Raw genomic sequence first — 50,904 nt, forward strand, 5'->3', positions numbered from 1 at the left:
AATATTACTGGAAATCAAAATTTCCAGTAATATTTAATTTATAAGAAACTATATTACACAAAATTATCTACAGTCTCGAAAAACTTCACTAGGAATTTCTAGTGAAGTTTTTATAAATTTTACTCAAGTATCAATTAATACATTCCATGTTGATGCATATAGTTATAAATCTTTTCACCATGTTCTTGTTCTTCTTTTTGTATATGGTTTAGTACTTGCCTTGCATTAGTATCTCTAAATTCAAAAATTGTTGTGTTATATGTTGAAGAAACAAATTTTTCTCCAGATAATGAATCTTGGCATAACATTTTATCATGGTTAAAATTACTTTGCATTTGTTGAGCTGTTATTCCAGTAGCATTTTGTTGTTGTGGTTGAGAAGTTTGTTGTTGATTTTGAGTTTGCATAGGTTGTTGTTGTTGTTGTTGTTGTTGTTGTTGTTGTTGTTGTTGTTGTTGTGCACCTTGAGCAGCATTTATATTTGGAACAGTTCCAGATAACATTTGATTAATTGTATCTAAGTGCTGCTGTTCTTTTTGAGAAAGCTGAGTGAATAATGTTTTTAATTGGGGATCGCAAGCCTTTTCAGAATATTCATTGTATTTTTCAATGCATAATTCTTCATGGCTTTTTTCATCTTGTAATAGCATTCTTTCTTTTGCATTTAAATTTAACATAAAAACACCTCCAACTTTAGTTTTATAAAAAATAGAGATAATATTCATGTTTTAATATGTTATGAAGATAAAAATATGTTGGGTAAAATATGATATAATTATTATATATGAATTATTATGATGATTTTTAGTTAGTAATAAATAAGGGATGGTAATAAATAGTATGAATTTAGAGATTAGCAAAATAAAAGCAGTGATATTTGATATGGATGGAGTAATATTTGATACTGAAATGGTATATTTAAGTGTATGGTCAGAAGTATTTGAAAAATACGGATATAAAATGACAAAGGATATATATGCATCGGTATTAGGAACAGGACGTGAAAATGTAAAGAAAGTATTCCTAAATGCATTTGGAGATGAATTACCAATAGATGATATGTATATAGAAAAGGATGAAAATTTAGCTATGGCTATAGAAAAAAGAGTTCCTTTAAAGAGTGGAGTTCATGAAATTCTAAAATATTTAAAAAATAATGACTTTAAAGTTGCACTTGCAACATCTGCTGTTTCAGAGCGAGCATTTAAGCAATTAAGACAAGGAAATATTGAAAAATTTTTTAATGCTGTAGTATGTCGCGATGAAGTTAGAGAAACTAAGCCTAATCCTGAGATATTTTTAAAAGCTGCTGAAAAGTTAATGGTAGAACCAAGTGAATGTATTGTAATTGAAGATTCAAGTGCAGGAATAGAAGCAGCATTTAATGCAGGGATGATTCCTATTCATGTTGTAGATTTAAAAGAAGCAGATGAAAATATTTTAAAAAATTGCTATAAGAGCTTTAACAATTTAAACGAAATAAGAAATGAGCTAGTTAATATAGAATAAAAATTTCTGATTAATATTAATAGTAATAATGTTTTTGGTGAATACTATTTATATAATTTTTTTATATAAGGAGTATTTTTAAATGGAAAGAGAACATTATATGGTAAATGGGATTGCAAATGAAAATATGAAAACACAAATAAAGAATGCATTAGAAAAAATAGAAGGTGTAGATAATGTTTGTGTAGATATGGCACGTGGAAGTGTTGAAGTAATTTATAATAAACCAGCAACAGAGCAAGAAATAAGAAGTTGCATAGAGAATACTGGACATAGAGTTGAATAAAAAAGAAGAATAAAATGCTGATAGGATTAGATAGCTTATCAGCATTTTTATTTTGATTCATTATATTTATAGAAAATATTGTAAAATAAGAGGTAGTAATGATAAAATTTAATTATATAAAAGGAGGGAGAAATATGATATTCAAAAATAAGTATAATGAGGTAAGAAGTGGCTGGAAAATACTTTTAGTATTTATACTTGCATATGCTTTAACCTTTGGAGCCACTATGTTATTTGGGGTAATAATAGGTATTTTTCTTTTATCAAATGGAAATACTGATTATTTAATGAATTTTAATGTAGATTCAACTACACAATATGAATTGATTTTTCAACTTACAACTTCGATTAATAATATATTATTTATTTTATCTTGTATTATCATATGGAAATTATTCGAAAAGAAAAAGATCAGTAAGATGGGTATAACATCTATTAAAAAAGGGTATAAAGAACTAATAGTAGGACTAGCTTTAGGGGCAGTTGCTATGAGCATAGTAGCAATAGTAATAATTTCTATAGGTGATGTTAGTTTAATAAATCCAATTAGAAAGCCTCAAATAACAATATCGCTATTATATGGATTAATAGGTTTTATATTTGTTGGTTTTGGAGAGGAAATATTATCTAGAGGATATATTATGTCTGTATTAAAGCAAACAAGAAACAAATGGATAGTATTGATAGGTCCAGCCTTAATATTTGCTGCATTACATTTAGGAAATAATGGGATAGATTTATTATCGTTTATTAATTTATTTTTAGTTGGCGTATTATTTGCATATATGTTTATGAAATCTAAAAGTCTTTGGATGCCCATAGGATATCATATAACTTGGAATTATTTTCAAGGATATGTTTGGGGATTTGGGGTAAGTGGAATTAGTGTAAATGGACTATATAAAGTGGAGAATATAAGTAACAATATAATAAATGGAGGCGCATTTGGACCAGAAGGGGGAATAGTTGTAACTATAATAACCTGTTTAACATTTTATTTTGTATATAGATATTATAAAAATAATGATGTTGATGAGTTTATGAAAATTAAAAATAAAGAAGAATTAAAATTAAATTAAAAAATTAGCTGTCACATTAAATGGAATTTTTATGTGACAGCTAATTTTATTTTTGAATAAAATTTTCTCTAAATTCAAGTGGAGTTTTTGCGGTTATTTTTTTAAAAACAGTACTATAATAGCTTTGATTATTAAATCCTACAGATAAAGCAATATCTAAAAGTGATAAGTTAGGATTTTTTAATAGTTCTTTACTTTTTTCTATTTTATAAGAATTTAAGTAATTTATGAAAGTAGAGCCTGTCTCTTTTTTAAATATGCTACAAAAATAGCATTTATTAATATTTAATTCTTTACAAAGATCATCTATAAAAATTTCTTTAGTATAATTTTTTTCTATATATTCAATTGCGCGCATAACACAAGGGGAGTTGTTTTTAGTTATACTATGAGGACAAATATGCTTATCAATAATAAAAGAGTAAAAATTTAAAACATTATTTAGTGTTGAAGTATTTATACATAATATATCTTTTTCAAAGTTATAATCACCTTCAATTGTATACGGACCAATTAAAATATACATTTCAGTATCATTATAATGGCTAAACATTATACAGCTGTATTTTATATTGTGGCAAAGATCTAATTTTAAAATTCCAGGTTTAAAACTATGTTTTTTTATTTTATCAATGGCTTTAGGCGTATAAAATGAGTTTTTTATATTTGAATCGCTTTTATAAGTGGAAATAACATCAAAGTTATTATTTAGAACAATCGTAGGTACAATTAAACAATTAAAAAAATTAGTAAAAGCATTACTTAAAGTCATATTAGAATAAACCTCCTTGTTTAATAATTTAGAATATTTCGAGAAACTATAAATTTGCTTAATATACATAAAAAATGTTTTAAACAAAATATAGTTAAAAAATATATAAATATAGTTAAAATGTTTTTTTGTAAAATATGATAATATATAAAAAGTAAATGATAATCAATATCAATCATTATGAAAGATATTTAATGATATGTCAATGTAGATAAATAGATAAAATAAAATTTTAGGGGGATATAATTTATGTTAAAGAAGAAACTTTGTACAATGTTAGCTGCAATAATGGTTACAACTACAGTATTAGGGAGTAATATACAAACTGTTGGAGCAACAGTAATAGATAGTGAAGCAGTATTAACTATTGGTGAAAAAGTAGAAAATGGAACATATGAAGTAGATAATAAAGTTCTTAAAGCAAATTCAGAATCAGAAAGTAGTATGAAGAATTATATAGAAAGAAAATCTACTATAAGGGTTGAAGATAGTAAAATCACAGTAACTATTAAATTTAATGAAGCGGGAATAGATGTTATAAAAGAAGTACATGGAGCTACTGTTGATGGTGAAGAAATAGAATTAATAAAAAATGAAGATGGATCAATTAGCTTTATAGTTCCATCAATAGATTCGAAAATTAATATTGATGTAACATATGAAGTTAAAGCAATGAATTGGGTTCATAGAACAACTTTTGACTTAGTAAATGATACAAGTTCAATACCTACGATAGATGATTCTGTAAATGGTGAAACACCTGAAATACCTGAAACTCCAGATAATGATAATTCAAATAATAATGGAAATACAGGTGGTGAAGAATCAGCAGTTTTAGAAGATGGAACTTATATGTTAAATAATTCAACTTATAAAGTTGGAACAACTCAACAAAGTATGGCTAGACAGTTTATAGAAGATAAAACAGTTGTAACTGTAAAAGATGGAAAAATAGTTATGACATTAAAGTATAAGGGGCTTGGGTTAACTGGAATAAGAAATACTAATATAAAGGTTAATGGAATAGCGACTAATTCAATTATAAATGAAGATAAATCAGTAACATTTGAAGTACCAACAATAGATGCAAATGTTGAAGTTGAAATGGATATAAATGTTGAAGCTATGGGATTCAGTGAGGTTCAATCAATTGACTTTGTGAACGATATAGATTCATTAATTAAAGTTGATGATAATGAATCAGGAAGCAATGGAGAGCAAAATAAGCCAGATGATGAAAGCAATAGTGGAAGCACTGGAAGTGAAGGTTCAAATAATAGTGGTTCAAATAATGGAACAACTGAAGAAAAAGGAACAAAAGTTTATACAGGTAAAAATGAGGTAACTCATGAAAGTGAAACTGGATTAAGTATGGCAAGAAAAGCGTTAGAAGAAACATTAAAAGTTGAAGATGTAAATGGTAAGAGATATGTTACATTAACATTTACAGCTATGGGATCAACAATGATGAAAGATCATACAGTATATGTTAATGGATCAAAAGTAGATGCAACTAAAACATTAAATGGTGAAGTTGTTAGCTTAAGTTTTGCTGTTGGAAGTCTAAATGATTCGATAAAAATTTCTGCATTTGTTTCTATGATGGGGGGGAATGTAGAGTTTGGAGTTAAGGTATTAAAAGATACATTAACATTAGTTACAGATAATACAACAAACAATGGAACAACAGGTGGAACAACAACTGGAGGTTCTTCTAATAATGAGAGTACAAGCAATGGAACAACAGGAAATAATACAACAACTACTGAGGAAGAAAAAGTTACAAAAGGAAAGTTATATTCTATTAAAAACAACGTAACTCATGAAAGTGAAACGGGAAGAACAATGGCTAGAAAGTACTTAAATTCTACTTCAAAAGTTGAAGAAATTGAAGGAAAATATTATGTAACTTTAACTTTCACAGGAGCCGAGTTTATGCAAAACCATGAAATTTATGTAAATGGCAAAAAAGTTACTGTAACTAAGACTACTAATGGAGATTCAACTAATATTAGATTTAAGGTTTCAAGCTTAAACGATACTATAAAAGTAAAAACTTATGTAGTTCCAATGTCTAGAGAAGTTGAGTTTGGGGTTGAGTTATTAAAAGATACATTAACATTTATTAAGGAATATACAGTAGATACTCTACCACAAACTGGTGCAGCAACTAGCTCGGCGGCAGTAGCTGGATTAGGATTACTTTTAACATCAGCAGGAACAGTTTTAACAAAAAAAAGAAAGTAATTTAATTGGAAAGTATGTAATATCTCAGGGGGTAAAGAAAATAGTTTCAACTATTTATTTGCCTCCTAATTTAGTTTTTATTTTGAGGAGAAGAAAGCAATGAAAATATTAAATAAAATTAAATTAATGGCAATAGCAGTACTGACTTTGGGAATATTTTTTATTTTAGGAAGCAAGAGTACATATGCTACAGCAATTAATATTGCAAGTGGAATTTATGAAGTTGAAAATGAGGTTTATCATGAATCTGAAACTGGAATGGCAATGTCAAGAACGTATCTTTTACCATCAATGAGTGTTGAAGTAACAAAAGAACATATAATTTATACTATAGGTTTCTCAGGCAGTGATTATATGGAAAATTACAGAATGAAAGTTAATGGAGAAGAGGTTCCAGTTGAGATATTAGAAGAAAATACTCAAGAGGGAATTGTTAAATTAAAAGTTGAAGTTGATAAAGTAGATGCTGATATGGATGCTATTATTTATGTTGGACCTATGGAAAGAGATGTTCAATTTAAGGTTATACCTAAAATGGACACTTTAACTTTAGTAGAAGCTATTGAAGACGAAGTTGAGGATATAGTAACAGAAGAAGCAGCTTCGGATGAAAGTGAAGCTGTTTCTTCTTATGAAGAAGATTTAGCAGTAGTAGCTGAAAAAAAGGAAAATAGTAATTTACCTTTGCTTATAGGTGGTGTAATTGCTGTAGCTGTAATTGGAGCATTAGTAATTACAAAAGTAAAGAAAAAATAATTAGTTATAAAGTAAGTTGTAGGAAGGTTATACATTATGAAATATAAGAGAATTATGTCTATGATAGCAACAGGAATTTTGATGTTAAATTTAGTAAGCTGTAGTTCTGATAATAATGAAAATAAAGATGTAGCTATGGAAAGTGGTGAAGAAGTAGTAGTTGCAACCTCTGTTGCTGTAACAGAAATATTAGATGCTTTAGGAGTTAAGGTTTCAGGAGTACCAAAAACATCATATGAATTACCGAAAAGTACTGAAGGAGCAGTTGAAATTGGAAATCCAATGAGTCCAGATTTAGAAATAATTAAATCTTTAAATCCAACTATAGTAGTATCAGTAGATACATTAGGTTCAGATTATATGAATTTATTCACAGAAAATAATATACCAAGTCAATTTGTTTCTTTAGAAAGCTTAGATGGATTAAAAGAAGCAATAACTATTTTAGGGAAAAAGTTTGATAAAAATGATGAAGCTAAAAACCTATTAAAGGAAATAGAATTAAAGGAATCGGAAGTGAAGAAAAAAGCAGAAATTCTAGAAAATCCTGAAATTTTAGTTTTATTTGCAGCACCAGGTTCAACTATGATAGCAACATCAAAATCTTATATTGGAAGTTTAGTTAAAATGGTTGGGGGAAAAAACATAGTTGAAGATAATAGTACATCATTTACAACTTACAATAAGGAAGATTTAGCTATGCTTAATCCAGAAAAGATTTTAGTTATGGTACATGCAATGCCAGAAGAAACTAAAGCTGCATTAGAAAAAGAAATGTCTACTGATTCAGCTTGGCAAAATATAAATGCAGTAAAAAAGGGAAATGTAGTATATTTAGATACCACTTATTTTGGTATGAGTGCAAATCTTAAAGTTATTGAGGGATTAGACGTGTTAAGTGATATAGTTCATGGTGATGGAGAATAGTTATGAAAGTTTCGTATAAAAAATTTAAAGTATTATTTATAATAATATCACTGTTAATACTATTAGCTACTGTACTTGTATCATTAAAATTAGGTAGTGTTAATATTACATTTAATGAACTTATAAGTGGGTTATTCTCTGGACAAACAGATGGAAATATTGGAATAATAAAGGATTTAAGAATGCCGAGAGTAATTATTGCTGTATTAGTTGGAGCTAATTTAGCAATAGCAGGAGTTTTGTTGCAAGCAGTAATAAGAAACCCATTAGCAGACCCATATATAACAGGAATATCTTCTGGTGCTTGTGTAGTAACAGTTTTCTTTATGGTATTTGTACCAAGTGTTACTAGTTTGAGACCTATATTTGGTTTCTTTGGTGGGTTAGTTTGTTGTGTAATTATTTATTTTATGGCATATAAAAATGGATTATCTCCAATAAGAATTGTATTGGCTGGGGCAGCTTGTAATGCATTATTAGGTGGATTTTCATCAATGATAACAGTTAGTGCGGGGCTTGGATCTGGTAATATTCAAAAATGGATGATGGGAAGCTTAGCAACAGTTAATTGGAGTAATGTTTACATATTATTGATTTATTCAGTGATAGGAATAATTGCAGCATTAGTATTGAGTAAAGTATGTAATATATTAGTCCTTGGTAGTAAAAATGCAAGGAGCTTAGGATTTAATTCAGAGTTATATATGATAATAGTAACTGCTGTAGCTGTATTTTTAGCAAGTATATCAACATCAATTGCCGGAATAATATCATTTGTAGGATTAGTTGTTCCTCATGTTTGTAGAATTATAATAGGATCAGATCATAAATACTTAATTCCTTTTAGTGGGATAGTAGGAGGATTTTTAGTTTTATTTGCAGACACTGTTGGAAGAATGGTAATGCGGCCTAATGAAATACCAGTAGGGGTTGTAACAGCCATATTTGGAGCGCCATTTTTCTTATATCTTTTAAGAAGGAGTGACTTAAAGTAATGATAAAAGCAAAGGATTTATGTTTCTCTTATGATAAAGAAAAAAAAATTATTAACAACTTAAATGTTGAAATAGAAAAAGGAAAAATAACAACTATATTAGGTCCTAATGGTAGCGGAAAATCAACTTTATTAAGTATATTTGCAGGATTAAATAAACCATCCTCTGGGGAAGTAACCATTAAAGGTAAATCTATAAAGCTATTAAAACAAAAGGAGTTAGCAAAAGAAATCGCCACAGTTCATCAACAAAATACAGTTCCAAGTGATATTACTGTAAAAGAATTGGTATCTTGTGGAAGAATTCCTCATAAAAAGTATTTCCAAGGAAATAATGAAAATGATGCTCATATAATAGAATGGGCAATAAAAAGAACTGGACTTGAAAATTTAAGCCATAAAGCTGTTATGGGAATGTCGGGTGGAGAAAGGCAAAGAGCTTTTATTGCCATGGCACTAGCTCAAAAAAGTGAAATTTTATTTTTAGATGAGCCAACTACATATTTAGATATTTATCATCAAGTTGAGATATTAGAGCTTGTTAAAGAGCTGAATAAAGAAAGTAATTTAACTGTTGTTATGGTATTACATGATATTAATCAGGCTATAAAATATAGTGATAATGTAATAGTAATGAAATCAGGACAAGCTATAGCTAATGGTAGATCAGAGGAAGTTATAAATATGAATCTACTTAATGATGTATATAAAATTGGTGGATTTATCAGTCAAATAGAAAAAGAAACTATTTTTGTTCCATTGAAATTATAAGATTAATAAAGGGTGATATTGATATGAAGAATAGTAAAAATAAGATATTAGCTACTGCTGTTTGTGGGGTTATAGTAAGTTCTATTGGAGCAAGTTTTATAATTGGTAATAAAAAAGGGGCAAAGGCAGAATTACCACAAGATATTGAAAAGATTGAAATAGATAATGATGAGGTTGTTTCTGAAGAAATAGAGATAGCTGAGGAAAATATTAAAGATGAAGTAGAGAGTTATACAAATGATAATAAAGAAATTATAGATAATAATCAGGAAGTATTATCAAATAGTAACAATGTTGAAAATAATAATGATAGTAACACAATTAGTTCAAGCAATGAAGTTCATACTCAAAACACACAAAATACTACTGTAAATAATACAAGTAATAGTACATCTAACAATATTATAGTTGAAGAAGGAAAAGGTGAAATAAGTAATAGTGGAAATTCTAATTCAACTACCAATGATGTTGTAGAAAGTACATCTAAATATAAGGATGGTACTTATTCAGGATCAGCATCGGGCTTTGCAGGTACGTTACAAGTCAATGTACAAATATCGAATGATGTAATAACAAGTATCATTGTTACTAGTCATAATGATACTCCAGGTTTTGCTGATATGGCAATAGAACAGATACCTAGTAAAATACTAGAAATTCAAAGTACTAGTGTTGATGTAGTGTCAGGGGCAACATATACTAGTAAGGGAATTATTAATGCAGTAAGTGATGCGTTAAGTAAGGCTTAGTTTTTTTGTATAAAATGTAATAAAAGAATATTAGTTAATAAAATTTATAAATTGTGAAGTAATTTATAGTTAAGGGCCTTACAGCCAGTTAAGGAGTTTAATTTAGCTTATTATAATTAAACTCCTTAATTGGCTATTAGGTCCTTAACTTTTGTTTTACTTTGAAATATTATTTAATAATCAATTTTGATAATGGTATTTATTATATGCCACAAATATGCCACAGTTATGCCATGATTTTACGGAGATTTTATTTCTACAAAACTATAAAATTTAAATATAGAATAAATTATTAGGAGGGGAATAAGCTTGAGGAAATCTAAAATAAAACATATAAGATTAACAGTACAAATAATAATGTTAATTACTGTTACGATAGCTGCTTTAAATCATTATTTAAGCACAATAGGAATAGAAATACCATGGATATCGGAAGCATTATTTCATTATATTTGTCCAGTATGTGGAGTAACTAGTATTTATCAGTTCTTTGCATCATCCACTCTTTTAGTAGTAAAGCTTAAGAGTGCTCTTGGAATAATAATAGGATTAGCAATAATGTCAGCAGTACTTTTTGGACCAATTATTTGTGGATTTATTTGTCCATTTGGAGCAATACAAGATTTATTATCAAGATTAGGGAAAAAGATATTTAAAAGAAAATATAATACATTTATTCCAAAGAAAATAGACAGTAAGCTTAAATATTTAAGATATGTTGTATTAGTATTAACAGTGATTTTAACCGCAACTTCATCAGTTGCATTATTAGAAGCAATCAATCCTTATCATGCATATTTATCAATATTTAATAGAAAGTTTACTGTCTTGGGTATTATAGGATTTGCTATATTAGTATTAATAATAGGTTTATCATTTTTTGTGCAAAGACCGTGGTGTAGATATGTATGTCCATATGGAGCATTTTTAGGATTATTTAATAAGATAAAGGTTTTTAGAGTGTTTAGAAATAAAGGAACATGTATAAGTTGTAAAAATTGTACTAGGGAATGCCCAATGGGAATTGAGGTACATAAAAAAGAAGAATTAAGAAATTTAAGTTGTATTTCATGTATGGAATGTGTAGGAGATAAAGTATGTCCAAAGGATAATACAATTTCATTTACTTCAAAGGATAATGAAGAAGAGAATACAGATAATTTATTAAGTAGTTCTGTAGAAGATAATAATATAAAAGGTGATAAGTTCTATCTTACTGATAAAAAATAGAGGGAGTGGGTTAAAATGAAAAATAGTAGAAATAAAATTGTGGCAGCAGCTGTTTGTGGAGTTATTACAGGCGCTGTAGGAACTAGTGTAATTGGCAATTTTCAAGCAAATAATCAAATTAATTCTCAAGTAGCTAATAGTAACAATATTGACTCATTTTCTAATGGAAGTAATGGCTCAAGTGAAAGTTTTACACAAAATTATGGAGGTAGACAGGGAAGAGGTGATGGTGGTAAGGGCAATCATCATAAAGGAGAAGTTTCTTTAGATAGTACAGAAGGTGTTAATGTTACAAGTGGACAATATGACGATGGAACTTACGCTGGAACTTCATCTGGATACTCTTCAGGATTAAAGGTAGAAGTAACCATATCAAATGGACAAATTTCAGATGTCCAAGTAGTTAGTCATAATGAAACACCAGGATTTTGTGAGAGAGCCATTGAAACTGTACCATCAGAAATAGTATCATTGCAAAGTATAAATGTAGATACGGTATCGGGTGCAACATATACAAGTGTAGGAATAATAAATGCTGTAAATAATGCTTTAAGTAATGCGCAAAATTCTTAATAAAAATAATGTTACTAAGGTTAGAGAATGAAATAAATACTTTGAGATAAGTTTATATAGGAGTGATAATTATATGAAAGATTTTTTTGAAAAAGAAGACTTTATATTTAATACCAAAGTTAATCAAAAGATAATCTATAGTGAAAATGGAGAAAATAAGTTATCTGAAGTAGAGAAAATAGCAGATAAAGCAACTTTAATAATGAATGAATTTGAAGAAAAATTAAGTTTTTTTAAAGAAAACAGTGAGATAAATATATTAAATAAAAGTGCAGCTAAAGGGTTTACAAGAGTTTCAGCTGATACTTTTAAGATATTAAAAAAATCAGTTTATTATTCTAAATTAACTAATGGTATTTTTGATATAACTATAGCTCCTTTAGTTAAAGAATGGGCAATTAATAGTGATAATCCTAACATTTTAAGCAATAAGAGGGTTAAAGAATTACTTAGTTTGGTTGATTATGAGGATATTGTATTAAATGAAGTTAATTCATCAGTTATGTTATTAAGACAAAATCAAAAAATAGATTTAGGAGGTATCGCAAAAGGATATATTGCAGATAAAATAATAGAATTTTATAAAAATAATAATATAGAATCAGCTATAATAAATATAGGTGGAAATATAAAGGTTTTAGGAAGAAAAAATAAAGAAGAATTATGGAATGTTGGAATATTTGAGCCTAAAAAACATAGTGAAAATATTATTTGTTCTGTTGAGGTTGAAAATAAATCAATAGTTACATCAGGTGGATATGAGAGGGCATTTGTATATAATAATGAATTATATTGTCATATATTAAATGCTAAAACTGGTTATCCTGTTAAATCTGATTTAAAATCAATAACTATAGTAAGTACTTCATCTATTGAAGGTGATGCACTTTCCACACCATTATTTATTATGGGAAAAGATAAAGCTTATGAATTTATGAAAAAAAATAATATTAGTGGAATAATGGTTACAGATAAGAATGAAATAATACTTACTAAAGATTTATTGGAAGGATTTAAATTATTTGAAAATTATAAGGTATTAGCTTTTTAAAAATAGTAAAAAATTAAAATAAGGGCTCTTATATCAAAGTCTGATATAAGAGTCTTTGCTTTATATTAAATTAATATAGTTAAAAATTTCTAATTAAATTAAAATAGTATTAAGTGAATTTAATATATTTATAGGGAGAAATAAGAATGGAAAAATTAATATATATTGCTGATGATGAAGCAAATATAAGAAGATTAGTTAAGACTTTTTTAGAAAGTGAAGGATATATAGTTAAAGATTTTGAAAATGGAGATTTATTATTAGATGAATTTAAGAAGAGAAAATGTGACTTAGTAATTTTAGATATTATGATGCCAGGTTCTGATGGATTTGAAGTATGTACAAAATTAAGAGAAAAAAGTATAGTTCCAATAATTATGTTAACTGCAAGAGATAGTGATATAGATTATATAACTGGTCTATCATTAGGAAGTGATGATTATTTTACTAAACCGTTTAGTCCAATGGCTCTTGTTATGAGGGTAAAGGCTATATTTAGGAGAATAGATTTTGAGAAAAATCAGAAAAATGAAGATAGTAATAATTCAATTTTAGAATTAAAGTTTGGTGATATAATTATTAACACTAAGAGTAAAGTTGTAAAACACAATAATCATGAGATGGATTTAACACCCAATGAGTTTAATTTATTAAGTTATCTTTTTGAAAATAAGGATAGAGCTGTATCTAGGGAAGAGTTGTTAAACAAAGTATGGGGATATAATAGTGAAGTAGAGACAAGAGCTGCTGATGATACAGTGAAGAGATTAAGAAAAAAAATATTAAATACTAAGGTTTCTATAGAGACGGTTTGGGGATTTGGATTCAGGCTTAAGGAGAATTAATATGGCTAAGGGAAATAAAAGAAAAAAGAGTATAAAGACAAGAATACTTATAAGCATATTAAGCATAGTTGGAATTATTATAATTGGAATAGCCATATTTTTTAATTTATTAGTTAATAAATATATAAAAACTAGCTCAAATCAAAAGTTAAATGAAGCAAGAGAAATTATTTCAAGTAATGAGGGAACTTTAGGCAATGGAAAGCAGTGGAATAATCATCCAGAAAAAAATCGATTATTACATGGAAATTTAGGTAACTTTCAAGAAAAAGTTAAAAAGGCAAAATATCAAGCTGGTTCTCAAATAATTATAGTTAATTCAAATTATGAAATAACATTTCCTACAGCAGATTTTGATTTTTATGATGAAGACGATAGTTATAATGAAGTCTATGAAGAAATAATAACAGAGGTAAGGAACCATAACATAAATCTAAACTCAGAAAAAAATAATAAAATAACAACTAATAATGGAACTTATTATATTAGTCATGAAAAAATAAGTAATTTAGAAAGTGAAGAAGAGTATTACTTAATATTATATATAAATATAAGTGATATTTTAATGTTTGCCAAAGAAATTAATAGTGTATTAATTTTAATAATGGTTATTGCAGCTATAATTGCAATAATAACAGCTATCATACTTTCTAATAAAATTGCAAAGCCAATACAAATATTAGGTAAATTTGCTAAAGAAATTGGAGAAGGTAATTTTAATACATGTAAACATGATTTTGAAGATAGAGAAATTGATGAGCTAGTAAAAGTTATGAATAAGAGTGCTGAAGAATTAGATAATTATGATAAAGATCAAAAGGTCTTTTTTCAAAATGTATCACATGAATTAAGAACGCCTCTAATGTCTATTAAGGGATATGCAGAAGCTATAAAATATAATGTGCTAGACAATAAAAGTGCAAGTGAAGTTATATTAGAGGAAAGTGATAGATTAATTGAATTAATAGAAGAACTTTTATATGTTTCTAAAATTGATAATATAACAAAGGATTATATACTAGGTGAGTATGATTTAAGAGAAATATTATCAAATTGTACTGCAAAACAAAAAGTGAGAGCCATTAATCTTGGAATAGAATTTATATATGACTTTGACAAAGATCCTGTTTTATTTAAATGTGATGAAAAAAGTATTTATAGAGCTTTTTTAAACATAATTACTAATGGTCTTAGATATGCAAAAAGTAGGATAGTTATTGTATGTAAGAAAAAGGAAAATGGAATAGTAATTTCTATAGAGAATGACGGTGAACACATAAAAGAAAAAGATTTACCTTATATTTTTGAAAGATTTTATAAAGGAGACAAAGGAAAGCATGGAATAGGATTATCTATAGTTAAATCTATTATAAATAAGCATAATGGAGCGGTATATGTTAAGAATATTGATGATGGAGTAAGGTTTAAAATAATATTAAAGATATAGAATATATTTGGAAATGTAAAAGTAATCGCAAATATAAAATGGTATTTAACCCAACAACTCACTAGTGTAAAAGTATAGACTTGATAATTGGGGTATAGCACTATTTTTATAGAATATAAAATGAAAGCTATAAAGTATATCCTGTATGTGGGGACTTTGGGATATAATGATTTAATAGTGCAACCGACTATAATACTTTATTAAAGGATTATAGTCGGTTTTATAATTTTATATTTGTTAAAATAAAAACAATAGGAAAAGGTGAAATTACAAATGAAAAGAATTCTAAAAAGTAAAACCTTAAGTTTTCTTTTTACATTTATATTTATGTTAGCATATATTGTGCCAAGCATGAATGTATATAGTGGAGAAATATTAAGTTATTTACCTACAGGATTTACTAGTGTAGCTATTGGACAAGATAATGCACAAAATGGAAATGCTAATTTTGACAAAGATACAAAAGTATTAACTGTAAGTGGTTCAGGTACACAAATAGGTAAAGATCCAGGAGCTAAGGATAGTTATCAATTTGTAAATTATAAAGTAACTGGGGATGTTACTATAACAGCTAGACTTGCTGATTTTGATTTTACTAATGCTCAAAACGGACAAGCAGGAGTATTTATACGTAGTACTAGTGATACTGATAATGCAGATTATTTTGGTGTTTATGTAGATCCAAGTATGGATGCTTATAGATATGCATATAGAGATACTTCTGATTATGAATCAGAAAAAGGTGGTACTGGTGCAGAAAGTATTGAAGGATTAACTTCAAATAATAAAAATCTATATATAAAATTAGTTAAAAAGGGTCAAAACTTTAAATACTACATATCAGATGATCCAACTTTCCCAGCAGATAAGACTGTAATGAAGGGACAGGATATTGTTACTAATAACAATGAGTGGTATGTTGGATTTGCTGTAAATAACGGAAATAGCACATCAAATGCTATAGCACAGTTTGATAATATTTTAATAAATGATGGTACAGGAGTTTTATTTGATAGTAACACTTTTGTAGTTCCTAATTTAGGATATTTACCAGAAGGATTTGAAAATAGTGCTATTGGAAATGATGATATTAGTGCATATGCTAACTTTGATAAAGAAAATAAGAATTTTACTATTAATGGTTCAGGAACATATATAGGAAAGGATACTAATTCAACTGATAACTATCATTTTGTTAATTATAAAGTTGAAGGTGATGCTACAATAACAGCTAGACTTTCAGATTTTAATATGGATAATGCTAAGTATGGGCAAGCTGGTGTATTTATGCGTGCTGATAATACAAGCAATAATGCTGATTATTTTGGTGTATATGTAGAACCAAGTAAAAATCAATATAGATATGCATTTAGAGATAATGCAGTTGGAAGATGTGGGGCAGCAGCAATTAATGGTTTAACTGCAGATTCAAAAAACAATTATATAAAGATTGTTAAAGAAGGAAATGTATTTAGATATTATATATCAGAAGACCCAACCTTCCCAGCAGATAAAACATTAAGTAATGCTCAAACTGTAAATACAACTAATAATACTTGGTATGTTGGATTTGTAGTGAGCAATGCTGGAAGTGAATCACCAGCAGTAGCTACATATGATAATGTTAAAATTGAAACTGCAGATAAAATTTATTATGATTCTAATTTAGAAGAAAGACCAGTTGATACTGTAGAAAATATAAGTGCAGTGGCTGGAGATTCAAAGGTTAGTTTATCTTGGGATAATGTAGAAGGAGCAACTAAATATATAGTTAAGAGAGCTACAGCCATAGATGGAGATTTTGAAGATATTGCAACTATATCTAAAAATGAATATGTTGATACAGACGTTATAAACTTTACAAACTATTTCTATAAAGTTGTGGCAGCAAATGAAGATGGTGAGAGTAATGACTCACAAATTGTGAGAGCATTACCTAACAATAGCAATCCATTAAATCTTCAATATGAAGAAAATGCTGCAAAGTTTACCATGACAGAAGAGCCGAATGATACTGTATTTAATTCAAGTATAAAACTTTCAGGATATACAGATAAAGATGGAACTATAACAATAAAAAAAGATGGAAAAACTTTAGTTGATTCAGTATCAAAATCTTCAAATGAAATTTTTGAGCAATCAATTAAATTAAATCCAGGAAGAAATAATATAGAAATATATCAAACTACAGATGATGGAAAAACAACATTAAAAACTTATAATATAGTTTATTTAACTAATTCAGGATATAACATAGTTGTTGATAGTAAATATACTGGCAAAGATGGTGAATTAGTAGATGGAAAGCCAACTTATAGTACTGTTACTGAAGCTATTAATTCAGTAAGTAAAAAGAATACTGAAAGAGTAGTAATATTAGTTAAGAATGGTACTTATAAAGAAAAAATAACAGTTGAATCACCATATATAAGTTTAATAGGTGAAGATAGTGAAAATACTATATTAACTTACGATGCAGCAAATGGAACAATTGATCCAAGTACAGGAAAAGCTTATGGTACAAGTAAAAGTGCATCAGTAATAGTTAAGTCAAAAGCAATTGGATTTACTACTGAAAATTTAACAATAGAAAATTCATTTGTTGAGCAAGGAAATAATAACGAACAAGCAGTTGCATTAAATAGCCAAGCAGATGAAAGTATTTTTATAAATACAAGATTTATTGGAAATCAAGATACTTTATTAGCAGATGCAAGTGGATCAGTGCCAGCGAGACAGTATTATTACAAATGTTATATAGAAGGTGACGTTGACTTTATATTTGGACGTGCGCAAGCTGTGTTTGATGATTGTGATATTGCATCAGTAAATAGAGGGTCAACTACTAATAACGGATATGTAACAGCTGCAGATACATGGGATAAAGACAGTTATGGATATTTAATAATGAATTCAAGATTAATAGGTCTTGGGGATATAGCAGATAATACTGTTTCATTAGGAAGACCTTGGAGACCAAGTAGTCAAACTGAGCCTATGACACCAGCAGTTACTTATGTAAATTGTTATATGGGAGATCATATAATTACTAAGGGTTGGGATGATATGGGAGATTCATTAGCAGTTACAGCTGACTTTAATGAATTTGGAAGTTTTGGACCAGGTGCAAAATTAAGTGATACTAGAAATATTCTATCAGTTGATGAAGCTTCAAAATATACATTGGAAAGTGTATTTGCAACAGATTCAGCAACAGTAAATGGACAGGATGCATTTAAGGATAATTGGAATCCTCAATTAGAAACATCAAAGATTAATATACATGATTTATATGGTAAGGTTGTTTTAGTAGATTCACTTACATTAGATTCAAATGAAATAACATTAACACCTGGAGATACTAAAACAATAAATGTTGTAGTTGGACCAGAAGATGCAACTGATAAGTCAGTAACATTTGAGTCAGCAGATAATAATATTGCTACTGTTGATGAAAATGGTAATGTTATTGCTGTAGGGGTTGGTACTACAACAATAACTATAACTGCAGGAAGTGTTACAGAAATTTGTATTGTAACAGTAAATCCAAAGTTAATAGGAATGAATACTGTACCATCAATTACGGCAGAAGACTTAACAATAAAAGTTGGAGATAACTTTGAAGTTATGAATAATGTTACTGCAAATGATAAAGAAGATGGTGATATAACATCAAGTATTGAAGTTATAGAAAATACTGTAGATACAACAGAAGCTGGAACATATAAAGTAGTATATAAAGTTACAGATAGCCAAGGAGCAAGTGTAACAAAAACTATAAATGTAATAGTAAATCCAGTATTAGTAGGAATGAATACTGTACCATCAATTATGGCGGAAGACTTAACAATAAAAGTTGGAGATAACTTTGAACTTATGAATAGTGTTACTGCAAATGATAAAGAAGATGGTGATATAACATCAAGTATTGAAGTTATAGAAAATACTGTAGATACAACAAAAGCTGGAGAGTATAAAGTAGTATATAAGGTTACAGATAGTCAAGGGTCAAGTGTAACGAAAACTATAAAAGTTACAGTAGAAGCTAAGGTTATAGATTCAGAAATATCTAAGCCAGGAAATGATAATACTCAAGGAGATAATACTCCATCAAATGGAAATGACAATAATAGTACAAATAATACAGAACAAGATATTAATTTACCACAAACAGGTGGTACATCAGCAGTTGTTGTATTAGTAGTTGCAGTAGCAATTATAGCTGTTGGAACATTTATGTTTAAAAAGAAAAATAAAAAATAAATTGAAAAGAAGTTAATTAACTATTAGAATAGATTAATTAACTTCTTTTTTATAAAGTGAAATAATTATAAGTCATCTACATCTTGTTCTTCACCATATCTAACTGTACCTTCTGAACTAAAGCTATCATTAGGGTCTTTTTCTATAAAGTATCCATCATTAGGTTCCTTAGATTTTTTTGCACACTTTGTACAAGATTCCATTTGAACAGTAGTTAAATCATTTATTTTTTTCATTTTACTCATTATTAGGACTCCTTTATAAGTATCATTATATACTTAGTATTACTAAAAATAAGAATATATATTAAAATATATAATTACATTTTATGTATAAAAAGGTAAAATTAAATAAAAGGGGTTTGAGATGATTAAATGGAGGGTACAATGAGATTGATAAGATTAAATGATATAAAGGAATATTTACAGTCTTATGCAGATGCTATTTCTAATATATTAAAAATAGATGTTGAGATAGTTGATGAGAATTTAAATAGGATTATTGGAACTGGAATTTATGGAAAGAAAATTGGAATAAATATAAAAAAGAATGGATTAGTTTATTCAGAAACATTAAGAACGAGAAAGATGCAAGTTATTGAGAATCCAGGTAAAAATAAGTTATGTAAGAAGTGTATAGATAAAGATAATTGTTTAGAAAAAATGGAGATAAGCTATCCAATTTATTATGGGGAAGATACTTTTGGAGTTATAGGCTTAGTATGCACAACTGATAAGCAAAAACAAAGATTAAAGGAAAATTTTAATAGTATAATGGCTTTCATAGGGCATATGTCGGAATTAATTTCTGCAAAGATTATTGAGCAAAATGAAGAAATGATTCAGAGAAAAAATTTAGTGTTTCTAAAACAAATAATTAATTCAGTAAATGATGGAGTAATTGTTATAAAAAATAATAACATAATAAGTAGTATAAATCTAAAAGGAATAAAGGAATTAGCTCTAAATACCAATATTGTTGGGCAGAACATTAAAATAGAGTTAACAGGAGATTATTTTCAAGAATCACAAATTTATATTATAGAAATAAACGGAAAAAAATATGAGGTTGTTGGAAGGTTAATACCAAGTGCTATTAACTTGGAGGATTATAATAGTGTATTAATTTTTAATAAATTAAAAAAGATAAAGGAAGAAGCAATTACATTAACTTATGGAATAAATAAAACAAATATATTTTCAATTTTAGGTGACTCTAAAGAAATGATGATTTTAAAGAGTAAAATAAGAAAAATTAGCAATTCAACTTCAACTGTTTTAGTTACAGGGGAGAGCGGAACTGGAAAGGAGTTAGTAGCAAGAGCTATTCACTGTGAAGGAAATAGAAAAGATAAGCCTTTTATTGCAATTAATTGTGCAGCAATACCAGATACTTTATTAGAAAGTGAGCTTTTTGGATATGATAAAGGAGCTTTTTCTGGTGCAAATTCTAATGGGAGAATTGGAAAATTTGAATTAGCAAATAAGGGTGTTATTTTTTTAGATGAAATAGGAGATATGCCATTATACTTGCAAGTAAAACTATTAAGGGTATTGCAAGAAAAAACAATAGTAAGAATAGGGTCTAATAAATTAATTTCTTTAGATTTAAGAGTTATAGCGGCTACTAATAAGGATTTAAAAGAATTAGTTAGAAAAGGAAAGTTTAGAGAAGATTTATATTATAGATTAAATGTTATACCCATAGAAATTCCACCTTTAAGAGAAAGGAAAGGTGATTTAGAATTATTACTTAATTCATTAATAGATAAATATAATATTGAATTTAACAAATCAGTATATTTAATAGAAGATAATGTCTTAGAGATGTTTAAAAAGTATAAGTGGTATGGAAATATAAGAGAATTAGAAAATGTAGTTGAATTTATGGTAAATTTATGTGATGAAAGAGGTATAATTAACGATACAATGCTACCACAATCATTTATAGAAAGTTTTCATGAACAAATGGGATTAGAAGAAAAATATGATGATAGTATAAAAGAGATAATTTCATTAAAAGATATTGAAAAAAAATATATAAAAAAGGCACTCGAAATATATGGTGATACAACTGAAGGAAAAAAAATAGCTGCTAAAAAATTAGGAATTGGTATTGCAACATTATATAGAAAATTAGAATAACAATAAAGTTTTATCAAAATGATAAAATTTTATTAGTTTAATACAAGTAATTAGTATAATACTATGTTTACCCCAATTATCAAAATGATAATAAATTATCATTTTGATAATTGGGGTAAATTTTAATCTAAAATAAATAAAAAACTTATTCAAATAGCGTTGTTTTTAAGTGTATTTTTGAAAAAAAGTAAAATTTTAAATTAAAACTGGAAATATTTTGGCATGGTTATTGCTATAAATATTAGTGTAATGATTTAGTAAAAATTTTATTTGAAGTAGTGGGAGGGTATTATGGATTTTAAATCAATTAAGTTACAAGCAGAAGGGTATGAAAATAGTATGACTAAGTTCTTAAGGGACTTAATAGCAATACCAGGAGAAAGTTGCGGAGAAAAAGGTGTTATAAATAGAATTGCTGAAGAAATGGAAATGCTAGGTTTTGATAAGGTTGAAATTGATGGAATGGGTAATATCTTAGGATATATGGGTACTGGTGAAACATTAATAGGATATGATGCTCATATTGATACAGTCGGACTTGGAGAATTAAGCAATTGGAATTTTGATCCATATAAAGGATATGAAACTGATGAAGAAATAGGAGGTCGTGGTGCATCAGATCAACTTGGAGGAATTGTATCAGCAACTTATGGAGCAAAAATAATGAAGGATTTAGGCCTTTTAAGTGATAAATATACTGTATTAGTAACAGGAACTGTTCAGGAGGAAGACTGTGATGGTCTATGTTGGCAATATATATATAATGAAGATAAGGTAAGACCAGAATTTGTAGTAATTACAGAACCTACTAATGGAAATATTTACAGAGGTCAACGTGGACGTATGGAAATAAGAGTTGAAGTTAAAGGTGTATCTTGTCATGGATCTGCACCAGAACGTGGAGATAATGCAATTTATAAAATGGCAGATATACTTCAAGAAGTAAGAGTATTAAATGATAATCTTCATTATGATGAATTTTTAGGTAAAGGAACCGTTACTGTTTCTGAAATATTCTTTAACTCACCATCACGTTGTGCAGTAGCAGATATGTGTGCAATATCATTAGATAGACGACTAACAGACGGAGAAACATATCAATCAGCTTTAGAGGAAGTAAGAAATTTACCATTTGTAAAGAAATATAAGGCTGAAGTTTCAATGTATAAATATGAGAGACCAAGCTATACAGATCTAGTATATCCAACTGATTGTTATTTCCCAACTTGGGTAATACCAGCAGAAGCACCAGCAACTAAGGCTATGGTTGAAGCATATAAAGGAATGTATGGTGAGCCAAAGGTTGATAAGTGGACATTCTCAACTAATGGAGTTTCTATAATGGGTAGATTCGGAATACCATGTATAGGATTTGGACCAGGAAAAGAAGAGGAAGCTCATGCTCCTAACGAAAAGACTTGGAAAGCAGATTTAGTAAGATGTGCTGCGGTTTATGCTGCTATGCCAACTATTTATTGTAGAGAGAAATAGTTAAATTTTTAAATAATAGGAATAAGAGGAGAGATATAAAATGGGATTAATGGATAAGTATATTAAAAAATTAAATGAATTGAAATTTGAAAATATGTATAACGACGATTTTTTATTAACTTGGGAGAAGTCGGAAGATGAATTAAAGGCTGTTTTTACAATTGCTGAAGCCTTAAGAGAGTTAAGAAAAAATAATATTTCATCAAGAGTTTTTGATAGTGGTTTAGGAATTTCATTATTTAGAGATAATTCAACTAGAACAAGATTTAGCTTTGCATCAGCTTGCAATTTACTTGGACTTGAAGTTCAAGATCTAGACGAAGGAAAATCTCAAATTGCTCATGGTGAGACTGTAAGAGAAACTGCAAATATGATTTCTTTTATGGCAGATATAATTGGAATTAGAGATGATATGTATATAGGTAAAGGTAATACTTATATGAGAGAAGTGTCAGAGGCGGTTAGAGAAGGGCATGAAGATGGATGTTTAGAGCAAGTTCCTACTTTAGTTAACTTGCAATGTGATATAGATCATCCTACTCAAGTAATGGCAGATACATTACATTTAATAAATGAATTTGGTGGAATAGAAAACTTAAAGGGAAAGAAAGTAGCTATGACTTGGGCATATTCTCCTTCATATGGGAAACCATTATCAGTACCTCAAGGTGTAATAGGATTATTAACTAGATTCGGAATGGATGTTGTACTTGCTCATCCTGAAGGATATGAAGTAATGGGAGACGTTGAAGAAATAGCAATGAAAAATGCAAAAGAGTCAGGTGGATCATTTATAAAAACAAATTCTATGGAAGAAGCGTTTAAGAATGCTGATGTAGTATATCCAAAGAGCTGGGCTCCATTTAGTGCAATGGAAAAACGTACGGATTTATATGCTAAAGGGGATAGTGAAGGTATTAAAGCTTTAGAAAAAGAGCTATTAGCACAAAATGCAAATTATAAAGATTGGGAATGTACTGAAGAATTAATGAAGACAACAAAAGATGGAAAAGCAATATATTTACACTGCTTACCAGCAGATATAAGTGGAGTAAGCTGTGAAGAAGGAGAAGTAGAAGCTTCAGTATTTGATAGATATAGAACATCATTATATAAAGAAGCTAGTTTTAAACCATATGTTATTGCTGCGATGATTTTCCTAAGTAAAATTAAAAATCCACAAGAAACTTTAAAAAATCTTGAGGAAAAAGGAAAGGAACGTCAAAGTAAATAGATTAAAGAATAAAGGTATAACTGGGAACTAAGAGCAAAAAAATATTTTTACTTTTGGTTCTTAGTTTAATATTTAATTTGAGGTTAATTAATAATATTTGAAAAGGGAAGGAGTATAGGGATGGGAAAGAAAATAGTAATTGCTTTAGGTGGAAATGCCTTGGGTAATACCTTAGCAGAGCAGATGTTAGCTGTTAAATCAACAGCAAAGGCTATAGTTGATTTAATAGAAGAAGGGAACGATGTCATTATATCTCATGGAAATGGACCACAAGTGGGAATGATTAATAGTGCAATGACAGAATTTCATAAAACAAACAAAAAATATTCAATATGTCCTATGTCTGTATGTGTAGCAATGAGTCAAGGATATATAGGATATGACTTACAAAATTCTATAAGAGAGGAATTATTAAATAGAAATATAAATAAAGGAGTATCAACAATAATAACTCAAGTTGAGGTTGATCCAAATGATAGTGCATTTGATAATCCTAGTAAACCTATAGGTGCTTTCATGACAAAAGAAGAAGCAGATAGCATAATAAAAGAAGGAAAAAAGGTAATAGAAGATAGTGGTAGAGGATACAGAAGAGTAGTTGCATCACCTAAGCCAATAGGAATAGTTGAAGTTGAAACTATAAAAACTTTAGTTGGAAGTGGACAGGTAGTTATAGCTTGTGGTGGCGGTGGAATTCCTGTAATTAGTGAGGGTAATCACTTAAGAGGTGTAGGAGCAGTTATTGACAAAGATTATGCTAGTTGTGTATTAGCTAAAGCTATAGATGCAGATTGCTTTATTATTTTAACAGCAGTAGAAAAAGTAGCTATAAATTTTGGAAAGGAAAATGAAAAATGGCTTAGTGAAGTTAGTACAAATGAAATGAAGCAATATGTTGAAGAAGGGCATTTTGCACCAGGATCAATGAAACCTAAAGTAGAAGCTGGAATTGATTTTGCAGAATCTAAAGAGGGAAGATATGCATTAATTACATTGCTAGAAAAAGCTAAATCAGGTATAGCGGGTAAAACAGGAACGAAAATATATAAATAAGCTGTATTACAAAAGAGACTTTATGTAAACGTATTAAGAGAGTGATGGAGGATTTATGGAAAAAAATAAAAAGTCACAGCTTTTCAAGTTTTATGGAAAGATTAGTTTAAAGGAACTTGTACCATTAGGATTACAGCATGTTGTAGCCATGATTGTAGGATGTGTAACACCAGCTATAATTGTTGCATCAGCAGCAGGTTTAGATGCTACAGATAAAATTTTATTAGTACAATCATCACTTGTTTTTTCAGGAATTGCAACTTTAATTCAAATATTTGCAATAGGCAGGAAGATAGGGTCAAAATTACCAATAATAATGGGAGTTAGTTTTGCATATGTTCCAACCTTAACAGCTATAGCTGGTGAATTTAATATGGCCACAATATTTGGAGCACAAATTTGTGGTGGAGTAGTTGCTATAATTTTTGGGTTGTTTTCTAAAAAACTAACTAAATTTTTTCCACCAATAGTAACAGGAACAGTAATTTTTGCTATTGGACTTTCATTATATTCAACTGCAGTTAAATATATTGCAGGAGGAGTTGGAAATGAAGGATTTGGATCACCTTTGAATTGGCTTATTGCAGTAATTACGTTATCAGTTGTAATTTTCTTGAATTTTTATACTAAGGGAACTTTAAAGTTAGCATCTATATTATGTGGAATAATAGTAGGGTATATTATTTCATTATTATTAGGTATGGTTTCTTTTGTAGAGGTAGGAGAGGCTAGTTGTTTTCAAATGCCTAAATTTATGCACTTTGGATTAAGCTTTAATGCTACGGCTATAATATCTATGGTTGTAATGCATATAGTAAATTCAGTACAGGCTATTGGAGATTTATCTGCAACTACAAATGGAGCTATGAATAGAGAAGCAACAGATGAAGAGATATCAGGTGGAATAGTTGGGAATGGGATATCAAGTATATTAGGTTCATTATTTGGTTGTATGCCAACTGCTACTTTTAGTCAAAATGTTGGAATAGTAACTATGAATAAAGTTATAAATAGAGGAATTTTTATATTTGCATCAATAGTAATAATATTATCAGGTTTAATACCTAAGTTTTCTTCTATATTAATAAGCATACCTCAATGTGTTTTAGGAGGAGCTACTATTACTGTTTTCGCAACAATTACAATGACTGGAATAAAAATGATTTCAGCTAGTAAGTTAACTACTAGGAATACAACGATAGTTGGACTTGCTATAGCTTTAGGAACTGGAATTGTACAAGTTGAAGGTTCTTTAGGATTATTTCCAACTTGGGCAATTTCTATATTTGGTAAATCATCAATAGTTGTAACAACTTTAGTTGCAATAACATTAAATTTAATTTTGCCTAAAGAAGAAAATAACGATGTTAAAGTAAAAGTAGAAGAAAGTGATAAAGATAATATTGGAGTTATAAATAAGGCTTAAAAGGAGAGTTTGATATTTATGAGAGAAAAAATAGAATGGAAAGAAAATACCTTGCTAAAGGTAGAGGATGAAAATAGATTAAACTTCTTAAGTAAAGAAGAAATTGAAAAGACTAAACAATTTCATAGTAGTTTTCCACAATATAAAGAGACACCATTAGTTAACTTAGATAATTTAAGTAAAAAAATAGGGGTTGGAGGAATATACATCAAGGATGAATCATATAGATTTGGATTAAACGCATTTAAAGTATTAGGTGGTTCTTTTGCAATGGCAAAATACTTAGCTCAGAAATTAGGGAAGGATATTTCAGAACTACCATATGAAAGGCTAATATCTGATGAAGTAAGAGATGAGCTTGGAGATATAACATTTGTAACTGCAACAGATGGAAATCATGGAAGAGGAGTAGCTTGGACTGCTAATAAATTAAAACAAAAATCAGTCGTATATATGCCTAAGGGCTCTTCTCAAATAAGATTAGAGAATATAAGAAAAGAAGGTTCAGATGCATCAATAACAGATATGAACTATGATGAGGCTGTTAGATTAGCAGCTAAATATGCCAGTGAGCATAATGGAGTAGTTATTCAAGATACAGCATGGGAAGGATATGAAGATATTCCAGCTTGGATAATGCAAGGTTATGGAACTATGGGATTAGAAGCTCTAAATCAGCTTAAGAATTTTGGAGTTGAAAGACCTACACATATATTTATACAAGCAGGGGTAGGCTCTTTAGCTGGTGCAATTCAAGGCTTTTTTGCAGCTGTCTATAAGGAAAATTGTCCTATAACTACTATTGTAGAGGCTAGCGAAGCAGCTTGTATTTATAAATCAGCTGTCGCTAATGATGGAGAATTAAGAGTTGTAGACGGTGATATGCCTACAATTATGGCTGGTTTAGCTTGTGGTGAGGCTAATATTATTGGATGGGATGTTCTTAAAAATTGTTCTAGTATGTTTGTTTCAGCACCCGACTATATTTCTGCTAATGGAATGAGGATTCTTGGAAATCCAATTAATGAAGATAAAAAAGTAGTTTCTGGTGAATCAGGGGCAGTAACATTAGGATTACTATATGAAATAATGACTAATAATGAGTATTTAGAGTTAAAGGAAAAATTAGGATTAGATGAGAATTCAAAGATTCTTTTGTTTAGTACAGAAGGAGACACTGATCCTGACAAATATAGAGAAATTGTTTGGAAAGATGAATATTAAAAAAATTATAAAAGTAGCACCTAGTTATTTAAAATTTAATTTTTTTAACATAATTATAATATTATGGTTAATTGTAAGGGGAAAAATATTAAAAAGTAGGTGGAGGAATGATTTTAATTGGTAATGGAAGAGTAATCACTAACGATGATAATAATAAATTTATAGATAATGGATGCATAGCTGTAGAGGGAAATATAATTAAAGATGTTGGAGAAACATCTTTAATTAAGTTAAAGTATGAAGATAAATATGATGAGTTTATAGATGCTAAGGGAAAGCTTATAATGCCAGGAATGATAAATACTCATCATCATATATATAGTGCTTTTGCGAGGGGATTAAATCTAAAGAATCCTCCAGCAGAAACATTTACTGATATTTTAAAAAATGTTTGGTGGAGAATTGATAAAAAACTTTCATTAGAAGACATAAGGTATAGTGCTTATACAACTTTAATTGAATGTATAAAAAGTGGTGTAACCACTATTTTTGATCATCATGCAAGCCCTATGGCTGTAGAGGGAAGTTTATTTGCTATATCTAATGTAGCAGATGAATTAGGAATAAGAGGATGTTATTGCTATGAGGTTTCTGATAGAGATGGACAAAGAATACTTAAACAAGGAATTAATGAAAATATCGACTTTATAAAATATGCAAATACAAAAGAGGATGATATGACTAAAGGTATGTTTGGAATGCATGCATCATTTACATTAAGTCATGAAAGTTTAGAAAAGTGTAAAGAAGCCATGAATGGAATAGATTCTGGATATCATATTCATGTGTCAGAAGGTATTGATGATTTAAAGAATAGTTTAATTTATAGTGGCAAAAGAACAGTTGAAAGATTAATGGATTATGGAATATTAGGTGATAAGACTATTGCAGGTCATTGTATTCATGTTAATGAAGAGGAACTTGATATATTAAAAGCGACTAATACAAATGTTGTAAATAATCCAGAGTCTAATATGGCAAATGCTGTTGGAGTGGCTCCTGTTATTAAAATGATTGATAAAGGAATTAGAGTTGGTATTGGAACAGATGGATATACAAGCGATATGTTTGAATCAATGAAAGTTGAAAATATTATTCATAAACATAATTTATGTAATTCTAATGTTGGTTTTATGGAAACATCTAAAATGATATTCAAAAATAATAAGGAAATTGCGTCTAAATACTATAAAAATCCATTAGGTGTGTTAGAAGAAGGGGCTTATGCAGATATTATAGTTGTAGATTATAATCCTATAACTCCTATAGATAAGGAAAATTATTTTGGGCATATTTTATTTGGTATTTGTGGTAGAAGTGTTGATACAACTATTATTAATGGAAAAGTTATAATGAAAGATAGGATTATAGTTAATATTGATGAAGAGCTTATTTATAAGAAATCACGACAGGTAGCTGAAAGGCTATGGAAAAGGCTTTGAAAAATTTAGGTTAAGTATTTATTAGATAAAAGAGAGGGGAGTATGAGTATGGCAAATTTAAATATTGATATATTAGGAATGAAATTTAATAATCCTATTTTTACAGCCGCAGGGCCTGGGGCAAAGGATGGAGAGCTTTGTGTGAAAGCTGTTAATGGGGGAGCCGGGGGGATAGTAACTAAAACTATTTCAGAAAATCCGGCAGACGTACCAAGGCCTTGTATGGCAAAAACTAATTCAGGATTTTTAAATACAGAATTATGGTCAGAGCTACCGAAGGAACAATGGGTAGCAAAAGAATATAAGAGAGCTAAGGAAGCTGGAGTTCCTATGATAGTAAGTATGGGATATACAGCAGAACAAATTTCAAAGGTTGCACCTTTGGTTAAGCCTTATGCAGATGCAGTAGAACTTTCTACACATTATGTTGGAACAGATATTGAACCAATAGTTAATGCAATGAAAGCAGCAAAGGAAGCATTAGATTGCCCTGTTTTTATGAAAATGAGTCCACATACAGATATTCAAAATATAGCTAAGGCATTAGAGTCAGCTGGAGCAGATGGATTAGTTATGATTAATTCTTTTGGTCCTTGTATGGGAATTGATGTTGAAACTGGGTATCCAATTATGGGAAGTGAAAAAGGTTATGGATGGCTTTCAGGATCACCAATTAGACCATTAGCTATAAGAAATATTTATGATGCTTCTAAAGTAGTTAAGATTCCTATTATAGGTGTTGGGGGAGTAAGCTCAGGAAGAGATGCGGCTGAAATGTTAATGGCTGGGGCTAGTGCCGTTCAAGTATGTACTGAAGCTATTTTACGAGGTCCAACAGTATATGGAAAAATATCTAAAGAGTTAAATGAATTTTTAGATAGTCATGGGTATAAAGATGTCAATGAAATAATTGGCCTTTCATATAAAAAAGCAGAGCAAAGAAAATTTAGAACGAATGCTATTCCACCATGTGTAGACTTAGATAAATGTATTAAATGTGGACAATGCAAAGTAAGTTGCGTATATGAAGCAATTGAAATAACAGACAAGCTTCACATAGATAATTCAAAATGTTTTGGATGTGGACTTTGCGTAACAAAATGTCCAAAACAAGCACTAACAATGCAATATAACTAAATTGCCAACTAAAGCTTAGATGTTGTGATACTGAAATTTAAAGCAGAATTATCTTAAAGTTAATGATTTATTATGCAAATTTGTAGTAGGAATCGTTATTTATAAGTGGAGGAAGAAGAAAAACAGTGAAGAGAAAAAATGAAATATTAATTTGGAGTGAAGTATTGAAATTAAGCTGTAGAATTAATTATATAGATTTAGGGTTAAAATTTCACAGCTTCCCGAAAAAGTAATATTCCATTTTTCATTCTCACTGTAGTGCGAAATTTGTTTCAGTTGTACATATTAATTTTGGGAGGAGAGGGGATATGGTTAATTTTTTGCTTAATGGAAAAGTGTGTGGTATAGGGGAAAATGAATCTTTAATAAGATTTTTAAGAGATAAAGAAGATTTAATATCAGTAAAAAATGGGTGTGGGGAAGGAGCTTGCGGAGCTTGTATGGTTTTAGTTGATGGAAAAGCAACTAGGGCATGTATATTAAAGGGAGATAAGGTTAAAAACAAGTCTGTTATTACGGTTGAAGGGTTAGATGAGAATTATAAAAGGGCATTTGCTTACTCTTTTACAAAGGTTGGTGCTGTTCAATGTGGTTTTTGTATACCAGGGATGGTTATAAGTGCTACAGGATTATTTAATAAGACATTAACACCAACATTAGATGAGGTAAAAATGGCACTTAAGGGGAATATATGTAGGTGTACAGGATATAAGAAAATTGAAGAAGCTATATTACTAGCGGCTGAAATTATAAGAGATAACAAGGAAGTCCCATTAGTAAGATGTAAAGGCTTGGTTGGAGATTCTTTAGGAAGAGTTGATGCAGAGGATAAGATATTAGCATTAGATGGGTATTGTGATGATTTGAAAATTGAAGGAATGTTGTATGGTGTAGCGCTTAGAGCTGAATTTCCTAGAATGTTAATAAAGAGTATTGATTATAATGAGGCCTTAAAATTAGAAGGAGTAATTAAAGTTATTACAGCCAATGATATACCGGGAAATAGATTTTGTGGACATTTGAAAAAGGACTGGCCAGCTTTAATAGCAATAGGAGAGGAAACCAGATATGTAGGTGATACTATTGCTTTAATTGCAGCTGAAAGTGAAGATATAGCAAGAAGAGCTATGGCTTTAATTAAAGTAGAATATGATAAGTTAATACCTATGACTTCACCAGAAGATTCACTTAAAGCAGGTGCACCGGAACTTCATAAGGGTGGTAATATACTAGCAAGAGAAGTTCTAAAACGAGGCAATGTTGATGAAGCTATTAAAAATTCTAAGTATGTTGTAACTAATACGTATTCTGTTCCATTTACGGAGCATGCTTTTTTAGAACCTGAAAGTGCATTAGCGGTTCCAACAGATGAAGAGCTAGTAGTTTATACTGGAACTCAATCAGTTTATGATGATTTACATGAAATTACATCATTACTAGGTGTAGAAGAAAATAAAGTAAGAATAATATCTAAGTATGTTGGTGGGGGATTTGGTGGTAAAGAGGATATGAGTTGTCAACATCATACAGCATTACTTGCATTTTTAACTGGAAAGCCTATAAAAATGGCTTTGAAAAGAGCAGAGAGCATAAAAGTTCATCCAAAGAGGCATGCAATGAAGATGAAATTTACAACTGCTTGTGATGAAAATGGAAAATTAACAGCAATGAAAGCTAAAATTATTGCAGATACAGGAGCTTACGCATCTTTAGGAGGGCCAGTATTACAAAGGGCATGTACTCATGCAGCAGGTCCTTATAATTATCAAAATTCTGAAGTTGAAGGTATAGCAGTTTATACAAATAACCCACCAGCGGGAGCCTTTAGAGGATTTGGAGTAACTCAATCAGCATTTGCAAACGAGGCTAATATAAATCAGTTAGCTGAACTTGTGGGTATATCACCTTGGGAGATGCGATGGAGAAATGCAATTGAACCGGGTCAGGAGTTACCAAATGGACAAATTGCAGATGCAGGAACAGCATTAAAAGATACTTTATTAGCTGTCAAAGAAGAATATGAAAAAAATGATCTTGTAGGAATAGCATGTGCATTTAAAAATGCAGGTATAGGAGTTGGGCTTCCTGATATAGGAAGAACTATCTTAGAAATTAAAGATGAAAGTATTATTATAAGAACTTCAGCAGCTTGTATGGGACAAGGCATAGGAACTACTATGACACAAATAGTATGTGAAACTTTAGATTTAGACTCAAGTATTGTGAAATGGATAAAGCCAGATACTAAGTTAACTCCAAATGCAGGGACATCAACTGCATCAAGACAGACGTTATTTACAGGAGAAGCTACACGAGTGGCAGCTTTGAAACTAAAAGAAGCACTTAAAACGAAAACATTATCTGAACTTAATGGGAAAGAGTTTTATGGTGAGTTTTATGGAAAAACTGATAAAATGGGTAGTGATAAGAAGAATCCAGTAAGTCATGTTGCTTATGGATTTGCTACTCAAGTTGTGGTTTTGAATAGGGATGGAAAGGTTGAGAAAGTTATTGCTGCTCATGATGTTGGAAGAGCAATAAATCCTTTAAATGTTGAAGGACAAATTGAAGGTGGGGTAGTTATGGGGCTAGGGTATGCATTAACAGAAGATTATCCATTAAAAGATTCAATTCCAACTGCTAAATTTGGAACATTAGGTCTTTTAAGAACAACTATGGTTCCAGAAATAGAAAGTATTATAGTTGAAAAAAATAATTCGGAATTAGCATATGGGGCTAAGGGAGTTGGTGAAATAACTTGTATACCAACGGCACCAGCAGTTCAAGGAGCATATTATAAATTAGATGGGGTTTTCAGGACTAAGCTACCTTTAGAGAATACTTTTTATAAAAAAACTAAAAAATAAATATTTAAATAATAAGAACACCATTATTGTATAGTAATGGTGTTTTTCTAATATATATTAGTGAGGGAATTAATAAAAAGTATATAGAGTTAAATTAAGGGGAGATGAGAAAATGCAACAGTTAAATTTTCTGCTAGTATTTATAGAGGGCCTATTGTCCTTCTTTTCACCATGTATATTACCAATTTTACCAATTTATTTAAGTATATTATCTAATAGCAATGTTGATGTTTTAAAAAATGAAAATAATAAATTTATTAAAACATCACTATTTAAAAATACTATTTTATTTGTTTTAGGAATTTCAACTACATTTTTTATATTAGGTTCATCCGTAAATATATTAAGTTCATTTTTTATTGAAAATAAAGATTATATAATGGTTATTGGCGGAATAATTATAGTATTTATGGGATTATTTTATATAGATATAATTAAATCAGAATTATTAAATAGGGAAAAGAGATTTAATGTACAAATAAAAGAGATGAATTCTTTATCTGCATTTATATTAGGATTTACTTTTAGTTTTGGATGGACACCTTGTATTGGTCCAATATTAGCATCGGTACTTATTATGGCATCAAGTTCAAGCAGTACAATTCTGGCTAACTTATTAATATTTATATATACAATTGGATTTATTTTACCATTTATAATAGTAGCAGTATTTTATAATAAATTATTTAGAAGTATAGAAAAAATGAAAAGTTATATGGGAATAATAAAGAAAATTTGTGGAGTTCTTCTTATAGTAAGTGGTTTAGTTATGGTTTTTAATGGCTTTATAGGTATTAATCAAGATAAACAATATAATAGTATAAAAGAAAATGAAAGTATAAATGAGGATAAAGGGAATGGAAATAGAGAGAGTGCTATAGAATTTATGTTGAAAGATCAATATGGAAATGAACATAGTTTAAGTCAATATAAAGGAAAAACTGTATTTCTAAATTTCTGGGCAACCTGGTGTCCTCCGTGTAGAGGTGAAATGCCTGATATAGAGGAATTATATAAAGAATATGGGAAAAATAATGATGAAATTATAATATTAGGGGTAGCATCACCAAATTTAGGTGGTGAAGGTTCAGAAGAAGAGGTAATAAAATTTTTAGAGGAAAATAAATATACATTTCCTGTAGTTATGGATTTTGGAGGAGAGCTAGTTTATAAATATGATATAAATGGATTTCCAACTACATTTATAATTAATGATAAAGGTGAGATAGTAAAAAGGTTTGTTGGTGCTATGGATAAAAAAAGCATGAGAACTATAATAGAGAATGTTAAATAAAAATTAATATTGGATAAATAAGCTGTTATATGTAAAGCAGCTTATTTATTTGTGAAAAATCATTTTTTACAACAAAAGTTTAATTCAATTAAAGTTAATATTAAAGTTGTAAAAAATTACAAAAAAAGTTAAAAATTATTGACTAGTAAGAAGGATGATGTTAATATTAAGTTGAATTTAGAAGAAAAAAACTGAAAAAAAGTAAAAAATAAAATAAAATGTAATAATATTAAATAAAAAGTAATAAATGTAATAAAATTGTTATTAGTATACTAATTAATAGCGCTTAAAGTATTATAAGTAAAACTGGAAAGGATACCGGAAATAAATTACGAATTATTTGTTTATATATTGAAATAATATTTAAATGAAAATACTATTTATGGTTAAATTTAAAGTTTAACTTAAAATATAAAATATTATAAAAAAGGGGGAATGATAATTGTGAAAAAGGGAAAGTTTGATATATTCAAATTTTTAAGTATCTTTTTAATTAGCATAATCATAATAGGATATTTTCCTAAAAATGAAGCTATAGCTGATACTGTTAAGGTTAGTCAGAGTAATGCTGACTATCTCGGAAACGTTACCTTTTATAATTATTATGGAAAATACCAAACAGAAGATACGTCTGATAATGGAAATGGAGATCATTACTCCTTTGAAAATTTTAATAAGATAGTTTCTGATTATGCAAAAGACAATGGAATGGAATATCCATTATATTTTGGTGATTTTAATGGTGCAGCAGGAAATTCTAATAATCCAGAACAAAACCCAATATTAGGACAAACTTTAAGTGGAAGTGCTTATAGGTTTTATTGGGCAATTAACAGAGCTAATCGTAATGCAAATTATTCAGCGTCTTTACAGGGAATAGTTAGTGAAATTTTAGATAGCAAAGGATATATTACTCAAAATAGTACAGATCAGCTTATAATAACAGATGAAAACAGTAAAAAGTATGAGTATGCTGACAATAATATATCTATGCTTAGTAAAGGAGACAGTTGGATTAAACAAGAAGATATAAATGGCAGAATTGGTTCTTTACAAGTGTGGTTACAAGGCAAGCAAGACGGAACACCATGCGAAAGAGTAAAAATAAGCGCTAATGAAAATGATTACTCAGATAATAGTAAATACTTAACTTTTGAAATATACAATATAGGTAAAGAAACCTCAGGTTCACCGTATATTTCAATTGAAGATGGAAATGGAAATAAAATTGGTGGATGGGCTGAAAGTTTTACGACAACACATTCAGATAATAAAATGCCAACAAAAAGTACAGGGTGGAAAAGAATAATAATAGATTTAAATAAGTTAAATGAAAATTCTAATTTTGATTTTAATAATATAGCTAATATGTATTTAGGATATTGGGCAGATGGAAGCAATGAAAATCACTTTTACATTAATGACATAAGGTTTTTAGATGAAATAGAAATTTCGCAAGTTAGATTGCCTTATTTTGATGAAAGCTTTGTTACAGGAAATGTAGGAGAAACAGTAAGTGATTTAAAGTTTCCATTTAAGAAAAGATTAAAAAATGATACTTATTATTATACATTTAGTAGTGGTAAAAGTGGATATAAGGTTAATAATAGCAATATCACTGACGTAGTTAGAATTAATAGAGAAACTAATAATTTAGATTATTGGTTCGATGTTTCAGATAACGACAATAGTATTATAGTAAGAGATATGAACGGAACAAATGGATGGGGAACAGGAAAAAATGAAGCAGGATTTTTCCCTTTTAATAGTTCAACAGACAGTTCTAATGTAAGTAAATTAAATTATGGATTTGGATCAAAAATAGAGATTCAATTTAAGTTAACAGCTGATGGTAAAGTAAAAAATATTAATGGTAAAGATGTTCCTATAGAGTTTAACTTTAAGGGCGATGATGATGTTTGGGTATATATTGATAATAAGCTTGTACTTGATATGGGGGGTGCACATAGTCAGACTACTGGGAAAATTGATTTTGCATCTAGAAAATCAACAGTTGATAATGTGGTAATAGGGGACTTAAAAAGTAATTCCTTATATCAACCAGTTGGATCAGTTAGTAGTGATTTAATTTTACCAAATGATTCATATGCAAGTGATGGAAAATATGATACCGATAAAATTCATACACTTACATTATTTTATATGGAAAGAGGGATGATTGAATCTAACCTTTATATGGATTTTAATTTTATTCCTTCAGATAATGAATTAATAGTTGAAAAAGAAGTAGATACTTCTGGGGTTAATGAAGTTTTATCAAACAAAACAACAGAGATAGCAAATGATATTGATTTTGGATTTAATGTATCTGAAAATAAAGTTTTAAAGCAGAATTTAGATTATAAGATAAATGTTAATGGTGAAGTAAGTGATAAGACTATGAATGGTGATACATTTACATTAAAGCATACTAATTTAGCAACATTTTATAATAGGTTTACTGAAGGAAGTAATGTTGTTGTAAATGAAAAAAGAGATGACAGATTTAGTACAACCTGGATTACGAAAGATCTTTCAGATAAGAATAATGAAATAGTACTTGGTAAAGGAGAAGGAACTATAGCTAGTGAATTTAGGATTCCTCATAGTACTTCATTATATGAAAAGTATATTTATTATGCAAAATTTATTAATAAGATAAAAATAGGAAGATTGAGTATTTACAAAGAGATAGAGGCTCTAAAGGAAGATAATCTTGATAATTATAAAGATGATGTATTTGACTTTAAGGTAACCTTCACTTCTATATTAGGAAATGAAATAGATCCTATAAATTATAATGGTAAATATTATGTTTCAGGTGAAGGAATAGATGGGGAAATTGAAAAAAATGCAGTAAAGATTGATAAAAATTGGGTAATTCAATTAAAAACAGGACAAACTGCTGAAATTAGAGATATTCCAATAAACACAAAGTATAAAATAGAAGAAATCTTAGGAGATAAATATGAGGTAGTAAGTATAAATGGCACAAAACCAGATGATGGAAAATCAATTGTAGAAGGAGAGATAACTTCGTCAACTGATATAAATAAGGTAACTTATATGAATAAGAAAAAGCTTAGGGATGTTAAATTAATTAAAGTTGATAGTAGTGATTCAAGTATAAAGTTAAAAGGTGCTGAATTCACTTTAAATAAATTAAAAGAAGATGGTAGTAATGATGAAAATTTCGAACAAAGAGTAACTACCACAGATGAAAATGGAGAAGCAGATTTTAAAGATTTACCTTATGGAAAATATGTACTCGTTGAAACTAAATCACCAGATGGATATGAACTGTTGAAAGAACCTATTACATTTAATATAAGTGAAAATGATAAAGCTATTATTACAATAGAGATTAAAAATAAGAAAAATATTGTTTTACCAACAGCTGGAGGAAGTGGAATCACTAGAGGTAACTATATTGGAGTTATGTTAATAGGATTAGCTATAGTATTCTATTTATTTATTAAAGTAAAAAAGAAAAAATATAGATTTAATTAAATATAAATGTTTATTTTGAAAGGAGATTGTTTCTAAAACTGTGGAAACGATTCCGAAAATATAAATTGTCTTTAGGTAATTATAGTTTTTTGAAAATTAAAATTACTTAACATAAATTATTTAAAAAGATGGAAATAAGGGGGATTTTTTCATGAAAATTACTAAAAAATTTAGGGGAATATTAGGGCTTGCACTAAGTGCAATGCTTGCATTAGGAAGTATTACAACTAGTGCTACAACAAAAAATGAGGGTGCTGTATTACCAGACCCAAATGCAAAAGGATCTATTACAATTCATAAGTATGCAATGGAGTCAATGCCTAATCCAGGAACACCAGCAAATGGTTTAGAAGATGATAGGCAACTTCCAGAAGGAGCAAAGCCATTAGAAGGAGTATCATTTAAAATTGAAAAAGTTGCAGATAATACATTGCCTGAACAAATAGTAGGAAACAATACAGAGGCTGTAGTTAGAGATGAGAGTTTTGAAGCACAAACAATTACAACAGCAAATGGAGAAAATGGAACTACTAAAGGGGTAGCTTCAATAGGTGAATTACCACAAGGTATATATTTAGTTACAGAGTTAGATAATGCAGGGGTTTTAGAAAAAGGAAATCCTTTCTTAGTAAGTATTCCAATGGCACATCCAACAACAGCAAATTCTTGGTTATATGATGTACATGTCTATCCAAAGAATGTAGTTGCAGGTGGACCAAGTATTGATAAAGATGTTACTAGCGAAGGAAATAAACATGAAACAGCAGGAATTGGTAAGGATGTTAAGTGGATTATTAAGCCAAGCATTCCAGCTGATATATCAGATGCTAAAAAGTACGATATTATTGATGAGTTAGATAAAAGATTAAATTATACAGATAACTTAGAAGTTTACTTTGTTAAAAATGGCGAAAAAGTAGGAATTGATCAAACATATTATAGTCTTGAAGCTCCAAAAACTAAAAATGATACAAAACCAGAAAATGGTGGTGGAACAATAAAAATTTCTTTCAATGAACAAGGGCGTAAATATTTATCAACACAATTTACTGAAGGCGTATCTAGTATTAGAATATCTTTTACAACAGTAATTAATACTTCAGCAGCTTTGGCTACAGAAATACCTAATAATGTTACTTTAGATTATACAAACAGTTTTGGTACTAATACAGAATATAATCCAAGTCAAATACCAGAAGTACATACTGGTGGAATATTATTAGAAAAAGTTGATGCTTCTAATAATAATGTAAAATTACAAGGTGCTAAATTTAAAATATATCCAAGCTTAAAAGATGCTAAAGATGGTACAAATGCAATAGTTAATCCAGCAGATAAAACTCAAGAGTGGGAAGTAACTACAGGGAAAGATGGTAGAGCTATATTTGAAGGTTTAGCATATGGAGTAACAGGAAATAATGTAACTACTGGTTCAACAGATTACTGGATAGTAGAAACAGTAGCTCCAAGATATGATTCAAATGGAGATGGAGAAATAACTGAAGCAGATAAGCAATATAACTTATTAAGAGAACCATTAAAGGTAACTGTAAATGCTACATCTCATTTAGAAAGTAATAAAGTTACAGTAGAAAATAGAAAATTCATATTACCAGTAACAGGAGGTATGGGTACAGTTATATTCACTTTAGGTGGATTAGCAATTATGGGTGCAGCAGCATTCTTATATATGAGAACAACAAAAAGAGCATAATAATATAAAAAATTAGGGGGAGGATTACACTCTCCCTTTCTGTTATAGGTGACAACATGAAGATAAAATTGATGAAAATATTGATAATTTTAATATTTATATTAGGTTTAGGAATATTACTATATCCTATTGTAAGTAACTTACTTATGAATGTATTTCAAACAACTGCAATACAAGAATATAATTACACTGTTGAACAAATGCAACAACAAAAGATTGAAAAAATTCTAAATGAAGCAAGAATTTATAATGAGCAGTTTAAAAATACAATAATTGTAGATCCTTTTTCACAAGAAGCTGAAAATAATGTAAATAGTGAATATAATGAAGTTTTAAATATAGATGGAACTATGGGATATATAGAGATTCCTAAAATAGACGTTAATCTTCCTATATTTCATGGAGTAAATGAAGATGTTTTAAAGCGTGGAGTAGGGCATATAGAAACTACACCACTTCCAGTAGGTGGAGAAGGTAATCATTCAGTGTTAAGTGCACATAGGGGACTACCATCAGCTAAATTATTTACTGATTTAGATAAATTAGAAATCGGTGATGTATTTACAATTAAAATGCTAACTGAAATTTTAGTATATAAGATTGATCAAATAAAAGTTGTGGAACCTACAGATACACAGGATTTACAAGCAGAGGTAGGAGAGGATTATATAACATTAATAACATGTACACCTTATGCAGTTAATACTCACAGATTATTAGTAAGAGGAACAAGAATTGATACTGATAAGTATTTAGCAAGTATTAATAATAATGAATTAGATAATGAAAAGGAAAGTTCGGAGTATGTATTTATACTTATAATATTAGTATTTATTATTTTAATATCTATTTTTATATTTAAAAAATTAAAAGGTAGGATAAAAAATGAAAGAAAAAATTAAAAAGATAATCATAATTATAATTTTTTTTATAGGGCTTCTAGTTTTTATATATCCTATAGCAAGTAAAATAATAAATAACTATTTAATACAAAGAACTATTTCTAACTATAAGGAAGATATATCCAATGTTATCGTAGCAGATAAAAGTGAAAATCAATCATCAGATATAAAAGAAAATATAGATGAATTGTTTGGTAATATGCAAACCTATAATGAAAATATATTTAATGAAGGACAACAAAATTTATTAGATCCTTTTTCATATGAATTACCTAGTTTTGATTTATTAGAGATTGGATTTAAAGAGAATATTATAGGATATTTAACTATACCTAAAATGGATATAGAAGTTCCTATTTATTTAGGTGCAACTCAAGAAAATATGAAAAAAGGTGCAACACATTTAAGTGAAACATCTATACCTATAGGTGGAATTAACACTAATTCAGTAATATCAGCTCATCGGGGAATGAAGACTCATCCGATGTTTAGAGATATTGAGGTGTTAGAGATAGGGGATGAAGTTAAAGTAACTAATATGTGGGGAGAGCTTACTTATAAAGTTATGGAAACTAAAGTTATAAATCCAGATCAGATATCAGAGGTTCTTATACAAGAAGGAAGAGATTTAATAACTTTAATGACATGTCATCCATATACTAAAAATTATCAAAGATATGTAGTATATTGTGAAAGGCAAGAAGACACTAATTATCAAGAAGAGGATAAAGAGGTATTATGTAGATTAAATGATAATGATATAAATACTAAAAAAACTTATAATATAGTTAATGTTGAAAGTTTTTTTAGATATATAGGAATAGTTCTAATTATAATTTTTTTTGGATATATTGCTTATAAAACAATAAGAAGTAATAAAAATTCATAATAAATTTATTAAGTAAGTTACTCGTGAAAATGAGTAACTTATTTACTTTTAAAGTTATGTATTTATAAAAAGTTCTAACAGCTTTATATAAAGAAAGTTTATAGGTTAATTTGTTTTTTATATTTGTATATAATAATAGGTATATTAATTATTAAAGATAAAGAGGTACATATGAAAAAAACATTATATGATTATAAAGAAGCAATAAAACAACTACCATTAAAAGATAAATATACAAAAGAGGAGATATTAGTAGATAAGTTTTTGGTAGATAAAGAAAAAAATATAGAAATATATTATGCTCCACATAATGAATATTTAAATCCAAAAGCAAAGATATTTATTATTGGAATAACTCCAGGGTTTCAGCAAATGAGTGCAGCTATATCTACAGCAAGAAAAGAGTTAGAAATAAGTGATAATATTGAGGAAATACAATATAAATGTAAGGTTGCGGCTAGGTTTAGTGGAAGCTTAAGAAAAAATATTATTTCTATGTTAGATGGAATTGAACTTAATACTATATTTAATTTAAAAAGTTGTAGTGAACTATTCGAAGAAAAAGATTACTTATTACATACTATATCTTTAATACCATATCCTGTTTTTGTTAAAGGTGAAAATTATACTGGTCATACTCCTAAGCTAATTAAAAGTGAGTTTTTAATGAGATATATTTATGATAATTTTATAAATGAATTTAAAAAATTGGATGAATCAGAAAAGATATTATTAATACCTTTAGGAAAAGCCGTTGAAGAGGTATTGTTAAAATTAAAGGAGAATGAAATTATAAAGGAAAATCAAATTCTTATGGGGTTTCCACATCCTTCCGGTGCAAATGTTAATAGGGTAACACAATTTGAGAATAATAAAGATAATATGATTAAATTTATTAAAATGCATTTTAGTTAGTTTATAATTAAATAAACTTAAGTAATAAATGGGGGAAGAATAATGAGAGAATATGATGACATAAAATATAGAAGTGAATGGATATCTGTAGAGGAAGTCAATAAAGGATGGTCAGAAGATAAAAAATTTCATATAAGAACTAAGGATAATAAGAATTTACTACTTAGAATATGTGATGTATCACAATATGAAAAAAAGAAAAAAGAATTTGAAATTATAAAAGATTTAAATAAAAGAAGTTTAAATATGTCAGTTGCTATTGATTATGGTATATGCAATGCTGGAAAATCTGTATATTCATTATACTCGTGGATAAATGGTGAAGATGCTATAGAAAAAATAGATAAGCTTAGCAAAAAAGAACAATATAATTTAGGGGTTAAATCAGGAAAATATTTAAAAGAAATTCATTGTATTACTGCACCAGAAAATATAGAGAATTGGGAGGAAAGATTTAATAAGAAGATAGATAAAAAGATAGAGAATTATAAATCCTGTGGAATTGTTTTAGAAAATGATTATAAGATTATTAAATATCTTGAAGATAATAGAGAACTTTTAAAAAATAGACCTCAATGCTTTCAACATGGAGATTACCATATAGGAAATATGATAATTACAGATAATAATGAATTGGGAATTATAGATTTTAATAGATTTGATTATGGTGATCCATGGGAAGAGTTCAATAGAATTGTTTGGTCCGCTGAAGTAAGTCCAGAGTTTGCATCAGGATATATTAATGGATATTTTGAAAACAATGTACCCAATGATTTTTTAAAACTAATGCTGCTATATATTTCAAGCAATCAAATAAGTACTGTTGCATGGGCTAAGTCCTTTGGAGAAAAAGAGATTGATGTAGCTATAAATCAAACTAAGAGGGTTATTCAATGGTATGATAATTATAAAAATTATATACCTAGTTGGTATATAGAACCTATAAAAATTAGACTATAGTAGTATAGGAGGCAATAATGATGAGTAATTTAAAGAAAGCTATTTTTGCTGGTGGATGCTTTTGGTGCATGGTAAAACCCTTTGATTCATATGATGGAGTAAAAAGTGTAGTAGTAGGTTATACAGGTGGAAATATAGTTAATCCAACATATGAACAAGTATGTAGCACAGAAACAGGGCATTATGAAGCTGTAGAAATTACATATGATGAAGAGGTTGTTAAGTATGTAGAATTAGTAGAAGCATTCTTCATGAGTATTGATCCAACAGATGAGGGAGGTCAATTTAATGATAGAGGAAGAAGCTATGAAACAGCTGTGTTTTATGTTGATGAAGAACAAAAGAAAATTGCAGAGGATTATAAATTAAAACTAAATGAAAGTGAAATATTTAATAAACCTATAGTTGTAAAAATATTAAAATCAGAGGAGTTTTATCCGGCAGAAGAATATCATCAAGATTATTATAAGAAAAATCCATTTAGATATAAGGCTTATTATGTTGGTTCAGGAAGAAAGCAATTTATAGAAGAAGCTTGGAGTATATCAGATAAAAAGAAAGAGGAGCTTAAAGAAAAATTAACACCACTTCAATACAAAGTTACTCAAGAAAATGGTACTGAACCTCCATTTGTTAATGAATATGATAATCACTTTGAGGAAGGTATATATGTAGATATAGTTACTGGAAAACCACTATTTTCATCTAAGGATAAATTTAACTCAGGATGTGGATGGCCAGCTTTTTCAAAGCCTATTAATAATGGGTATGTAAAAGAAAAAGAAGATTTTAGCCATGGGATGTTTAGAACTGAAGTTAGAAGTAAATCAGGAAATTCCCACTTGGGTCACGTATTTACAGACGGGCCAGAAGAATTAGGTGGATTAAGATATTGCATAAACTCAGCGGCATTAAAATTTATTCCTAAGGATAAAATGAAAGAATTAGGATATGGGGATTATTGCGATAAGATATAGGCTTTAATTATGAAAGTAACTGCTCCTTAATATTTACTTAAGGAGCAGTTTAATATTATACATTATTTTTTACATGAATTATTTGTCCGTTTTTAATATAAGCTCTAGGAACTCTCTTTTTTAATAAGCAAAGAACTTCATAGTTTATGCTATCCATGCATTTAGCAAGATTATCAGCATTAAATTTAATTCCATTGCTTTCACCAAGTAATATAACTTCATCACCAGGTTTAACATCATCTATATCAGTGACATCAATCATAAATTGATCCATACAAATGTTACCTACTATAGGAGCTAGTTGTCCATTAACAATAACTTTAGCTTCATGTTTTAAAGTTCTGATATATCCATCGGCATATCCAATAGGAATAGTAGCAATTTTACTTTTTCTAGATGTTTTAAAAGTCCTATTATAGCTAATATACATACCACTTTCTAATTCTTTAACATGAGCAATTCTAGCTTTTAATGTTAAAGCTGGTTTAATTGATAAGTTTTCTTTTTCTACTTCATTTGAAGGATAATATCCATAAAGAATAATTCCAGCTCTTACAGCATCTAAATAGGTATTAGGTAAATCTATAATTGCAGCACTATTAGATGCGTGCTTTAAAGGTATATTAACTCCAGCATCTTCAAGCTTGTTAATAAAGTCATAAATTTGATTAAATTGGTATTGAGTATAATCTTTATCTTTTTCATCTGAACTTGAGAAGTGAGTAAAGATTCCAATAACATCTAATCCATCTAAAGTACAAATCTCACAAATAGCCTTAAAGCTTTCATCTGTAGGAAGGAAACCAATTCTACCCATACCAGTATCTAATGCTATATGAACTTTTGCTTTTTTATTAAGACTTAGTGCTAATGATGATAATTCTTTAGCATAATCTAAATCATAAATTGTTTGTTCTATATCATAATTAATTAACTCTTCACCTAAATATAATGGAGTGTATCCAAGAATCATTATAGGAGCTGTAATATTATTATTTCTAAGTTCAACTGCTTCAGTAAGCATTGCAACAGCTAGTCTTGAAGCTCCATTTTCTAAAAGGCAAGGAGCTACATCTAAAGCACCATGTCCATATGCGTCGGCTTTTACTACAGCCATAACTTCCTTGTTGCCAGCTAATTTTTTTATATTTCTCATATTATTTGCAAGTGTATCTAAATCTATTTCAGCCCATACAGGTCTCATTATTTTATCCATTATTGCACCTCGAATTTAATTATCTCTTACTATCATTGTAATAAAAATATTAGAAAATGATAAGTACCACTAGAGATATAAATTTTAGTAATAGTGGTTCTTTTTGATTGTTAACTAATTCGAATAGTTTGATTTACAATATATTTGATAGGTGATACAATTAGAGAAGTTGTTAAGAAAATTATAATGAGTATTTTAGGGGGAATTAATATGAATTTACAGGAAAAGGACTTAAAGTACATTTGGCATCCATGCTCACAAATGAAAGACTATGAAGAATTACCACCTATAGTTATAAAAAGAGGAAGTGGAGTATATCTTTATGATGATACTGGAAAAGAATATATAGATATAATAAGCTCATGGTGGTGTAATCTTTTAGGTCATTGTAATCCTAAGATAAATTTAGCAATAAAAAGGCAATTAGATTCTTTAGAACATGTTATATTTGCGAATTTTACACATGAAACTGCTATTAAACTATGTGAAGAGCTAGTTAAAGTAGTACCAAAGGGCCTTACAAAATTTAATTTCTCTGATAATGGTTCTGCATCTGTTGAATGTGCTTTAAAAATGAGCTTTCAATATCAACAGCAAACAGGAAATACTAAAAAGAAGGGCTTTATGTGTTTAGCTGATGGATATCATGGAGAAACTATTGGGGCGTTATCTGTAGGAAGTATGGATTTATATACAGAAATATATAAACCAATGTTAATGGATACTATTCATATAGAAGCACCTGATTGTTATCGATGTATTTATGGTAAAAACAGAGAAGACTGTAATTGTGAATGTTTTAAAAAAGCAGAAGAAGCATTTGAAAGACATGGAGAAAATACTTGTGCAATTATTATAGAGCCATTAGTTCAAGGAAGTGCAGGAATGAGGATATATCCAGCATTATATTTAAAAAAATTACGTAAGATTTGTGATGAGTATGGAGTTATATTAATTGCAGATGAAATTGCTACTGGATTTGGTAGAACGGGTAAAATGTTTGCATTTGATCACGCAGATATTAGTCCAGATATAATGTGTGTATCAAAAGGTCTTACTGGAGGATATATGCCTATGGCAATAACTATAACAACAGATGAAATATATAATGCTTTTTATGATGATTATAATAAAGGGAAAGCTTTTATGCATAGTCATACATATAGCGGAAATCCGCTAGGTTGCTCAGCAGCTTTAGAAGTTCAGAAAATTTTAAGAGAAGATAATATTTTAGAGGGAGCTTCTGTAACAGCTAAGTATTTAAGACAGAAATTAAGAGATTCTTTAATAGAGCATCCTAATATAGGTGAAATACGTAGTATTGGATTGATTAATGCTATTGAACTTGTTAAAGATAAAAATACGAAAGAAAGATTTGATAGTAAATTAAGAGTTGGTTATGAAGTATATAAAGAGGCTTTAAAAAATGGTTTAATTCTTCGTCCACTAGGAAATGTTCTATATTTTAATCCTCCACTTAATATAAATAATAATGAAATTGATAAAGCAATTAATATATGTAGAGATGCTATTTTTAAAACATTAGATAGGTAATATTTTAAGATTGTTTATTAAGATGAAAAATGATATTATAAGTAAAAAACCTAAGTAAAAGGATGAGATATAATGTCAATAAAATATAAAAAACCAGAGCTTTTAGCACCTGCTGGAAGTCTTGAAAAGTTAAAAATTGCTTTTCAATATGGAGCTGATGCAGTTTATTTCGGTGGAGAAGCATTTTCACTAAGAGCAGCAGCACAAAATTTTTCATTTGAAGAAATAAAAGAAGGCGCAGAACTTGCTCATAGTTTAGGTAAAAAAATATATTGTACAGTAAATGTAATGCCAAGAAATGAAGGTATAGAAAAACTACCAGAGTTTTTAAAAAGCCTTGAAGAAGCTAAGGTTGATGCAGTCTTAGTATCAGATCTTGGAGTTTTTAGAACTGTTCAAAAACATACTAATTTACCTATACATATAAGTACACAAGCTAATACAGTAAATTATGAAGGCTGCAACATGTGGCATGATTTAGGTGCAGAGCGTGTAGTTTTAGCTAGAGAATGTTCATTAAAGGAAATTAAAGAGATAAGAGAACATATTCCAGAAGAATTAGAGCTAGAAGTATTTGTTCATGGAGCTATGTGTATGTCATACTCAGGAAGATGTTTACTTTCAAGTTATATGACAGGAAGAGATTCTAATAGAGGGGCTTGTGCACAAAGCTGTAGATGGAAATATTCTTTAGTAGAAGAAAAGAGACCAAATCAATATTTCCCTATTGAAGAAGATCAACATGGTACATATATAATGAATTCTAAAGATTTATGTATGATAGAACATTTACCAGAGCTTTTAGAAGCAGGAATTTCTTCATTAAAAATTGAAGGTAGAAATAAAAGTGAATACTATGTTGCAATAGTTGTTAATGCATATAGAAAAGCAATAGATTTATATTATGAAGATCCGGAAAATTATAAATTACCTAAAGTTTTAAGAGATGAAATGTATAAGGTGAGTCATAGAGAATATAATACAGGTTTCTTCTTTAATGAGCCTAAAAATGATGCAATTATTTATCATACAAATGATCATGTTAGAGAGTATGATGTTGTTGCTATAGTGCATGAATATGATGAAGAAAGTCAAATTGCACTATGTAAGCAAAGAAATAAATTTGTAAAGGGCGATAAAGTTGAAATTTTATCTCCAGATACAGTAGGAGAAAGCTTTATAGTTGAAGAACTTTATAATGAAGAGGGAGAAGCTATTGAAGGTTGTCCACATCCAGGTATGATGTGTAAAGTAAAAGTACCATTTAAGGTTAGTAAGAATAGCTTCATAAGAAAAGAATTGGTTTAAAGCTGAATATATAATTTAATATTTAATAATTAACCACAATGTATAATGAAAGGTATGATAGTACTAATCATTACGCATTGTGGTTTTAGTATTTTATACGAAATTTATAATTATGAGATAAATTATTGATAATAAAATGTTGTTGTATATAATTACAGTGTAGGAATAAAAAGGTTGTTAATTATAAATATATAATAAAGTTTAATTTGTGAGAGGGTAGAAATGAGTGAAAGAGAAAAAAGTTTATTAAAAAAATTACTATTAATAGCAATACCGATAGCAATACAAAATCTTATTAATGTTGGGGTAAGTGTAACTGATACATTAATGATAGGAAATATAGATGAGTTACAGTTAGCTGGAATTTCACAGGCAAATCAGCCATATTTCATTTTTACAACATTAATTTTTGGACTAGCATCCGGAGCTATGGTTTTAAATTCACAATATTGGGGTAAAGAAGATACTAATTCAATAAAATCAATTATGGCATTTATGATGAGAATAGCCGTTGTAGGTGGATTACTAGGCTCTATAGTAGTACTAGCTTTTCCAAAACAGGTAGTATCAATTTTTACCAATGAACATATGGTTATAGAATATGGTGCTAGATACATAAAAATTGTAGGTATTTCATATATATTTTCTGCTTTTACAGGCGTTTACTTAATGGGACTTAGAAGTATACAGAATGTTAAAATATCTATGTATATATATGGTTTGTCTTTTGTATTAAATGTATTTTTAAATTATATTTTAATTTTTGGTCATTTGGGCATGCCACGATTAGAAATTCAAGGGGCAGCAGTAGCAACACTAATAAGTAGAATATTTGAAAGCTTATTAGTGATTATATATATGTATAAATTTGAAAATCAAATTGGATATAAATTAAAAGATATATGCAGAAAAACTCGTATGTATTGGAGAAGTATAGCAAGGTATAGTTTACCGGTTCTATTAAGTGAAATAAACTGGGGGCTAGGAATTTCGGTACAAGCAGCTATAATTGGAAGATTAGGATCAAATGTAATAGCTGCAAATAGTTTTATTAATGTATTTCAACAATTAGCAGGTATTGCGATTATGGGATTTGGTGGAGGAGCAGCTATAATTGTAGGAAACCTTATTGGAGAAGGTAAAAAACATGAGAAAGAAGTTTTAAATTTTTCAAAGCTTTTAGTAAAGCTTAGCTTTTTATTAGGAATAATCATTGTTATTGGAATAATATTAATAAGGCCAATATCACCATCTTTTATAAAGGCATCTAATGAAACAGCGAAACTAATAAAAGATATGTTGTATGTATCTGCATTTTTGTTATTATTTCAATCAGTTACAGTTACAACTTTGGCAGGTGTCTTAAGAGGGGCTGGAGATACTGTATTTTGTGCTATAAATGATGTTGTAACATTATGGGTATTAAAGATAGTTTTAGGTATTACTTGTGCATTTGTATTAAAGCTTAATCCGGTATTAGTATATCTAATTTTATCAAGTGACGAATTCTTTAAGACATTAGTTACTGTTCCAAGGATTTGGAAGGGAAAATGGATTCATTATACTACGATATAAAAAATAAATAGAATAATGTATAGTTAAAGAGATTTTATTAGAATTAATATTAAATGTGTAGGTAATAAGGAATCAAATATGATTTTAAATATTAATTTTTAAAGAAGTAATATTTAATAATTGGGAGAGTTAATGGAAATATAGGATTATTTATATTAAACTATACCTAGTGTATCAATAGTAGAATAATAAAGAAAATAGTATTAAAAGATAGAATTATAGGAATAATTTGATTTAAATGATTAATTTTAATAATTATAATAGGTAAATCATGATAAGATAAATCTCGTCGCTGATGACATACGTTAATTAACGAATCAGAAGTGATGAGATTTCTTAAGATAACATGAAAAAAACTTTTCAAAAAGTTGTTGACATGAATCGGCAAGAATGATAAGATAAGGAAGTCGCTTCGGTGCGACAGAGTAAATGGTCTTTGAAAATTGAACAGAATATAGTTAAAGTAAACCAGCAATTCTTTTGAGAGTCTTAAAACAAGACTCAAAGTAATTTGAGCAAATGATTAAACTTTTTAGTGAGAGTTTGATCCTGGCTCAGGACGAACGCTGGCGG

General features: G+C 28.7%; 39 protein-coding genes. 35 read left to right on the forward strand and 4 right to left on the reverse strand.

The features are described 5' to 3' along the window. Positions 1 to 134 precede the first annotated feature (134 nt). Positions 135 to 677: a spore coat protein gene (locus tag I4V51_RS13570; RefSeq protein WP_195988972.1), complete on the reverse strand. Its 543-nt coding sequence runs from the start codon at positions 675 to 677 to the stop codon at positions 135 to 137. A 163-nt stretch (positions 678 to 840) separates the two neighbouring features. Between I4V51_RS13570 and I4V51_RS13575 the strand changes: the two genes are divergently transcribed. The 3 genes from I4V51_RS13575 to I4V51_RS13585 all read left to right on the forward strand — a co-directional run bounded on the left by I4V51_RS13575 (position 841) and on the right by I4V51_RS13585 (position 2,874). Next, complete coding sequence (locus I4V51_RS13575) at positions 841 to 1,509, forward strand: HAD family phosphatase (RefSeq protein WP_207745966.1); 669 nt, start codon at positions 841 to 843, stop codon at positions 1,507 to 1,509. An 82-nt stretch (positions 1,510 to 1,591) separates the two neighbouring features. Next, positions 1,592 to 1,795: a heavy-metal-associated domain-containing protein gene (locus tag I4V51_RS13580; RefSeq protein ID WP_195988973.1), complete on the forward strand. Its 204-nt coding sequence runs from the start codon at positions 1,592 to 1,594 to the stop codon at positions 1,793 to 1,795. Between the two features lie 134 nt (positions 1,796 to 1,929). Further along, positions 1,930 to 2,874, forward strand: coding sequence for a CPBP family intramembrane glutamic endopeptidase (locus I4V51_RS13585; protein ID WP_195988974.1), 945 nt, complete (start codon positions 1,930 to 1,932; stop codon positions 2,872 to 2,874). Positions 2,875 to 2,920: 46 nt separating this feature from the next. Here the strand turns inward: I4V51_RS13585 and I4V51_RS13590 are convergent, their stop codons facing one another. Then, positions 2,921 to 3,646 (reverse strand): AraC family transcriptional regulator, encoded by a 726-nt coding sequence (locus I4V51_RS13590; RefSeq protein WP_195988975.1) that lies wholly within the window; start codon positions 3,644 to 3,646, stop codon positions 2,921 to 2,923. Positions 3,647 to 3,895: 249 nt separating this feature from the next. Here I4V51_RS13590 and I4V51_RS13595 point away from each other — a divergent pair, with 249 nt between their 5' ends. The 12 genes from I4V51_RS13595 to I4V51_RS13650 all read left to right on the forward strand — a co-directional run bounded on the left by I4V51_RS13595 (position 3,896) and on the right by I4V51_RS13650 (position 19,499). Continuing rightward, positions 3,896 to 5,893: an NEAT domain-containing protein gene (locus I4V51_RS13595; RefSeq protein ID WP_195988976.1), complete on the forward strand. Its 1,998-nt coding sequence runs from the start codon at positions 3,896 to 3,898 to the stop codon at positions 5,891 to 5,893. Positions 5,894 to 5,992: 99 nt separating this feature from the next. Next, the gene (locus tag I4V51_RS13600; RefSeq protein ID WP_195988977.1) at positions 5,993 to 6,649 is read left to right on the forward strand and encodes an NEAT domain-containing protein; all 657 of its coding nucleotides are present in this window, start codon (positions 5,993 to 5,995) and stop codon (positions 6,647 to 6,649) included. Between the two features lie 36 nt (positions 6,650 to 6,685). Further along, positions 6,686 to 7,576: a heme ABC transporter substrate-binding protein IsdE gene (gene isdE, locus I4V51_RS13605; protein WP_195988978.1), complete on the forward strand. Its 891-nt coding sequence runs from the start codon at positions 6,686 to 6,688 to the stop codon at positions 7,574 to 7,576. Positions 7,577 to 7,578: 2 nt separating this feature from the next. Continuing rightward, complete coding sequence (locus I4V51_RS13610) at positions 7,579 to 8,571, forward strand: iron ABC transporter permease (RefSeq protein WP_195988979.1); 993 nt, start codon at positions 7,579 to 7,581, stop codon at positions 8,569 to 8,571. Continuing rightward, entirely contained in the window at positions 8,571 to 9,341 is a 771-nt protein-coding gene (locus I4V51_RS13615) for an ABC transporter ATP-binding protein (RefSeq protein ID WP_195988980.1), read from the forward strand. Before I4V51_RS13610 ends, I4V51_RS13615 begins: the two co-directional genes overlap by 1 nt. Before the next feature lie 23 nt (positions 9,342 to 9,364). Next, positions 9,365 to 10,090, forward strand: a complete 726-nt coding sequence (locus tag I4V51_RS13620; protein WP_195988981.1) for an FMN-binding protein — start codon at positions 9,365 to 9,367, stop codon at positions 10,088 to 10,090. Between the two features lie 309 nt (positions 10,091 to 10,399). Beyond that, positions 10,400 to 11,320: a 4Fe-4S binding protein gene (locus I4V51_RS13625; RefSeq protein ID WP_243281514.1), complete on the forward strand. Its 921-nt coding sequence runs from the start codon at positions 10,400 to 10,402 to the stop codon at positions 11,318 to 11,320. Positions 11,321 to 11,335: 15 nt separating this feature from the next. Beyond that, positions 11,336 to 11,893, forward strand: coding sequence for an FMN-binding protein (locus I4V51_RS13630; protein WP_195988982.1), 558 nt, complete (start codon positions 11,336 to 11,338; stop codon positions 11,891 to 11,893). Positions 11,894 to 11,966: 73 nt separating this feature from the next. Beyond that, on the forward strand, positions 11,967 to 12,944 hold the full coding sequence (locus tag I4V51_RS13635) for an FAD:protein FMN transferase (RefSeq protein ID WP_195988983.1): 978 nt from the start codon (positions 11,967 to 11,969) through the stop codon (positions 12,942 to 12,944). Between the two features lie 146 nt (positions 12,945 to 13,090). Continuing rightward, the gene (locus I4V51_RS13640) at positions 13,091 to 13,789 is read left to right on the forward strand and encodes a response regulator transcription factor (protein ID WP_195988984.1); all 699 of its coding nucleotides are present in this window, start codon (positions 13,091 to 13,093) and stop codon (positions 13,787 to 13,789) included. A 1-nt stretch (position 13,790) separates the two neighbouring features. After that, on the forward strand, positions 13,791 to 15,236 hold the full coding sequence (locus I4V51_RS13645; RefSeq protein WP_195988985.1) for a HAMP domain-containing sensor histidine kinase: 1,446 nt from the start codon (positions 13,791 to 13,793) through the stop codon (positions 15,234 to 15,236). A 273-nt stretch (positions 15,237 to 15,509) separates the two neighbouring features. Then, positions 15,510 to 19,499, forward strand: a complete 3,990-nt coding sequence (locus tag I4V51_RS13650) for a pectinesterase family protein (protein ID WP_195988986.1) — start codon at positions 15,510 to 15,512, stop codon at positions 19,497 to 19,499. A gap of 65 nt (positions 19,500 to 19,564) precedes the next feature. Here I4V51_RS13650 and I4V51_RS13655 read toward each other — a convergent pair whose 3' ends face one another. Further along, positions 19,565 to 19,744: a hypothetical protein gene (locus tag I4V51_RS13655; protein WP_195988987.1), complete on the reverse strand. Its 180-nt coding sequence runs from the start codon at positions 19,742 to 19,744 to the stop codon at positions 19,565 to 19,567. Between the two features lie 141 nt (positions 19,745 to 19,885). Between I4V51_RS13655 and I4V51_RS13660 the strand changes: the two genes are divergently transcribed. The 17 genes from I4V51_RS13660 to msrB all read left to right on the forward strand — a co-directional run bounded on the left by I4V51_RS13660 (position 19,886) and on the right by msrB (position 44,678). Next, entirely contained in the window at positions 19,886 to 21,643 is a 1,758-nt protein-coding gene (locus I4V51_RS13660; protein WP_195988988.1) for a sigma 54-interacting transcriptional regulator, read from the forward strand. 291 nt (positions 21,644 to 21,934) lie between these two features. Then, positions 21,935 to 23,134 carry a YgeY family selenium metabolism-linked hydrolase gene (locus I4V51_RS13665; RefSeq protein WP_195988989.1) on the forward strand — a complete coding sequence of 400 codons (1,200 nt, stop codon included), beginning with the start codon at positions 21,935 to 21,937 and terminating at the stop codon, positions 23,132 to 23,134. A 40-nt stretch (positions 23,135 to 23,174) separates the two neighbouring features. Further along, positions 23,175 to 24,368: a knotted carbamoyltransferase YgeW gene (ygeW, locus tag I4V51_RS13670; RefSeq protein WP_195988990.1), complete on the forward strand. Its 1,194-nt coding sequence runs from the start codon at positions 23,175 to 23,177 to the stop codon at positions 24,366 to 24,368. Positions 24,369 to 24,488: 120 nt separating this feature from the next. Further along, complete coding sequence (gene arcC, locus I4V51_RS13675; RefSeq protein WP_195988991.1) at positions 24,489 to 25,421, forward strand: carbamate kinase; 933 nt, start codon at positions 24,489 to 24,491, stop codon at positions 25,419 to 25,421. A 55-nt stretch (positions 25,422 to 25,476) separates the two neighbouring features. Continuing rightward, positions 25,477 to 26,847 carry a nucleobase:cation symporter-2 family protein gene (locus I4V51_RS13680; protein ID WP_195988992.1) on the forward strand — a complete coding sequence of 457 codons (1,371 nt, stop codon included), beginning with the start codon at positions 25,477 to 25,479 and terminating at the stop codon, positions 26,845 to 26,847. 18 nt (positions 26,848 to 26,865) lie between these two features. Next, on the forward strand, positions 26,866 to 28,071 hold the full coding sequence (gene dpaL / locus I4V51_RS13685) for a diaminopropionate ammonia-lyase (protein ID WP_195988993.1): 1,206 nt from the start codon (positions 26,866 to 26,868) through the stop codon (positions 28,069 to 28,071). A 107-nt stretch (positions 28,072 to 28,178) separates the two neighbouring features. Next, positions 28,179 to 29,513: a putative aminohydrolase SsnA gene (gene ssnA / locus I4V51_RS13690; RefSeq protein ID WP_195988994.1), complete on the forward strand. Its 1,335-nt coding sequence runs from the start codon at positions 28,179 to 28,181 to the stop codon at positions 29,511 to 29,513. Between the two features lie 48 nt (positions 29,514 to 29,561). Then, positions 29,562 to 30,650, forward strand: coding sequence for a 4Fe-4S binding protein (locus I4V51_RS13695; RefSeq protein WP_195988995.1), 1,089 nt, complete (start codon positions 29,562 to 29,564; stop codon positions 30,648 to 30,650). A 308-nt stretch (positions 30,651 to 30,958) separates the two neighbouring features. After that, positions 30,959 to 33,517 (forward strand): selenium-dependent xanthine dehydrogenase, encoded by a 2,559-nt coding sequence (gene xdh / locus I4V51_RS13700; RefSeq protein WP_195988996.1) that lies wholly within the window; start codon positions 30,959 to 30,961, stop codon positions 33,515 to 33,517. Positions 33,518 to 33,629: 112 nt separating this feature from the next. Next, a complete protein-coding gene (locus I4V51_RS13705; protein ID WP_195988997.1) occupies positions 33,630 to 34,811 on the forward strand; it encodes a cytochrome c biogenesis protein/redoxin in 1,182 nt (393 codons plus the stop codon). Between the two features lie 444 nt (positions 34,812 to 35,255). After that, positions 35,256 to 38,321, forward strand: coding sequence for a SpaA isopeptide-forming pilin-related protein (locus tag I4V51_RS21525; RefSeq protein ID WP_195988998.1), 3,066 nt, complete (start codon positions 35,256 to 35,258; stop codon positions 38,319 to 38,321). A 151-nt stretch (positions 38,322 to 38,472) separates the two neighbouring features. Further along, positions 38,473 to 40,035: a SpaH/EbpB family LPXTG-anchored major pilin gene (locus I4V51_RS13715; RefSeq protein ID WP_195988999.1), complete on the forward strand. Its 1,563-nt coding sequence runs from the start codon at positions 38,473 to 38,475 to the stop codon at positions 40,033 to 40,035. A gap of 71 nt (positions 40,036 to 40,106) precedes the next feature. Beyond that, positions 40,107 to 40,937, forward strand: a complete 831-nt coding sequence (locus I4V51_RS13720) for a class C sortase (RefSeq protein WP_195989000.1) — start codon at positions 40,107 to 40,109, stop codon at positions 40,935 to 40,937. Continuing rightward, positions 40,921 to 41,826, forward strand: a complete 906-nt coding sequence (locus tag I4V51_RS13725) for a class C sortase (protein WP_195989001.1) — start codon at positions 40,921 to 40,923, stop codon at positions 41,824 to 41,826. The genes I4V51_RS13720 and I4V51_RS13725 overlap by 17 nt, the downstream gene beginning before the upstream one ends. Positions 41,827 to 41,997: 171 nt before the next feature. After that, positions 41,998 to 42,741, forward strand: coding sequence for a hypothetical protein (locus I4V51_RS13730; protein ID WP_195989002.1), 744 nt, complete (start codon positions 41,998 to 42,000; stop codon positions 42,739 to 42,741). 42 nt (positions 42,742 to 42,783) lie between these two features. Next, positions 42,784 to 43,701, forward strand: a complete 918-nt coding sequence (locus tag I4V51_RS13735) for a phosphotransferase (protein WP_195989003.1) — start codon at positions 42,784 to 42,786, stop codon at positions 43,699 to 43,701. A 20-nt stretch (positions 43,702 to 43,721) separates the two neighbouring features. After that, on the forward strand, positions 43,722 to 44,678 hold the full coding sequence (msrB, locus tag I4V51_RS13740; RefSeq protein WP_195989004.1) for a peptide-methionine (R)-S-oxide reductase MsrB: 957 nt from the start codon (positions 43,722 to 43,724) through the stop codon (positions 44,676 to 44,678). Positions 44,679 to 44,733: 55 nt separating this feature from the next. Here the strand turns inward: msrB and alr are convergent, their stop codons facing one another. After that, complete coding sequence (alr, locus tag I4V51_RS13745; RefSeq protein ID WP_195989005.1) at positions 44,734 to 45,894, reverse strand: alanine racemase; 1,161 nt, start codon at positions 45,892 to 45,894, stop codon at positions 44,734 to 44,736. Positions 45,895 to 46,104: 210 nt separating this feature from the next. On the opposite strand from alr, the gene bioA reads away from it, so the two are divergent. The 3 genes from bioA (at position 46,105) to I4V51_RS13760 (ending at position 50,331) form a co-directional block, all read left to right on the forward strand. Next, positions 46,105 to 47,448, forward strand: coding sequence for an adenosylmethionine--8-amino-7-oxononanoate transaminase (bioA, locus tag I4V51_RS13750; protein ID WP_195989006.1), 1,344 nt, complete (start codon positions 46,105 to 46,107; stop codon positions 47,446 to 47,448). Between the two features lie 72 nt (positions 47,449 to 47,520). Further along, positions 47,521 to 48,756, forward strand: a complete 1,236-nt coding sequence (locus I4V51_RS13755) for a U32 family peptidase (protein ID WP_195989007.1) — start codon at positions 47,521 to 47,523, stop codon at positions 48,754 to 48,756. A gap of 222 nt (positions 48,757 to 48,978) precedes the next feature. Continuing rightward, the gene (locus tag I4V51_RS13760) at positions 48,979 to 50,331 is read left to right on the forward strand and encodes an MATE family efflux transporter (protein WP_195989008.1); all 1,353 of its coding nucleotides are present in this window, start codon (positions 48,979 to 48,981) and stop codon (positions 50,329 to 50,331) included. The last annotated feature ends 573 nt before the right edge of the window (positions 50,332 to 50,904 follow it).

The organism is Clostridium sp. D53t1_180928_C8, assembly GCF_015667795.1.
In the GTDB taxonomy this organism is placed as follows: domain Bacteria; phylum Bacillota; class Clostridia; order Clostridiales; family Clostridiaceae; genus Clostridium.

Excerpts from the sequence above, each read along its gene's own strand:
- I4V51_RS13570 (WP_195988972.1), bottom strand. The coding sequence starts at position 677 with ATGTTAAATTTAAATGCAAAAGAAAGAATGCTATTACAAGATGAAAAA.
- I4V51_RS13575 (WP_207745966.1), top strand. The coding sequence starts at position 841 with ATGAATTTAGAGATTAGCAAAATAAAAGCAGTGATATTTGATATGGAT.
- I4V51_RS13580 (WP_195988973.1), top strand. The coding sequence starts at position 1,592 with ATGGAAAGAGAACATTATATGGTAAATGGGATTGCAAATGAAAATATG.
- I4V51_RS13585 (WP_195988974.1), top strand. The coding sequence starts at position 1,930 with ATGATATTCAAAAATAAGTATAATGAGGTAAGAAGTGGCTGGAAAATA.
- I4V51_RS13590 (WP_195988975.1), bottom strand. The coding sequence starts at position 3,646 with ATGACTTTAAGTAATGCTTTTACTAATTTTTTTAATTGTTTAATTGTA.
- I4V51_RS13595 (WP_195988976.1), top strand. The coding sequence starts at position 3,896 with ATGTTAAAGAAGAAACTTTGTACAATGTTAGCTGCAATAATGGTTACA.
- I4V51_RS13600 (WP_195988977.1), top strand. The coding sequence starts at position 5,993 with ATGAAAATATTAAATAAAATTAAATTAATGGCAATAGCAGTACTGACT.
- isdE (WP_195988978.1), top strand. The coding sequence starts at position 6,686 with ATGAAATATAAGAGAATTATGTCTATGATAGCAACAGGAATTTTGATG.
- I4V51_RS13610 (WP_195988979.1), top strand. The coding sequence starts at position 7,579 with ATGAAAGTTTCGTATAAAAAATTTAAAGTATTATTTATAATAATATCA.
- I4V51_RS13615 (WP_195988980.1), top strand. The coding sequence starts at position 8,571 with ATGATAAAAGCAAAGGATTTATGTTTCTCTTATGATAAAGAAAAAAAA.
- I4V51_RS13620 (WP_195988981.1), top strand. The coding sequence starts at position 9,365 with ATGAAGAATAGTAAAAATAAGATATTAGCTACTGCTGTTTGTGGGGTT.
- I4V51_RS13630 (WP_195988982.1), top strand. The coding sequence starts at position 11,336 with ATGAAAAATAGTAGAAATAAAATTGTGGCAGCAGCTGTTTGTGGAGTT.
- I4V51_RS13635 (WP_195988983.1), top strand. The coding sequence starts at position 11,967 with ATGAAAGATTTTTTTGAAAAAGAAGACTTTATATTTAATACCAAAGTT.
- I4V51_RS13640 (WP_195988984.1), top strand. The coding sequence starts at position 13,091 with ATGGAAAAATTAATATATATTGCTGATGATGAAGCAAATATAAGAAGA.
- I4V51_RS13645 (WP_195988985.1), top strand. The coding sequence starts at position 13,791 with ATGGCTAAGGGAAATAAAAGAAAAAAGAGTATAAAGACAAGAATACTT.
- I4V51_RS13650 (WP_195988986.1), top strand. The coding sequence starts at position 15,510 with ATGAAAAGAATTCTAAAAAGTAAAACCTTAAGTTTTCTTTTTACATTT.
- I4V51_RS13655 (WP_195988987.1), bottom strand. The coding sequence starts at position 19,744 with ATGAGTAAAATGAAAAAAATAAATGATTTAACTACTGTTCAAATGGAA.
- I4V51_RS13660 (WP_195988988.1), top strand. The coding sequence starts at position 19,886 with ATGAGATTGATAAGATTAAATGATATAAAGGAATATTTACAGTCTTAT.
- I4V51_RS13665 (WP_195988989.1), top strand. The coding sequence starts at position 21,935 with ATGGATTTTAAATCAATTAAGTTACAAGCAGAAGGGTATGAAAATAGT.
- ygeW (WP_195988990.1), top strand. The coding sequence starts at position 23,175 with ATGGGATTAATGGATAAGTATATTAAAAAATTAAATGAATTGAAATTT.
- arcC (WP_195988991.1), top strand. The coding sequence starts at position 24,489 with ATGGGAAAGAAAATAGTAATTGCTTTAGGTGGAAATGCCTTGGGTAAT.
- I4V51_RS13680 (WP_195988992.1), top strand. The coding sequence starts at position 25,477 with ATGGAAAAAAATAAAAAGTCACAGCTTTTCAAGTTTTATGGAAAGATT.
- dpaL (WP_195988993.1), top strand. The coding sequence starts at position 26,866 with ATGAGAGAAAAAATAGAATGGAAAGAAAATACCTTGCTAAAGGTAGAG.
- ssnA (WP_195988994.1), top strand. The coding sequence starts at position 28,179 with ATGATTTTAATTGGTAATGGAAGAGTAATCACTAACGATGATAATAAT.
- I4V51_RS13695 (WP_195988995.1), top strand. The coding sequence starts at position 29,562 with ATGGCAAATTTAAATATTGATATATTAGGAATGAAATTTAATAATCCT.
- xdh (WP_195988996.1), top strand. The coding sequence starts at position 30,959 with ATGGTTAATTTTTTGCTTAATGGAAAAGTGTGTGGTATAGGGGAAAAT.
- I4V51_RS13705 (WP_195988997.1), top strand. The coding sequence starts at position 33,630 with ATGCAACAGTTAAATTTTCTGCTAGTATTTATAGAGGGCCTATTGTCC.
- I4V51_RS13715 (WP_195988999.1), top strand. The coding sequence starts at position 38,473 with ATGAAAATTACTAAAAAATTTAGGGGAATATTAGGGCTTGCACTAAGT.
- I4V51_RS13720 (WP_195989000.1), top strand. The coding sequence starts at position 40,107 with ATGAAAATATTGATAATTTTAATATTTATATTAGGTTTAGGAATATTA.
- I4V51_RS13725 (WP_195989001.1), top strand. The coding sequence starts at position 40,921 with ATGAAAGAAAAAATTAAAAAGATAATCATAATTATAATTTTTTTTATA.
- I4V51_RS13730 (WP_195989002.1), top strand. The coding sequence starts at position 41,998 with ATGAAAAAAACATTATATGATTATAAAGAAGCAATAAAACAACTACCA.
- I4V51_RS13735 (WP_195989003.1), top strand. The coding sequence starts at position 42,784 with ATGAGAGAATATGATGACATAAAATATAGAAGTGAATGGATATCTGTA.
- msrB (WP_195989004.1), top strand. The coding sequence starts at position 43,722 with ATGAGTAATTTAAAGAAAGCTATTTTTGCTGGTGGATGCTTTTGGTGC.
- alr (WP_195989005.1), bottom strand. The coding sequence starts at position 45,894 with ATGGATAAAATAATGAGACCTGTATGGGCTGAAATAGATTTAGATACA.
- bioA (WP_195989006.1), top strand. The coding sequence starts at position 46,105 with ATGAATTTACAGGAAAAGGACTTAAAGTACATTTGGCATCCATGCTCA.
- I4V51_RS13755 (WP_195989007.1), top strand. The coding sequence starts at position 47,521 with ATGTCAATAAAATATAAAAAACCAGAGCTTTTAGCACCTGCTGGAAGT.
- I4V51_RS13760 (WP_195989008.1), top strand. The coding sequence starts at position 48,979 with ATGAGTGAAAGAGAAAAAAGTTTATTAAAAAAATTACTATTAATAGCA.